This is a genomic window from Streptomyces sp. PTY087I2, assembly GCF_001687325.1.
In the GTDB taxonomy this organism is placed as follows: Bacteria; Actinomycetota; Actinomycetes; order Streptomycetales; family Streptomycetaceae; genus Streptomyces.
Genome location: NZ_LZRD01000032.1, coordinates 1 through 54,764 on the forward strand (window position 1 = coordinate 1; position 54,764 = coordinate 54,764).

Consider the following 54,764-nt stretch of genomic DNA (forward strand, 5'->3'; position numbering starts at 1 on the left):
CAGTTGTTCTGCCAAGGGCATGGCTGGTTGGCTACGTTCGGAAAGGATAACCGCTGAAAGCATCTAAGCGGGAAGCCTGCTTCGAGATGAGTGTTCCCACCCCCGTGAGGGGTTAAGGCTCCCAGTAGACGACTGGGTTGATAGGCCAGATGTGGAAGCCCGGTAACGGGTGGAGCTGACTGGTACTAATAGGCCGAGGGCTTGTCCTCAGTTGCTCGCGTCCACTGTGTTAGTTCTGAAATAACGAACAGCCGTGACATTGCCGGTTGGTTTGATTGTTTCATAGTGTTTCGGTGGTCATTGCGTTAGGGAAACGCCCGGTTACATTCCGAACCCGGAAGCTAAGCCTTTCAGCGCCGATGGTACTGCAGGGGGGACCCTGTGGGAGAGTAGGACGCCGCCGAACAATCTTTGTGGAGAGCCCCGCACCGTTTTGGTGCGGGGCTTTTCTGCGTTCCGGGACCGGAGGACCAGCGGCCCTCCCTCCACCCCCCCTGCACCCGACGGCGGAAGCTGAGGGTAAGGTCAGGGGGCATCATTGGCACGTTCTTCACAGGAGGCTCCCGGGTGGAGGTCCAGGAGACCCGGGTCCAGACGGACCGGGTCCTCACCATCCCCAACATCCTCAGCATGGCTCGCCTTGTCGGGGTACCGCTCTTCCTGTGGCTGATTCTTCGCCCCGTCTTCGGAGGGCCCAACAGCGACAACTGGGCGCTGTTGGTGCTGATGCTCAGCGGCATCAGCGACTACCTCGACGGGAAACTCGCCCGCAAGTGGAACCAGATCAGCAGCCTCGGCCGGCTCCTGGATCCGGCGGCCGACCGTCTCTACATCCTTTCCACCCTGGTCGGCCTCACCTGGCGGGAGATCCTGCCCCTCTGGGTCACCGCACTGCTTCTCGCCCGGGAACTGATGCTTCTCGTGATGGTGGCCATCCTGCGCCGCCACGGCTATCCGCCGCCGCAGGTCAACTTCCTCGGGAAAGCTGCAACCTTCAACCTGATGTACGCGTTCCCCTTGTTGCTGCTCAGCGACGGGAGTGGTTGGCTGGCCACACTGGCCGCCGTTTTCGGATGGGCGTTCGCAGGATGGGGTACAACGCTCTACTGGTGGGCAGGGATCCTCTATGTGGTTCAGGTCCGCCGGCTCGTGAAGGCGGACGCAGTAGCCGATTGAGCTCGTTGATGCGGTGCCGCGCAATGTGGCCGGTCCGCGGCAGATGGTGCGAATGATGCCCCGACGGGCGAAGTCGGCTAACCGTCGTCTCTTCTAGGAGGACGTTTCCGACATGAAGGCCGTCGTGATGGCTGGCGGCGAAGGCACACGTCTTCGCCCCATGACCTCGAGCATGCCCAAGCCGCTTCTGCCCGTGGCCAACAGGCCGATCATGGAGCACGTCCTGCGGCTGCTCAAGCGGCATGGGCTCAGTGAAACCGTAGTGACCGTCCAGTTCCTCGCCTCCCTCGTCAAGAACTATTTCGGGGACGGCGAAGAGCTCGGGATGGAGCTCACCTATGCCAACGAGGAGAAGCCACTCGGCACCGCGGGCAGCGTGAAGAACGCCGAGGAGGCGTTGAAGGACGACACGTTCCTCGTCATTTCCGGTGACGCGCTCACCGACTTCGACCTCACCGATCTCATCGCCTTCCACAAGGAAAAGGGCGGGCTCGTCACGGTCTGCCTCACCCGGGTTCCCAATCCGCTGGAATTCGGCATCACCATCGTGGACGAGAACGGCCAGGTCGAACGGTTCCTGGAGAAGCCGACCTGGGGGCAGGTCTTCTCGGACACCGTGAACACGGGCATCTACGTCATGGAGCCCGAGGTCTTCGACTACGTCCAGGCCGACACCTCCGTCGACTGGTCCGGTGATGTCTTCCCTCAGCTGATGAAGGAGGGCAAGCCCATCTACGGCTATATCGCCGAGGGCTACTGGGAGGACGTCGGCACCCACGAGAGCTATGTGAAGGCCCAGGCGGACGTCCTGGAACGCAAGGTCGACGTGGAGCTCGACGGCTTCGAGATCTCCCCCGGGGTGTGGGTCGCCGAAGGAGCGGAGGTCCACCCCGACGCCGTGCTGCGCGGGCCGCTGTACATCGGCGACTACGCCAAGGTCGAGGCCGACGTCGAGATCCGCGAGCACACGGTGGTCGGGTCGAACGTCGTCGTCAAGACCGGGGCCTTCCTCCACAAGGCCGTGGTGCACGACAACGTCTACATCGGACAGCACAGCAACCTGCGGGGCTGCGTCGTCGGCAAGAACACCGACATCATGCGTGCGGCCCGCATCGAGGACGGCGCCGTCATCGGTGACGAATGCCTGGTCGGCGAGGAGTCGATCATCCAGGGCAACGTCCGGGTGTACCCGTTCAAGACCATCGAGGCCGGCGCGTTCGTCAACACCTCGGTCATCTGGGAGTCCCGAGGACAGGCGCACCTCTTCGGGGCGCGCGGGGTCTCCGGAATCCTGAACGTCGAGATCACCCCCGAACTGGCCGTACGGCTGGCCGGCGCCTACGCCACGACCCTCAAGAAGGGGTCGACGGTCACGACCGCCCGTGACCACTCCCGAGGTGCCCGTGCTCTCAAGCGGGCCGTCATCTCGGCCCTCCAGGCCAGCGCCATCGACGTACGCGACCTGGAGAACGTACCGCTGCCCGTCGCACGGCAGCAGACCGCGCGGGGCAGTGCCGGCGGCATCATGATCCGTACGTCGCCCGGGGTGCCGGACTCCGTGGACATCATGTTCATCGACGAGCGGGGCGCGGACCTCTCGCAGGCGCAGCAGCGCAAGCTCGACCGGGTCTACGCACGCCAGGAGTACCGCCGTGCCTTCCCCGGCGAGATCGGGGACCTGCACTTTCCGTCCAGCGTGTTCGACTCGTACACCGGGTCCCTCCTGCGGAACGTCGACGTCGAGGGCATCGCCGAATCCGGGCTCAAGGTCGTCGTCGACGCGTCCAACGGCAGCGCCGGGCTCGTTCTGCCCAGCCTGCTCGGGCGGCTCGGCGTGGACGCGCTGACGATCAACCCCGGGCTCGACGAGGCGCGGCCCACGGAGTCCGCCGACACCCGGCGGGCCGGCCTTGTACGGCTCGGGGAGATCGTGTCCTCCGCGCGGGCGGCCTTCGGGGTGCGGTTCGACCCGGTGGGCGAGCGGCTCTCCCTCGTCGACGAACTCGGCCGGATCATCGAGGACGACCGGGCCCTGCTGGTCCTCCTCGATCTCGTCGCCGCCGAGCGGCGCAGCGGTCGGGTCGCTCTGCCCGTGACGACCACGCGCGTCGCCGAGCAGGTGGCGGCCTACCACGGCACCCAGGTGGAGTGGACGACCACCTCGCCCGACGACCTGACCCGGGTGGGCCGCGAAGAGGACACCATCTTCGGAGGAGACGGGCGCGGAGGGTTCATCGTTCCCGAATTCAGCAGCGTCTTCGACGGGACCGCCGCCTTCGTCCGGCTCATCGGGCTCGTCGCGCGCACCCAGCTCACCCTGAGCCAGATCGACGCGCGCATTCCCCGGGCGCACGTCCTGCGCCGCGACCTGGCGACGCCGTGGGCCGTCAAGGGGCTCGTCATGCGCCGGGTCGTCGAAGCGGCCGGAGACCGCAGCGTGGACACCACCGACGGGGTCCGGGTGGTCGAGGCGGACGGCCGGTGGATCATGGTCCTGCCCGACCGGGCGGAAGCCGTCACCCATCTGTGGGCGGAAGGCCCCGACGACGCCTCCGCCCAGGCGCTCCTCGACGAGTGGGCTGCGGTCGTGGACAGCGCGGGAGACTGATCCGGGAACGGTGCGCCGCGACGCCCCGGGCAGGGGGCCGCGGCGCACCGGTGGGGCCATTCGGCGGCAGCCGGGATGACGTGCGACGATGTGCGGCATGTCGCAGCAGTCCCCCGATCGGAGCACCGCCCCGCCGTCCGCGCGCCCCGACGCCTCCATGTCGCTGCTGAACAACGTGATGGACCACAGCCTCGACGAGGGGTACGCGGAAGCCGCGGCGCGGCGCGAGGCCGACGGGAGCGCGGGGCTGCCCCGTACGCTCAAGTCGAAGCTCGGGCTCGCCGCCGGACTCGTGGTGGCCGCCCTCGTGGTCACCCTCGGCGCCGCCGAGGCGCGGATCTCGGCTCCGGTCGTCGCCAAGGAGCGCGAAGAGCTGATCGACCGGATCAACGCGGAGACGCAGGCCGCGGACACCCTGGAGTCGAATGTCGACAAGCTCCGCGCCGATGTGAGCGAACGTCAGCGCAAGGCGCTGGAGCAGCACGGCGGGGACCAGGGGCAGCTGGTGGCCCTGCTGGCCGGGGCGACCCCGGTCGAGGGGCCCGGCGTGAAGCTGGTCGTCGACGACGCGAAGAACACCGACCAGGGAGGCGGCGGCCCCCGTGAGTCCTCGGGCTTCGCCGACACCGGACGGGTGCGCGACCGGGACATGCAGCGCGTCGTCAACGGTCTGTGGGAGTCCGGTGCCGAGGCCATCGCCATCAATGGGCAAAGGTTGACGGCCCTGTCGGCCATCCGGGCCGCGGGCGACGCCATACTGGTCGACAACAGACCGCTCGTACCGCCGTACACGGTGCTGGCGGTGGGGGACGGCAAGAAGCTCGCGACCGCGTTCCAGGACAGCGCCGACGGCCAGTACCTCCAGGCGCTCAAGGAGAGCTTCGACATCCGCACCAGCATCTCCGACCAGGCGAAGGTCCGGCTTCCGGCAGCGCCGAGCCTGATCGTCCGTACAGCAGAGCCGAAGGCCGCCGGCAGTGGTGCGGCAGACACAGAGAAGGGCACATCGTGATCGCCGTACTGGGCCTCGTCGTGGGAGTCGTGGTCGGACTGTTGGTCCGGCCCGAGGTACCGGCGGTGGTCGAGCCCTACCTGCCGATCGCGGTGGTCGCCGCGCTCGACGCCGTGTTCGGCGGTCTGCGGGCCATGCTCGACGGCATCTTCGTCGACAAGGTCTTCGTGGTCTCCTTCCTCTCCAACGTTGTGGTGGCCGCGCTGATCGTCTTCCTCGGCGACAAGCTGGGCGTCGGCGCCCAGCTCTCCACGGGTGTGGTGGTCGTGCTCGGCATCCGGATCTTCTCCAACGCCGCCGCGATCCGCCGGCACGTCTTCCGGGCTTGAGGCCGATGAACAACGACGAGAACCCCCGCAGCGAACAGCCCGAGGACGGCGCGTCCGCCGTCCCGGACGCCTCCGTACCGCCGTCCCCGGCCCAGCCCCCGGCCCAGGAGACGACCGGCAGGCAGCGGCTCAAGGCGGGCCTGTGGCCGCCGCGGCTGAGCCGGGCCCAACTGATCGTCGCCGTGCTGCTGTTCGGGCTCGGTCTGGGGCTCGCCATCCAGGTGCGGTCCGCCGGCGACGACAGTGCGCTGCGCGGCGCCCGGCAGGAGGACCTGGTCCGCATCCTCGACGAGGTCGACGACCGGACCCAGCGCCTGGAGGACGAGAAGCAGCGCCTGGACGATCAGCGCACCGAGCTGGAGAACAGCTCCGACCAGGCGGAGGAGGCCCGGAAGCAGACGCTGGAGAAGGAGCGCCAGCTCGGCATCCTCGCGGGCACTGTCGCGGCACAGGGTCCCGGCATCACCCTGACGATCACCGACCCCGCGCGTGCGGTCGCCCCGGACATGCTGCTCGACGCCATTCAGGAGCTGCGCGCGGCGGGCGCCGAGGCGATCGAGGTCAACGGGGTGCGGGTGGTGGCCAACACCTACTTCTCCGGGGGCGCCGGGGACGTCCGGGTCGACGGGAAGAAGATCGAAGCACCGTACGAGTTCACGGTGATCGGCAAACCGCAGGATCTGGAGCCCGCCCTCAACATCCCCGGCGGTGTGGTCCAGACGCTGGAGAAGGAGCAGGCCACCGTGCTCGTGGAGCGGTCCGACGACATCGTCGTGGACGCCTTGCGACCGGCGCAGCGGCCTGACTACGCTCGGTCGTCCTCCCCGTGAGCGGGGCGGGCGTGGGGGCCGCCCGACCGGGTCGGACGGTTGCGGGGGGTCGCCGCACCGGATTGGTGGTGCGTGGTGGAAACTGTCGGGTGGATACGGACGTTGTGAAGATGTCCGGGTCGGCAGGTGTGGTCAATCAGGGTTCGTCCTGCCCCACGGGCGGGTCTATGTCGGTCAAGGGGAATCGCCCGTGAAGTTGTTTGCGAAGTTGTTCGGGAAGAGTGCACGCGAGGACAGCAACAGTGCTGCCCGCCACCGCGCTCCGCGCCACGCCCAGGGCGAGGAGCAGGAGGCGGAGCGTCCGCTCTTCCGCGACGAGGTGTCCGGAGCCCCGGGGGGTGACGGCGTGTCGGCTGTTGACCCTGCCGGTGCCGGACGCATAGGTTTCGGCGCACCATCAGCCTCGAGTACGGGTGGAGGGTTCACCCCGGAGGGCTCGTCGATGCCGGTCTGTACGAGGTGCGGTCACCGCAACGCGGAGGCCAGCAAGTTCTGCTCCAACTGCGGTGCGCCGCTGCGGGGTGGCGTTCCCGAGCGTCCCTCGGAGACGACGTCCACGATCTCCATCTCCGGTCTTGAGGCGTACGAGGCGGAGGCGACCGGCCAGACCGCTCTGCCCTCGCTCTCCCCGGAGGCCCAGGCCGCGGTCGACGCCCTGCCCGCGGGCTCGGCGCTGCTGGTCGTGCGGCGCGGTCCGAACTCCGGCAGCCGCTTCCTGCTCGACAGCGATCTGACCACGGCCGGCCGTCACCCGCAGAGCGACATCTTCCTCGACGACGTGACCGTGTCGCGGCGTCATGTGGAGTTCCGCAGGAGCCCGGAAGGTAGCTTCACCGTGGGCGATGTCGGCAGCCTCAACGGCACCTACGTCAACCGTGAGCGCATCGATTCGGTCCCGCTGTCCAACGGCGACGAAGTCCAGATCGGAAAGTACCGCCTGGTCTTCTACGCGAGCCCGCGGGGCGTGTGACCAGCCCCGGTATCCGTCCGGGGGGACCCCCAGGAAGGCCCATGCTGCGAACACCGACAGGCGGTGCCGGACACGGCACCGCCACCGCGGAAGCGCGGCCGATGAGCATCGGAACGGTGCTCATCCAGCTGCGCGAGGAGTTTCCCGAAGTCACCATCTCCAAGATCCGGTTCCTGGAGGCCGAGGGGCTCATCGAGCCACAGCGCACTCCTTCCGGATACCGGAAGTTCGCCCCGCGTGATGTGGAGCGCCTGGCGCAGGTGCTCCGGATGCAGCGGGACCACTACCTGCCGCTGAAGGTCATCCGGGAGCACCTGGACGCGCTGGCCCGGGGGGAGCAGCCCGTTCTGCCCTCGCCGGGTGCGCAGCGGGACCTCGCCGACGGGGTGTGGGAGGCCGGCCCCGCCGGGGCGACCGCCGCCCGGATCGGGCGGGCCGAGCTGATCGCGGCCGCCGAGGTCGACGAGGAGCGGCTGACCGAGTGGGAGTCCTACGGGCTGATCGTCCCGTCCCCGGACGGCGGCTACGACGCCGACATGGTGACCGTCGCCAAGCTGGTGGCCGATCTGGGCCGTTTCGGTCTGGAACCACGTCACCTTCGGGCCATGCGGGCCTCCGCCGACCGGGAGGCGGGCCTGGTGGAGCAGGTGGTCGCACCCCTGCGCCGACACCGTAATCCGCAGACCAGGGCCCATGCCGAGGCCACCGCGAACGAGCTCGCCGAGCTGTCCGTACGGCTGCACGCGGCGCTCGTCCAGAGCGCTCTGCGCACCCGTCTGCACTGACCTCGGCGGTGCCCGACTACCCAAACATGGCGAGCACGTCCTAGGGTTGCTGTGTGAACGAGCTCGACGTTGTCGGTGTCCGGGTGGAAATGCCCTCCAACCAACCGATCGTTCTCCTGCGTGAAGTGGGAGGCGACCGGTACCTCCCCATTTGGATCGGTCCGGGGGAGGCGACCGCGATTGCCTTCGCCCAGCAGGGCATGGCTCCCGCCAGGCCGCTGACCCATGACCTGTTCAAGGATGTGCTCGAGGCCGTGGGCCAGGAGCTCACCGAGGTCCGTATCACGGACCTGCGCGAAGGGGTCTTCTACGCGGAGCTCGTCTTCGCCAGCGGAGTCGAGGTGAGCGCCCGGCCCTCCGACGCCATAGCGCTCGCCCTGCGGACCGGCACGCCGATCTACGGCAGTGACGGCGTGCTGGACGACGCGGGCATCGCGATCCCCGACGAGCAGGAGGACGAGGTGGAGAAGTTCCGCGAATTCCTCGACCAGATCTCTCCGGAGGACTTCGGTACGAACAGCCAGTGACCGTCCCGCGAGGGGGTGCCGTCAGCGCATCCGACAAGCCTTTCCCGGAAACGAGACACGGGAAACCACCCTCAGGGTGATTATCACTCGGCGTGCCGAGTGTGGCGATCGTTGACGCACCCCGAGTGACTGCCTACCTTCGAGTGGGCAGGTCAAGGACGGAGGTCGGCGTGAGAAGCAGCGGCGACGGAGCGGCGGCGGGTGGGCCGTATCCGCAGCACGGCAGTGGAGCCGACCACACCATCAGGCAGCCGGTTCAACCGGCTGCGGTGGCAGCGGGCGGCGTGGCAGCGGCGAGCGATGCGGGTGACATCGGCTATCGCGGACCGACGGCGTGCGCGGCGGCGGGGATCACCTACCGCCAGCTGGACTACTGGGCGCGTACGGGGCTGGTCGAGCCCAGTGTGCGCCCGGCCTACGGGTCGGGGACCCAGCGTCTCTACAGTTTCCGGGACGTGGTCCTCCTCAAGATCGTCAAGCGGTTCCTGGACACCGGGGTCGCGTTGCAGAACATCCGCACCACGGTCCAGCACCTGCGGGACCGGGGTTTCCAGGACCTCGAACGCATGACGCTGATGAGCGACGGGGCCACGGTCTACGAATGCTCCTCGCCCGACGAGGTCGTCAGCCTGCTCCAGGGCGGGCAGGGGGTCTTCGGGATCGCCGTCGGTGTCGTCTGGCGGGACGTGGACGCGGCGCTCTCGCAGCTGCACGGCGAGCGGGTCGACACGGGCGAGACGCTCATCGGCCACAACCCCGCGGACGAGCTGGCCCGGCGGCGTAACCGCGCGGGCTGAGCACCCCGGGCGAGCGGCGCGACACGACCGTACGACGCGACAGGACGACGGACATGGGGCGGTCCGGTGCCCCACGGGGTGCCGGACCGTCCCGTTGTCAGTGCCGTAGGGCAGCATCGACGGTGTGAGACCCGCGCCCACCATCCTTCACCTGGACATGGACGCCTTCTACGCGTCGGCGGAGCAGGCGGCCAAGCCGAGTCTGCGCGGCAAGGCGGTCGTGGTAGGCGGCCTCGGTCCGCGCGGAGTGGTCGCCACCGCCTCGTACGAGGCCCGGCGCCTGGGCGTGCACTCGGCGATGCCCACCGCCCAGGCCCGGCGGCTCGCACCCAACGCCGCCTATCTGGTGCCCCGCTTCTCGCTGTACCGGACGGTGAGCGACCAGGTGATGGAGCTGCTGGGGCGGCTGTCCCCGCTGGTGGAGCCGCTCAGCTTGGACGAGGCCTTCGTGGACCTGGAGGCCGGCGGGACGGCCGACGACTCGGCCTCGGCCCGCGCCACGGGAGAGGGGCTGCGGGTGGCCATCCGCGCCGTGACCGGACTGAGCGGGTCCGTCGGACTCGCGGGTTCCAAGATGCTCGCCAAGATCGCCTCCGAGCAGGCGAAGCCGGACGGTCTCGTCCTCATCGAGCCGGGCACCGAGCGCGAGCTGCTCGCCCCCATGTCCGTACGCATCCTGCCGGGGGTCGGCCCGGCCACCGGCGACCATCTCCGGCGGGCCGGGATGACCACCGTCCACGATCTGGCCGAGGCGGGCGAGGCGGAGCTCGTGCGGCTGGTCGGCAAGGCTCATGGCCATGGGCTCCACCGGATGGCGCTGGGGCTCGACGACCGGCCGGTGGTCGCCGAGCGGGACGCCAAGTCCGTATCGGTGGAGGACACCTTCGACGTGGACCTGCACGACCGGGTGCGGGTGCGCGCCGAGGTCGAGCGGCTGGCCGTGCGGTGCGTGGAGCGGCTGCGCGCCGCCGACCGGTCGGGCCGCACGGTGGTGCTGAAGGTGCGCCGCTACGACTTCTCCACGCTGACCCGCTCCGAGACGCTCAGAGGCCCCACGGACGACCCCACCGTGGTGCGTGAGGCGGCGGGGCGGCTGCTGGAGTCCGTCGACACCACGGGCGGCGTACGGCTCCTGGGCGTCGGCGTCACGGGGCTCGCCGACTACACGCAGGAGGACCTGTTCGCCCAGGCCGCCGACGCCCGGGAGCTCGCGCGGCGTGACCTGGAAGACCACGCGCCGGCCGTGGCGGGCGGTGAGGCGGAGGCCGCCCCGGAGCCCGAGGCGGACAGCGCCGAGCAGCTCGCCGCGCGGCGCTGGCCCGCCGGACACGATGTGCACCACGAGGAGCACGGGCACGGCTGGGTGCAGGGCAGCGGCATCGGCCGGGTCACCGTCCGGTTCGAGGAACCGTGGAGCGCACCCGGTCGCGTCCTGACCTTCCGGATCGACGATCCGCTGCTGCGGCCCGCCGACCCGCTGCCGCTCGTCCGCGAGAGCCCCGACTACTCCTCCTGGCCCGCCAGCCTGCCGAAGTCCCGGTCGTCGGACGCCGCCTCATCCGGGGGCGGGGAGTCCAGACCGTAGTGCCGGTAGAGCTGGAGCTCCTGCTCGGGCGACAGGTGCCGGCCCACGCCGAAGTCCGGTGCGCCCTTGATCAACGCCCGGTCGAAGGGGACGCGCAGCGTGTCCTCGACGAATTCGCTGGGCTCCAGCGGGACGAAGGCGTCCCTGCTGAACAGGCCGGTGCGTACGGCCGCCCACTCGGGCACCCCCGTCGCGTCGTCGAGATAGACCTCATCCACCGTTCCGATCTTGGTGCCCTTGCGATCGAAGGCCTTGCGGCCGATCAGGCGGCGCGGATCGATATCCGTCTGCACGGTGCCTCCCACTGGTCGCGGACCGCTCACGGCGGTCCTGTCGCTCCACCGCCACCAGCCAAATGCAGATCCGTGGTGTCGGCCACTCGAGAGCTCCGGCGCGGCGGCCGCTGGTAGGCTGGCAGTGGCTGCTGACCCCGTGCGGGAGAGTCCTCCGGTGGAGAATCCGGAGGCGCCGAAGGAGCAACTCCTCCCCGGAATCTCTCAGGCCCCCGTACCGCACGGACGAGGTCACTCTGGAAAGCAGGGCGGATCCGTGCGGGCGCAGGCCCAAGTGGACCCGACCCTCACCGACGGTGAAAGTCGGCACGCCCCCGGGCGGGCCGGTGAAGCTCTCAGGTTGAGATGACAGAGGGGGAGGCCGTTCGGGCACCCGCGCCGTGGTGCCCCTCGCAGGTCGTGACAGACCAGGAGGCCTCCACCATGACCCCCCGTCGCACTCCGCTCTCCCAGCTGGAGCAGGGCATTCCGTTCGAGCAGCGCCACATAGGGCCCGATGCCGAGGCCCAGGCGAAGATGCTCGCCCAGGTCGGCTACGGCTCCCTCGACGAGCTGACCGCCGCCGCGGTGCCCGACGTGATCAAGAGTGCGGAGGCCCTGAACCTTCCCTCGGCGCGCACCGAGGCGGAGGTGCTGGCCGAGCTGCGCTCGCTGGCCGACCGCAACGAGGTGCTGGCCCCGATGATCGGCCTCGGCTACTACGGCACCTTCACGCCGCCCGTCATCCTGCGCAACGTCATGGAGAACCCCGCGTGGTACACGGCCTACACGCCGTACCAGCCGGAGATCTCCCAGGGCCGCCTCGAAGCCCTCCTGAACTTCCAGACGATGGTCGCCGAGCTGACCGGGCTGCCCACCTCCGGCGCCTCCCTGCTCGACGAGGGCACCGCGGCCGCCGAGGCGATGGCCCTCGCCCGGCGCGTCGGCAAGGTCAAGAAGGGCGTCTTCCTGGTCGACGCCGACACCCTGCCCCAGACCGTCGCCGTCATCGAAACCCGCGCCGAGCCCACCGGCGTCGAGGTCGTCGTCGCCGACCTGAGCGAGGGCATCCCCGCCGAGATCGCCGAGCGCGGTGTCTTCGGCGTCCTGCTCCAGTACCCGGGCGCCTCCGGTGCCGTGCGTGCCATCGAGCCCGTCATCGAGCAGGCCCACGAGCTGGGCGCGATCGTCACCGTCGCCGCCGACCTGCTGGCCCTCACGCTGCTCACCTCGCCCGGCGCGCTCGGCGCCGACATCGCGGTCGGCACCACCCAGCGCTTCGGCGTCCCGATGGGCTTCGGCGGCCCGCACGCCGGCTTCATGGCGGTCCGCGAGAAGTTCGCCCGCTCCCTGCCCGGCCGCCTCGTCGGCGTCTCCGTCGACGCCGACGGCGACAAGGCCTACCGCCTGGCCCTCCAGACCCGCGAGCAGCACATCCGCCGCGAGAAGGCCACCAGCAACATCTGCACCGCGCAGGTCCTGCTCGCCGTGATGGCCGGGATGTACGCGGTCTACCACGGCCCCGAGGGGCTGCGGACGATCGCCCGGCGCACCCACCGCTACGCCGCGATCCTCGCCGACGGCCTGCGCACCGCCGGAGCCGACGTCGTGCACGGCGCGTTCTTCGACACCCTGACCGTCCGGGTCCCCGGCAAGGCCGCCGGCATCGTCGCCGACGCCCGCGAGCGCGGGGTCAACCTCCGCCTCGTCGACGCCGACCACGTCTCCATCGCCTGCGACGAGACCACCACCCGCTCCCAGATCTCCGCCGTCTGGGCGGCCTTCGGCGCCGAGGGCGACATCGAGGCGCTGGACGCCACGGTCGCCGACGCGCTGCCGGAGGCGCTGCTGCGCTCCGACGACATCCTGACCCACCCGGTCTTCCACCAGCACCGCTCCGAGACCGCGATGCTGCGCTACCTGCGCAAGCTCGCCGACCGCGACTACGCGCTGGACCGCGGCATGATCCCGCTCGGCTCCTGCACCATGAAGCTGAACGCGACCGCCGAGATGGAGTCCATCACCTGGCCCGAGTTCGGCGCGCTGCACCCCTTCGCCCCGGCCGAGCAGGCGCAGGGCTTCCTCACCCTCATCCGTGAGCTGGAGGAGCGCCTGGCGGAGGTCACCGGCTACGACGCCGTCTCCATCCAGCCCAACGCCGGCTCCCAGGGCGAGTTCGCGGGTCTGCTGGCCGTCCGGGCGTACCACCGGGCCAACGGCGACGACCAGCGCACCGTCTGTCTCATCCCGTCCTCCGCGCACGGCACCAACGCCGCCAGCGCCGTCATGGCGGGCATGAAGGTCGTCGTGGTGAAGACCGCCGACGACGGCGAGGTCGACATCGCGGACCTGCGTGCCAAGATCGAGCTGCACCGCGACGAGCTGGCCGTCCTCATGATCACCTACCCGTCCACGCACGGGGTGTTCGAGGAGCACGTCGCCGACATCTGCGGCGAGGTGCACGACGCGGGCGGCCAGGTGTACGTCGACGGCGCCAACCTCAACGCGCTGGTGGGGCTCGCCAAGCCCGGCAAGTTCGGCGGCGACGTCTCGCACCTGAACCTGCACAAGACCTTCTGCATCCCGCACGGCGGCGGCGGCCCCGGCGTCGGCCCGGTCGGCGTCCGCGCCCACCTCGCCCCGTACCTCCCCAACCACCCGCTCCAGCCCGGCGCGGGCCCGGAGACCGGTGTGGGCCCGATCTCGGCCGCCCCGTGGGGCTCCGCGGGCATTCTGCCGATCTCGTGGGCGTACGTCCGTCTGATGGGCGGCGAGGGCCTCAAGCGGGCCACGCAGGTCGCCGTGCTGGCCGCGAACTACATCGCCAAGCGCCTGGAGCCGCACTTCCCGATCCTGTACAACGGCCCGGCCGGACTGGTCGCGCACGAGTGCATCGTGGACCTGCGCCCGATCTCCAAGGCGACCGGCGTCTCCATCGACGACGTCGCCAAGCGCCTGATCGACTACGGCTTCCACTCGCCGACCATGTCGTTCCCGGTGGCCGGCACGCTGATGATCGAGCCGACGGAGAGCGAGGACCTCGCGGAGCTCGACCGGTTCTGCGACACCATGATCGCGATCCGCGCCGAGATCGAGAAGGTCGCCTCGGGGGAGTGGAGCAAGGACGACAACCCGCTGGCCAACGCCCCGCACACCGCCGCCGCGCTCGGCGGTGACTGGGAGCACGGCTACAGCCGCGAGGAGGCCGTCTTCCCGGTCGGGGTGTCCGCCGCCGACAAGTACTGGCCGCCGGTGCGCCGCATCGACGGGGCCTTCGGCGACCGGAACCTCGTCTGCTCCTGCCCGCCGCTGGACGAGTACGACAACTGAAATCAGCCTGTCGTAGGGCGTGCGCCGTGAGCGGCGCGCGCCGGACATGCGTCGGGGCCGGTGCGGAGATCTCTCCGGGCCGGCCCCTTTTTTTCGTAAGACCTCTTCCGTACGGCTTTTTCGTACGGCTTCTTTCGTACGGCCGCTCTCAGGCGGCCTTCACCACGCGGCCGGCTGCCAGCGGCCGGTGCGGGGCGATGATCTGCCCGTCGGGCAGCAGTTCGCCGGTGTCCTCGAAGAGCAGGACGCCGTTGCACAGGAGGCTCCATCCCTGTTCGGGGTGGTGGGCCGTCAGACGGGCGGCCTCCCGGTCGGGCGAATCAGCGGTGGGGCAGGGTGGCTGGTGCTGGCACATGGATGGGTTCTTTCGCTGCGTCGAGTCGAGTGTCCTGCGGCTGGATGGTTCGTTCATGGCCGCCCCCGTATCAGTCGGTCCGGTCCCAGTGTTGCCCTACGGGGAAGGATCCGCAGGGATTTCGCTACAGCACCCGTACTCCTCCCATGACGCATCACCCGCGCGGACGGTTCACCGCAACTGCACTGTCCCTTTGGGTGGTTCGGGGTGGCCGGATGGGGCTAGTCCGAATGGGCAGCACAGCGCCCCCGCGGTGACCCCTTCCGTCGCCCGGCGTGCGGAGGGCGGATCGGGGTCGCCACGGGGGCGCTGTGGCCGGACCGGGCCGGCGTCGGTCAGGCCGAGCTGAGGAGCGGCCCCGGGGCCACCCGCAGCGAGATGACGGGCAGCAGATCGGCGACCCGGTGCGGGCGGTGGGCGGCGATGCCCGGCGGGGCCGGCGCCAGGGGCACCAGCACGTCCGTGGGCGCGAGCACCCCGCCGGAGGGATCGGCCTCGGTGTCGCCGTGCAGCCACAGGGTGAGCATGTACAGCTCCGGGATGGACAGCAGCCGCGCCTGGCACCCGGTGGCCGAGGCCTCCGCCTGCCGGACGGCCAGCTCGGTCGAGGCGAGGTAGGGGCCCTCGAAGAAGTGCGAGAACGTCCAGCCGTCGGGGGTGAGCACGGTGTCCGCCGCGGCGACCGCGCGGCCCTCGCTCCGGATCAGGAAACGCCAGGCCGCCAGGCGGGTAAGCGGCGCCGCCCCGGTGGGGGCGATCCGGTCCAGCACATGCACGGGAAGCGGGAGTTCGGGGCTCAGCGGTCCCTGGACGGACCGGAGAGCGGAGGTTCGGGCTTCGCGGACGGCGGTGGGAGAACCGAGGGCCGCGAGAACGCTGCGCAGGGCGGGCGCGGGAGCCGAGGGAACATGCAGCGGCATAGTGGGTCGCCTCTCACTTCGGAGACACGGTGGAGCTTGGGCGGGTGCAGACGGCGCTGTCGGCGTGCGGGCCAGAGGAGGCCGGTGACGGGCGAGTCGTATCAACTCTCTGCCTCGTTGAGCGGAGTTTATATGACGCGTGTTCACACAGTGTTTCCGCTAGCAGTCGGGGATATGCCACGCAAGGCGTCATCCGGCCTTCGAATCGCGGTATTCCTGCGCATTTGATCGGCTGCGGTCGGCGCCGACCTGGCAACCTTCCGGTTGCACGGACGGCCGAAACTCGTCGGTGTTTTCACCACGCATGATCCAGCCGAAAATGCCCCGTGCCGCATGCCGTGGGAATGTGCCCCCGGTCTCCTGCAACCAGACTATCGGGTATCGGAGGCCCGTGGGGGCGTTACGGATCACTCTCGCTGGGCATTATCGATCGTGATGCGAGCGGCCTGGGCCGCGGGCCGCCCACTGGAGGAGGGACCCCTCGATGGGGGAGAAGGTCGTGGCGGGAGCCGTTGACCTGTCCGATCGACAGGCGTACCGGACGAAGCTCAACCGGTGCCTGGAGGGGCTGGGGAGGCTGCTGGAGGAGCGGAGGTTCGACCGTCCGCGGAACCTGATGGGGCTGGAGATAGAGCTGAATCTCGCGGGTTCCGACGGGATGCCCCGGATGATGAATCAGCAAGTGCTCCAGCGCATCGCGAGCCGGGATTTCCAGACCGAACTGGGGATGTTCAATCTCGAAGTGAATATCCTCCCGCACCGCCTCGGCGGCCGGGTATTCGATCAGCTCTCGGAGGAGTTGCGGACCGGCCTCGCCTATGCGCACCGGAAGGCGGGGGAGGTGGACGCGGGGATCGTGATGATCGGAATCCTGCCCACCCTCGGTGAGCACGACGTGGTGTCCGCGAATCTCTCGGACGTGGACCGCTACACCCTGCTCAACGACCAAATGGCGGCCGCCCGGGGGGAGGATTTCGCCCTGGATATCGAAGGCGTCGAGCGATTGGTCTGCACCTCGCCCTCGATCGCCCCGGAATCGGCCTGCACCTCGGTCCAGCTGCATCTCCAGGTGACGCCGGCCCGGTTCGCCGACGTCTGGAACGCCGCGCAGGCGATCACCGGTGTCCAGATCGCGCTGGGCGCCAACGCCCCGTTCCTGTTCGGGAAGGAGCTGTGGCGCGAGTCCCGGCCGCCCCTGTTCCAGCAGGCCACCGACGTACGGCCGCCGGAGCTGGCGAACCAGGGCGTGCGCCCCAGGACCTGGTTCGGGGAGCGCTGGATCGGCTCCGCGCACGAGCTGTTCGAGGAGAACCTGCGGTACTTCCCGCCGCTGCTGCCGATCTGCGACGACGAGGACCCCCTGGAGGTGCTGGACGGGGGCGGGGTGCCCGAGCTGGGCGAGCTGGTGCTGCACAACGGCACCGTCTACCGCTGGAACCGCCCGGTGTACGGGATCGCCGACGGCATTCCCCATCTGCGGGTGGAGAACCGCGTCCTGCCCGCCGGGCCGACGGTCACCGACGTGATCGCCAACGCCGCGTTCTACTACGGGCTCGTGCGGGCGCTCGCCGAGGAGTCCCGGCCGGTGTGGAGCCGGCTGCCGTTCGAGGCCGCCGAGGAGAATTTCACCGAGGCCTGCCGGCACGGCATCGAGGCCGAGATGCTCTGGCCCCGGTCGGGCCGCTCCGGCGGACTGGCCAGGATCCCCGCCGTACAGCTGGTCCTGGAGGAGCTGCTGCCGCTGGCCGCCGCGGGACTGGACGCCTGGCACATCGAGCCCGCGGACCGGGACCACTACCTCGGCGTGATCGAGGAGCGGTGCAGGCGGCGCGTCAACGGGGCCTCCTGGCAGGTCGCCACGTACCGCCGGGCCCTGGACGCCGGGCTCGGTCGGGACGCGGCCCTCGCGGCCACCACGCGGCGCTACGCCGAGCTGATGCACGCGGGGGAGCCGGTGCACACCTGGCCGGTGGGGTTCCCGGCGCCCTGAGGGGCGGCAGGGGCGGTGACGGGTCCGTGGCCTGTGGGCCCGTCACTCCTAGCGGCGCGGTGGGGCTTGTGGGTCCGTTGCTCTTGGGCGGGCGGGGCGGCTTGTGGGCCCGTGGCGCCTGGGCGGCGCGGTGCGGTGGGTCGGGTCCGGTGCTCTGGTCAGGCCTCCGGGCCAGTCGCTCCGGTGTGGGCTGCGGGCTGCGGGCTCGTCTCTCCGGTGCGCCACGGCCGGTCCGGGGCCTCACTCCTGGGTGGCATGGCCGGTCCGGATGCCTCACTCCTGGGCGGCGCGGCCGTTCTGGCCCGCTGCCATGATGGCCTGGAGGATCACCGCCTGGATCTCCGCCGGGTCGCTCACCTCGTAGCCGTCGCCGCCGGTGATCCGGGCGATCTCGGCGACCTCCTCGCGGTCCGCGTCCGGGCCCACCGCGATGGCGATGACCGGGACGGGGCGCTCCGGGTCGACGAGCTTCTTCAGCTCCGTGATGAGCCCGCTGCGCGAGATGCCGTTCGTGTCCTGGTTGGAGCCGTCGGTGAGGATCACCAGGGCGTTGAACTTCCCCTTCACATACGTCGACCGGGCCTCCTTGTACGAGGCCAGCGTCGTGTCGTACAGCCCCGTCGCACCGCCGGGCACCGGCTGAAGCCCCGTGAACGCGGCCGTGAGCTTCTCCCGGTGCGTCCCGCCGCCCGGGGCCCGGTCGCCGAGCCGCTTCGTCTCCATGAGCCGCCGGTAGTCCTTCTCGCCGTCCAGCGTGGTGGCGAACTCCCACAGCCCGATCTCGTCGTTGGGCGTGAACTGGTCCAGCGCCTGGATCAGCGACTCCTTGGTGACGTCCATCCGGGACTGGTTCCGCCCCGGCACGAGCGTAGCCATCGAGCCGGAGGCGTCGACCACCGTGGTCAGCCGCGCGCTCTGCACGGTGATCGTCCACATGCCCAGCGTCTCCTGGAGCTCCTTGGCCGAGGGCGCTTCGGCCGCCGGTTCCGCGTACGGCTGGGGCTTCCTGCCGCCGGCCGCCGCGACGAGGGAGTCCTCCGCGCTGCCGTCACCGGCCCGGAACCCGTGCTCGGCGAACGTGGCCCGGGCCTCCCGGTCGCCCAGCAGGTTCATGAAGCGCAGGGCCGCGCGGGACTCCGCGGTGCTCAGCCGTGGCTCGTTCACCAGCGTGTACGGGTAGTCCAGCAGCGGAGTGCCGTCTTCCGGGTAGAAGAGGTCGAGCTTGCCTGCGCCGGTCGCCTCCGCGTTGTGCGCGAAGGCCGCCTGCTCGGAGATCAGGACCGCCTGGTTGCGCTTCGGGTTGCCCTCCTCGGCCCCGGACGTGCTCCGCGCCAGGGTCTCCAGCACCTGTGCGTCGCCGTCCGACATCCGCTCGGCGAGCACCTTCGCGGTCTGGGCGACCCGGGTGTCGCTGTCCCCGCCCTGCCGTGCCGACGAGGCGCCGATGCCGGCGAGCGCCAGCAGCCCGGTGGCGCTGCGCGCCGGGTCGGCGGCGCCGAGGCGTACCCGGTCCGAGCCGAGCGTCGCGGCCACCAACTCGGCCCAGGTGTATGTCTTCCGGGGCCAGCCCAGGGCCCGCGAGGCGGACGGCACCATGGCCAGGGCCACGGGGGAGGAGGCCACCGAGTCGGACGGCGAGACGGGGGTGCCGTCGCCGAGCCCCTTCGCCCGCTCCAGCCACAGGTCCGAGTCGGGCAGCCAGACCTGGAAGCCGGGATCGGTGTCCCCTGCCGCGAGGACCTCGGCGACCTTGTGGGAATCGCGGGCCAGCACCTCCACGGCGAGGCAGTGGCCGTCCGCCTTCACCTCGTCCGCGGCGGCCCGCTCGGCTATGGAACGTACGGCGGGGGCGATGTCCGGGGACGCGGCCACGGACAGATGCACCGCGGAGTCCTCGCAGGACTCGGAGAACGACAACAGGCCGCCCTTGACCGCGACAGCCGTTCCCGTCGCCACGGCGAGGACGAGCAGGGTGGCGATGGCGACCGTACGACGCCGGCGCCGGGTGCTCGGGTGGCCCCGGCGTCCTTCCGCCGCGTGGCTGTCGGGCAAGCTATGACGTCCCATGTCGGTGGTACCCCTCCTTGAGGATCAAACAAGGAAAAGGGGGACCCGACCATCAGCGATGGTGGTCGTCCCCCGGCCTGTCGCGCATGATCTTCGTACCTGTATTCGAGACCCTAGCGGGACGGTCGGTGGGATGAGACGCGATTGCAGAACAAAAGGCAGGTGTGCAGGTGGAGGCCGGGCGCGTGGCTGATTCTTATCCCCAAGAGGCCGTGTCACGAAGGATCTTGCGGTCCGAGGTGGTGCTGGTCCTGGCGCTCTCCCTGGGCGCCAGCGCACTGTCGTCCCTCATCAGTTTTGTCGGATCCCTGACGAAACCGGGAGGATTGAAGGACCAGGCGGCGACGCTCAACGGCTCGTACGCTCCGGGCCGTCCATGGCTTGATCTGGCGTGGCAAATGTTCGGGATCGCAACGGCTCTGGTGCCGGTCGCGCTGGTCGCGCATCTGCTGATCCGGGAGGGGGCGGGCCTGCGGGCCATCGGCTTCGACCGGACCAGGCCCTGGTTCGACCTCGGCCGGGGAACCCTGGTCGCGGCCGGTATCGGCAGCGCCGGTCTCGCCTTCTACCTTGTGGCCCGCGCCAGCGGGTTCAACCTGACGGTCGTTCCCGAGTCCCTGCCCGACGTCTGGTGGAAGTTCCCCGTACTGATCCTCTCGGCGATCCAGAACTCCGTGGTGGAGGAGGTCATCGTCGTCGGGTATCTGCTGCGCAGGCTCGGCCAGTTGGGCTGGACACCGATGGCCGCCCTGGTGGCCAGCTCCGTACTGCGCGGGTCCTACCACCTGTATCAGGGGATCGGCGGCTTCATCGGCAACGTGGTGATGGGCGTCGTCTTCGTGCTGCTCTACCGGCGCTGGGGCCGGGTGGGCCCGCTGGTCGTCGCGCACGCGCTCCTGGACATCGGGGCGTTCGTCGGATACGCGCTGCTCGCGGGCCGGGTGGACTGGCTGCCGACGCCTTAGGGGCCTGTTCCGCGGGGCAGAAGGTTCCGCGGTTCAGATGGTTCCCGGGCTCAGAAGGCGGTGAGCAGTTCGCCGTCGATCACGGTGACCGCGGCGCCGGTCAGCAGGGTGCGGTCACCGCGCAGCGCGGTACGGACCAGCCCCGAGCGGGCGGACGCCTGGAGGCCGGTGAGGTCGTCGCGGCCGAGGCGGGCCGACCAGAAGGGGGCCAGCGCGGTGTGGGCGCTGCCGGTGACCGGGTCCTCGTCGATGCCGACGCCCGGGAAGAAGCCGCGCGAGACGTAGTCGTACCCCCGGGAGGGGTCCTCGGCCGCGGCGGTGGCGATGACGCCGCGCCGGGAGTGGGCCGTCAGGGCGGCGAAGTCCGGGGCGAGCGCCCGTACGGCCGCCTCGTCGCGGAGCTCGACGAGCAGGTCACCGATGTGCTCGCCGGTGTCGTGCACCGAGACGGGGTCGGCCCCGAGGGCGTCGGCGAGCCCGTACGGCACCGGCTCCTCGGACAGCGGGGCGGTGGGGAAGTCGAGGGTGAGGGAGCCGTCCGGGTGGGCGGTCGCGCTCAGGATCCCGCAGCGCGCGGTGAAGCGCACCGGGCCGGTGGCCAGGCCCGTGGTGTGCAGGACGTGGGCGGTGGCGAGCGTCGCGTGCCCGCACATGTCGACCTCGGCGACCGGCGTGAACCAGCGCAGCGCCCAGTCGGCCGCGCCGCCCGGGGGCAGCGGGTGGGCGAAGGCCGTCTCGGAGAGGTTGACCTCGGCGGCGATCTCCTGAAGGCGCTCGGCGGCCGGGAACGCGCCGCCCTCCAGCAGGAGCACACCGGCGGGGTTGCCGGAGAAGGGGCGGTCGGTGAACGCGTCGACGATGCGAATCCTCATGCGCCGACCGTAGAACGCCGGAACGGGGACCGGCCAAGGCCAATTCGGGGTGTCTGGCTCCTGCCTGCCTGCCTGCCTGTCTGCCTGCCCGTCCATGTCGCTCCCTGTGCTTCTTGCGGCCGGAGCGGCCGCGTCCGCCGGGTTCGCCGCTCACCGATGAATCCTCGGACCCGGAGGAGTCACCAGGAGGAGAACGTACGCGTCGAGTAGGGAACGTACGCGTCCAGTAGGGCGTACGTGTCCCGTACGGAAGAGAGCGGCATGCGCACTTTCGCGATCACCCAGAACATCACCGTCGACGGCTCGGTCGAAATGATCACGGACTGGTTCGACCCGCAGGGCCAGGCGGGCGCGGACATGAGCGACGTCCTGGAGGAGAGCCACCGGCAGGACGACCGTGCCGACGCGCTGCTTCTAGGGCGGCGGACGTTCGAGGACTTCCGCGGCTACTGGCCGCTTCAGACCGATGACGCCACGGGTATCACTGCCTACCTCGACCGGGTGGCCAAGTACGTCGTCTCCTCCACCCTCACCGACCCCGGCTGGCAGAACTCGACGGTCCTGAGGGGCGACCCCGTCGAGGAGGTCCGCCGGCTGAAGGAGGAGAGCGGCAAGGACATCGTGCTCACCGGCAGCATCACTCTGGCGCACGCTCTGATCACGGCCGGTCTGGTCGACGAGTACCGCCTCTTCGTCTATCCGGCCGTCCAGGGCCGCGGCCGCCGGCTCTTCCCGGAGAAGTACGAGGTCCCGCGCCTGCGACTCCTGGAGTCGAGGGCCTTTCGCAGCGGGATCACTTTGCAGCGGTACGCCCCGGCCTGAGGGCGACCGGCGTACTGCCCGGCCGGGTGTCCAGCGACCAGGTGTGCGTACAGCCGGGGCACTGGAGGTGCAGGACCGGGCCGTCGTTGGCGATCAGGTAGCGCCAGTGCTCGCCGCAGGTACGGCGGTCCGCGCAGGTCGCGCAGTGGCGGGCGTCGTCGCAGGCCGGGCAGGTCACCCAGGCGCGGCGGGCGATGTCCGCCTGCGGATCAATGGGCAGCCGCACGGCCGGGATCCTCGTCCGGCAGAACACCGGCGGCCACGAGCCGGTCGTAGGTGCGCTGCTGCTCGGCGTCCAGGCCCGAGTAGAGCAGGGCGTAGGCCTCGTTCTCGCTGCGGAGGGCGGCCACCGGATCCCAGTCGGGCCCCAGCGCGGCGACGACCTCGGCCCGCCGCCGGGCTTCCTCGAAGGTCAGGTCGATGGTGAAGGGGGTGAGCTCGGCTGTCCCGTCCTGGCTCAGGGGTGTGTTCATGGCTGTGCTTCCGGTGCGGGGGTGCGGGGGTGCGGGGGTGCGGGCAATCCTCACCATCTGTACCAGGCCTCCGCCGCGGCAGGGAAGGGTGACCTAAGTCGCCTGGCGGTGGTTCGGACGCGCCTTCCCAGGGCGGTGTCCGACGGACTGGCGGGGGCGCGCCGGGGGTTGTCCGTACGGGGGCGCCGACGGCGGTCCGGGCCGGGCGCGGTCCTGTGGCACACGTCATAGGCGTCGCGTCCGCCGGTCCGGCCCTGCCCGTGCCGGACCGGCGACGAGGCCGCGTCAGGCGACGGCGGTGCCCTCCAGCTCGACCATCAGCCCGGGGACCGCCAGCCGTGCCACCCCGAGCATGGTGCTGGCCGGTGCCACCCCGGCCGCGCCCAGCCGTCCCGCCAGCGTGCCGTAGTGCTGGAGGAGCAGATCGACGTCGGTCGTGCAGACGTTGAGCCGGACGAGGTTCGCGAGAGACATACCGGCCTCGCTCAGGACGGCCTCCAGATTGTCGACGCTCAGCGCCAACTGGGCCGCCATGTCACCGTCGTGCCGGGGCTTGCCGTCGTCGCCCGTCGCGGTCTGCCCCGCGATGTACAGGGTCCGGGACTGCCCGGAGACGAGTTCGCCCTGGTTGAAGCCCAGGTCGACGGACCAGGTCACCGGGTTGACGGCCGTTCGTTCCACTGCCACTTCAGCTCCGTTCGTTCGACCGAGAAGGTACGAGGGGAGCCTTCCAACCAATGACGACACCCTTGGTCAGGTATTTGGCTAGGGTTCCCGCATGCGCGCCGACCGACTGGTCTCGCTGGTCCTGCTGTTGCGGCAGCGCGGCCGGCTGACCGCCGACACCCTGGCCCGCGAGCTGGAGGTGTCCACCCGCACGGTGCTGCGTGACATCGAGGCGCTGTCCTCGGCCGGTGTCCCGGTCTACGCCGAACGCGGCCGGCACGGCGGGTTCGCGCTGCTGCCCGGCTTCCGGACCGAGCTCACCGGGCTGAACCACGACGAGGCCCTCGCCCTGCTGGCCGCCGGATCGGGGCGTGGGGAGCAGGTGTTCGGGCTCGGGTCGGCGCTCGCCTCGGCCATGCGGAAGGTGGTCGACGCGCTGCCCGAGAGCCATCAGACCGCCGCGGGCGACGCGGCCCAGCGGTTCCTCGTCGACCCGGAGACCGATCTGCTCTCCCGCCGCACGGTCACCGACGAGGTGCCCGACGCCACCATGATGGCGGTCCGCCGCTCCGTGCTCGCCGGGCACAAGCTGCGTATCCACTACGCGGCCACGGGCCGGGCACCGCAGTGGCGCACGGTGGACCCGATCGGCCTGGTGACCGTACGGGACCGGGGCTATCTGCTGGCCACGCGATCCGGCGAGGACCGCACCTACCGGCTGTCGCGCGTGCTGGCGGCCGAGGAACTGCCCGAGGCGGCGGAGCGGCCGGACCGCGTCGACCTGGACCGGATCTGGCGGGAACGTTCCGCGCGGTTCCTCTCCGACGACCACATCACCGCGCTGGTGCGAGTGAGCCCGCTGCGACGGGAGGAGCTGCTGGGCACCGTGCGGGCCGTCCGCGCGGAGGGACTCGAAGCGGACGGCTGGTCGCGGCTGGAGGTCACTTTCCAGGACGCCCGGCATGCCGAATGGGCGCTGTGGCAGCTCGGTACGGACGCGGAAGCCCTGGCACCGCAGTCCTTGCGCAGCGCCCTGCGCGACCGGGCGGCCACGATCGTGGCCCGCTACGGGGACGCGCCCTGAGGGAGGCGGCACTCACCGGCGTCCCCCGCGGGCCCGGTCTGCCCGGTCACAGTCCGGGGATCCCGTTTCGCCGCAGGTGCAGTTCGGAGCGGACGAGTTCGAGGAGACGGCCGGTCCAGTTGCGGCCGCGGCCGGCGTTGTCGCCCCAGAAGGCCGACTCCATGTCGTCGTAGATCAGAGTGGCGTCGTCCGTCGCCAGCAGGATCTCGGCCAGCTCGGGATGCTGGTCGTACTTGGCGCGGAGCAGGCCGGTCATGACGGCGGCGCGGCTGTGCTCCCAGCCCTCGCGGCGGGGTGCCGCGGCCGCGAGCTTTCGTGCCGCGGCAGCGGTGTCCGCCGCGGTGATCGCGCTGCTGATCTCCGGCTGCGCGACCGACAGAGCCCAGTAGGCGTGGGCGACGGAGGGGTGGAGGACTTCCCCGACGGTGATGGGGGCGGGGTAGTCGTTGCGCAGTCCGCGGTGGCCGGGATCGGCCACCGGCTTGTTCGGATACGACTCGTAGAGCTGGATCGCGGGGGCGTGCGGAACTGCCGGCCCGTCCGCCGGGACGCGCTTGTCGTGCTCCCGCCTCCAGTGGGCGCGCTCCTCGAAGTACGCGAGGGCCCTGTCGTAACTCTCCTGCGAGACCGGGGGGTCGTTCGGCAGGTAGGTCCGGCCGCCGGGCCCGGCCACCAGCACGCGCAGCGGCCAGTCCTTGCTGTCCATGTCGCCCAGCGCGTAGCGGCGCCGCGAGGCCGGGACGGCGAGGAAGGCGGCCTCCGCCGCGGCTCGGTTCTCCTCGGTCCGGTCCGCGAGGAAGACGTCGACGGCGGCCAGGCAGCGGCCGGTCGAGTCGGGCCGGTCGTTCAACTGGTCGATGGTGTCGCGGACTTCGGCGATGACCAGTTCCGGGGTGAGCCGACTCCGCGGCTCGCCGAACTTCCAGGTCGCCAGATGGTGCGCGGATGCCTCGGCGCCGTCCGGGAGGGTGGTGGCCACCCAGCCGGTCCGCAGCTTCTCCTCGAACTCCTCGATCGTGACCAGGCCCCAGCAGTCGATGAGTCCGTCGGCGTAGATGAAGAGGTCGGTGAGGAAGTACCTGCCGTTGCGGATGAAGGCGTGCCGCCAGGTTCCGGGTATGCGGACGCCGTCCGCGATGCGATAGGTGATCCGTCTGCCGATCATCCCGCGATTGTGCCGCAGGGGCCGCCGGGCGGGCCTTGATTTTCTCCTGCGATCCTGGGCCGGGCCTGATCGTCTGGCTTCCCCCGGCTCGAGGCCCTTTGGCCTGACGCGTCGCCGAGGCCGGCCCTCGGCTGCTTCCATGGTCGAGCACTCTCCCCCGGGTAGCTTCAAGGTGGGAGGCGATGTGGCTCTCTTCAGACGCCGTGAGAACGACGGTCCGGATTGGGTCACGGATCTGCCAGGGGCGAGCCGAACAGAGCGGAAGTTCTATCAGGCACTCATCCGTCAGTACCTGAGGACGCTGAAGGCCGCGCACGTGTCACGGTGCGCAGCTCGTGCAGCCCGGAACCCGGGAGGGAGTGGCGACCCTGGCTCGGCTTTACGATGCCGACGCGAAGGGGGCGGTACGTGACACTCCCGGGGCAGACCTGCTGAGCCCCGGTGAGCGGCGCAACCGTGCTGCGCCTGGACAGGGCAGTCGGGTACTCACGAGCCGACATCGCCAGCAAAGTTCGGATTCAGCTGGGGACGGCCTCGGGCCCGGTCTTCTCGGATATGAGTACGTCTCAGCCGCGCTCCAAGCCTCGCCGTAGCTGGGGATCCCTGGGCCGGCCATTCGTATCGGGCCCCGCATTTCGGGCCGCCTTCGGAAGGCGGCCCGAAATGCGGGGTGACTCGGCCTCAGGAGAGGCCGGCGTCGCGCTTCAGTCCAGGGTGACTCGATAGACAGCGGACTCCCTCCGCTGAAAACCCGCCCGCTCGTACAAGCGGTTCGCGGCCTCGCGCGAAGGGCGTGATGTGAGGTCGACGGTTCGCGCCCCTGCGTCCGCTGCCAGTACAAGGGCTTTGTCGATCAAGACCTTGCCGACCCCGTGACCACGGGCGGCGGTGTCGACCACTACGTCCTCGATGTGGGCCCGCAGGCCGGACGGCAAGGGCGACATCACCAGCGTCAACATCCCGACGATCACGCCCTCGACACGGGCCGCCAGCAGCGTGTTGGTACTGGCACCCGTCAATCTCCCCACTGCTTCATGGTCCAGGGGCTTGGCCTTGGACGACAACTGCGGAAGCAGGCGAGCGAACGCCTCCACCAATTCGTCCGTCGCCTCGTGAACGACCTCAGTCTCGACACTCATGCTCTGGAACTTATCGGCTGAGGCATCGGCTCAGACGGTGAGGCGGCTGGGCACGGCGTCCGCGCGCCCGTAGGTGAGTACCTGGGCAAGGACTTCGCGGAACTGGGCGACGTCTTCGCGTGGTGCCTCGATGACGGCCTCGATCTCGCTGTCATCCAATCGCAGGTCCTTCAGGGCGGCAGGGTCCAGTGAGACATGGAGGACGTTGCCCGTCAGAACGGCTTCACGCACACAGCCGTACGCGGTCCCCTGGCCGGCTGTGACCAGGCAGTGCGTGTCCATCCCGAGGGCTGTCTCCTGGTCGTCGGGCTCGTCCTCACCCGCCATGAACATCAGGACGAAGCCGCTGCCGTCCTCTCGCTCGGCAAGGGCTGCCTCGGTGAAGTAGCCGTCGGGGTCGATCTCGGTTCTGGCGGCGCGGGCGGTGAATCGGTACGTCATGGCGGCGTTCTATCAGCGCAGGGCGGCCTTGCCATCCGATAGTTTCCGATATATCGTTGACGCATCGCGACAGATCAACGATGGAAGGAGCGTAGCGATGCGTTCACATGGGCATGGATACGAGCACGGGCCGGGGCACTACGGGCCCGGTCATCGCGGTCGGGGTGAGGGGGACGGCCGGCGGGCCGCCTTCGGGCCGTTCGGGCCGCCGTTCGGTGGTGGTCCCTTCGGAGGGCCGCGCGGCCGTGCCGCTGGAGGTCGGGGGCGGGCGCGGCGCGGTGATGTGCGGGCCTCGATCCTGGCTCTGCTGAAGGACCGCCCGATGCACGGGTACGAGATGATCCAGGAGATCGGCGAGCGCAGCGGCGGGGCCTGGCGGCCCAGCCCGGGTTCCGTCTATCCGACGCTTCAGCTGCTGGAAGATGAAGGGCTGATCGTCAGTGCCAGCGAGGGCGGCAAGAAGCTGTTCACGCTCACCGAATCCGGGCGGAGCGAGGCCGAGACCGGTCCCGAGGCTCCCTGGGAGGAGGCCGGGCGTGGTGTCGACTGGGAAAGCATGAACGAGATCCGGCAGGCCGGGTTCGGTCTGATGGAGGCGTTCGGGCAGGTCTGGAAGACCGGCTCCGCCGATCAGCGGGAGAAGGCGCTGACCGTGATCAACGACGCTCGCAAGAAGCTCTACCTGATCCTTGCCGACGAGCATTGAGCCGTGCGCGGCAGGTGGTACGGCAGGGTGGATGGTGCGTGTCGGGCCCCGCGGGATGGAATCCGCGGGGTCCTTCGCGTGTGGATTTCGTCTACCCGTCTGGCCTGGTCACCTCGTGACCAAGCTGCCCAGCTTGCGCAGTGACTCCTGGAGCGCCGCCGTCGCCGAGTCCGTGAGTTTGCCGCCCATCAGCGAGACCGCCGCGCCGGTGAACTCCCCGTCGATGCGCACCGTCGTGCCGTCGCCCTCCGGGGTCAGGGCGTACCGCATGACCAGGTTGACGCCCATCGGGCCCTTCCCCCGGGTTGCCAGCAGGCGGCCCCGCTCCAGGGCGTCGATCGTCCAGGTCACCTCGGCCGGGAAGCCCATGAGCTTCATGTTCTCCTCGTAGGTGGCCCCGAGTTTCAGCTCGGCCGGGCCGCCCCCGGGGAAGCCGGTGTGGGTGGCGTTCCACTCTCCGTACGACGAGAAGTCCGTCAGGAGGTCCCAGATCTTCTCGGCGGGTGCCTCGATGCGTGCCTCGGCGCTGACTTCGGCCATGCGACCACCCCTGGTTCGTCCGGTATCGGTGTCGCGGAACGTAGTGGGGGCCTCGCCAACATTCAATACTGATGAACCGTCAGATCTGCTGCGGCTGTCGGTGCCGCCAGATCACCGCCGCGTCGAAGCGGTCCGACGCGCGGGGGTGGGGGCCGTCGTCGTGGCAGTGGAAGGCTGTCCAGAAGAGGTCGGCGGGCACGGCGTCGTCGGGTGCGTACACGCGGTAGACGTATTGCAGTCCGTCCTGGGCCAGCAGGGCGACCATCCAGAACACCCGTTCCTCCCCTCCCGTCCCTGCTGTGTGCCTTGCGGCGTGAAGGACGTATGCGCGGGGGTCCGCGGTTGCCACGGGGGCGCACGATGCAAGGCGGCGCGCGCCCCGGAGGTCCGATGGTTGTGCCCTCCGGCACGATCTCATCCGCAAGGATGACGGATCGCTCTGCCGTCCCCAACTTCGGTGGGATGCCCAATGGGTCGCTCCGGCGATGCCTTCCGGCTCCCGGACTGATGGGGTAGAGGGGTGCAAAACCGGACGCCGCGGATCCCTGAGCAGCCCGCACCGAACCACCCCGAACTCGATGCCCGTTTCACCGACGAACTGGCAGCGGTGCTGACCGGTGCGCGCAGGCGTGCGCTGCGGGACGGGGACCGCCAGATCGACACCGCCCATCTTCTGCACTCGCTGATCGAGACGGATCCCGAGGTCCGCGAGGCCTTCGACGGCGGGCCGCAGCTGGCCAGGGTGCTCGGCTATCTCGTCCAGCGCAGCATCGGTTACGGGCTCCGCTGGCAGGGCTCCGTGGAGGATTCCGGGGCCGTTCCCGTGGTGCGCGACCCGGCCGCCGACGGCTGGTCGCCCTCGGCGCTGGCCGCGATGGACGACGCGCTGTACCGCGCGGCCTCGCGCGGCGACGACCGGGCCGCCGGCCTCGACCTGCTCGCCGCGCTGGCCGCCGACGCCGAGTCGCGCGCGGTGGAAGTGCTCGCCCGCGGGGGAGTGGACGCGCGGTGGCTCGCCGACCGTGTGGCCGTGCTCGCGGCCGAGGAGTCGCGGCGCGGCTGAGGCGCCGTGGTGCTCGCCCCCGAGGCCGTCGTCTCGACAGGTGTCATGAGGGTGACGGTCCTGTCGACTGCTGCCATGATGTGCCGATGCACGCGTCTTCGAGGTTTCAGGGCCGAAGCGCCGGGCTGGGGCTCGCCCTGCTCTCGGCCTTTGCGTTCGGCGGTTCGGGAGTGGCGGCCAAGCCGCTGATCGAGGCGGGGCTCGACCCGCTCCACGTGGTCTGGCTGCGCGTCGCGGGCGCCGCCGTCATCATGCTGCCGGTCGCCTGGCGCCACCGGAATCTCGTACGGGAACATCCCGCCCTGCTCGCCGGGTTCGGCCTCTTCGCGGTGGCCGGGGTCCAGGCGTTCTACTTCGCCTCGATCTCCCGCATCCCCGTCGGGGTGGCGCTCCTGGTCGAATATCTCGCGCCCGCGCTGGTCCTCGGCTGGGTCCGCTTCGTGCAGCGCAGGCCCGTCACTCGGGCCGCCGCCGTCGGCGTGGTGCTGGCCGTCGGCGGACTCGCGTGCGTCGTCGAGGTCTGGGCCGGGCTCAGCTTCGACCTCCTCGGGCTGCTGCTCGCCCTCGGCGCCGCCTGTTGCCAGGTGGGGTACTTCGTCCTCTCCGACCACGGCGGGCAGGACGGCCGGTCCGGCCGCGACGGCGAGCAGGCCGAACCCCCGCACCCCGTCGGCGTCATCGCGTACGGACTGATCGTCGGCGCCGCCGTCCTCACCGTCGTCGCCCGCCCCTGGGGCATGGACTGGGCGCTGCTCGGCGGCAGCGCGGGCATGAACGGCAACGAGGTCCCCGCCTGGCTGCTGCTCGGCTGGATCGTGCTGCTCGCCACCGTGCTCGCGTACGTCACCGGGGTCGTCTCGGTCCGGATGCTCTCGCCGCAGGTGGCCGGGGTCGTCGCCTGCCTCGAAGCGGTCATCGCGACCGGGCTGGCCTGGGTGCTCCTCGGCGAGCACCTCTCCGCGCCGCAGCTCATCGGCGGATGCGTCGTGCTGGCCGGTGCGTTCATCGCCCAGTCCGCCGCACCGAAGCCGCCCTCCGGTCCGGTCGCCGCCGGGGCCGGCACCGGGGCGGTGGCCGAGCCGGCCGAGGGCGAGTTGTCCCACGGGCGGGCCCCGCATTAGTGTGCCGACCATGCATCTGACTGTGCTGCCGCCGCCTGCTGCGTAGGGCCTTTCGTTTGGATCAGGTCGGATCAGGGAGCGGGCCCCGGTGCGTGCAGCTGCAAGGCGGAGGATTGAGGCAACGCGGAGCGTTGGTGATTGACGACAACGCCGCAGGTGCGCGTGCCGGGGCCCGCGAGCCCGACATGATCCAAACGAGAGGCCCTGGCGCACGCGGCCACTCCTGACGAAGACCGGGCTCGGGCAGTCCCCGAGCGGTTCGTCGCTGCCCGCGTGCGGAGCCGAGCGACCGTCACCACGCCTTCGTCTTCCGTCGGAGAAGTCATATGTCCTTCCCTGCCGTATCCGCGCTGCCCGTCGGGCGGAGCCTGCTGTATCTCGTCGTCGCCGGAGTCGCTTGGGGCACGGCCGGCGCGGCCGCGTCCCTGATCTTCCGGGTCAGCGACCTCGGCCCCCTCGCCCTGTCCTTCTGGCGCTGCGCGGGCGGTCTCGTCCTGCTCGCCGGGGCGCTCGCCCTCCGTCCCCGCCGTACGCCCCGGGAGCCCGAACCCCGGCGTCGCCGGCTGCTCCGCATCCTCGGCACCGGCATCGGACTCACCGTGTTCCAGAGCGCGTACTTCGCCGCGGTCGAGGTCACCGGCCTCGCCGTCGGCACCGTCGTGACGCTCGGCGCCGGGCCCGTCCTGATCGCCGTCGGGGCGCGCCTGCTGCTGGGTGAACGCCTCGGCAGGGGCGGCCTGGCCGCCGTGACCGGGGCGCTGACCGGGCTCGCGGTGCTGGTCCTGGGCGGCGAGGGCGGTGACGTCGTACCCGCCGGGGTGCTGCTCGCGCTGCTGTCCGCCTCCGGGTACGCGGCGATCACCCTGCTCACCCGGTGGCTCGGGCGGGACGGCGGTGGCGGCGACGCGCTGACCACCAGCGCCTGGGCGTTCGGCATCGGTGCGGTGGGGCTGCTGCCCATGGCCCTGGCCGAGGGGCTGGTGCCGCACACCGCCGAGACCGGGCAGGTGCTGTGGCTGCTCGTCTATGTGGCGGCGGTGCCCACCGCCCTCGCGTACGCGCTGTACTTCGCCGGGGCCGCCGTCGTCCGGGCGGCCACCGTCTCCGTGATCATGCTCCTGGAGCCGGTGAGCGCGGCCGTCATCGCGGTGACCGTCCTGCGGGAGCGGCTCACGGCGGCCACGGTCCTCGGCACGCTGCTCCTGCTGACCGCCGTGGCCGGACTGGCCCTCGCGGAGGCGCGCGGCGCGGCGGTCGCTCGCCGGGATGCGCCCGTGGCGGTGTGACGGTCCCTGCCGGCCCCTGATGAGGGGCGCTGTCGGACCCTGATGACGTCGGCGGAGGCCTCGCACCCCTGTGGTGGCCGGCCTCCGCCTCCGTCAGAGCGCCGACAGGTAGTCCGGTACGCCGATCGTCGGGTCCAAGTCGTCCGCCGGGACCGGCGGAGCGTAGCCCCGGGTGAGCGGCACGATGCCGGTCCAGTGCGGGAGGGCGCCGTCCTCGGGCTCGTCGTTGGGGCCGCCCGTGCGGACCTTCGCGGACACCTCGTCCAGGTCCAGCCGGATCACCGCGGTCGCGGCCAGCTCCTTGCCGTTGGCGGGCCGCGAGTCCTGGGAACGGCCGGGCACCACCTGGTCCACGATCGCGTCGAGCGCGAGCCGCAGCTCCTCGGGGTCGGTCACCGTCACGGCCCTGCCGTGCACCACCACCGAGCGGTAGTTCATCGAGTGGTGGAAGGCCGACCGGGCCAGCACCAGGGCGTCGACATGGGTGACCGTCAGGCAGACCGGCAGCCCCGGATCCGCGCCCTTCGCCGCCCGCAGCGGTCGCGAGCCCGTCGAGCCGTGGACGTACAGCCGCTCGCCTATCCGGCCGAAGAGCGTCGGCAGGACGACCGGGGCGCCGTCGCGTACGAAGCCCAGATGGCAGAGGTAGGCCTCGTCGAGGATCGAGTGGACCAGCTCCCGGTCGTAGGAGGCGCGGTCCTTGGCCCGGGTGGGGATCGTGCGGTCGGTGGGCAGGTAGGGGGCGGCGACGCCCTGTCCCGCGCTGTCGGGCGTTGCGGTGTGCTGCATTTGCTGAACTCCATTGCACTAGTGCATAATATTGTTTGTGCTAGGAGAGTATCGGATCAGTGGGCGGCGCGCATCGGAGATTGCCGCCAGCATCGAGCGCGGGGTCGGCTCCGGAGACCTTCCGCCGGGCCATGTGCTGCCTCCCATGCGGGAGTTGGCCGCGAGCCTGGAGGTCAACCCCAACACCGTGGCGGCCGCCTACCGGACGCTGCGCGAGCGCGGGGTGATCGAGACGGCGGGCCGACGGGGGAGCCGGGTGCGGGCCGCCCCGGCCAGTACCTCGCGCGGCTCCCTGCGGATCGAGGCGCCGCCGGGCGTCCGGGACCTCGGCGAGGGCAACCCCGATCCGGAGCTGCTGCCCGACCTCGGACCGGCGCTCGCCGCGGCTGCCGCTGCGGACGCGGAGTGCCACGGTCTGTACGGGCAGCCCCCGGTGGTCCCGGAGTTCGCCGCGTACGCCCGCGCCGCGCTGGACGCCGACGGGGTTCCCGCCGGGCCGGTCGCCGTGACCTCCGGTGCCCTGGACGCGATCGAGCGGGTCCTCGCGGCGCACCTCAGGCCGGGCGACACGGTGGCCGTGGAGGACCCCGGCTGGGGCAGTGTGCTCGACCTCGTACCGGCGCTCGGGCTCCGTGCCGTACCGGTCGGCGTGGACGACTCCGGTCCGCTGGCCGCGGATGTGGAGCGGGCGCTGCGGGCCGGGGCGCGGGCCCTCGTCGTCACCTGCCGGGCGCAGAACCCGACCGGTGCGTCGGTGGACGCCCGGCGCGCCCGGGAACTCCGCGCGGTTCTCGCCCGCCACCCGGACGTCCTGCTGATCGAGGACGACCACGGGCACGCCATCGTCGACCTGCCGCTGCATCCGCTGGCCGGGGCGACGGTCCACTGGGCGTTCATCCGCTCGGCTGCCAAGGCGTACGGGCCGGATCTGCGGGTCGCCACGCTCACCGGGGACGCCGTCACGGTCGACCGGGTGGAGGGGCGGCAGCGGCTCGGGCCCGGCTGGGTCAGCCGGCTGCTCCAGCGCGCCGTGCTCCATCTGTGGACCTCGGGCGCCGTCGACACCCGTACCGTCGCGCGGTCCTACGGTGATCGCCGCGACGCGCTCATCCGGGCGCTGGCGGAGCGGGGTGTCAGCGCCCGTGGCCGGAGCGGGATGAACGTGTGGGTGCCCGTGAGCGACGAGACCGGGGCGGTCGCCCGGCTGCTCCACGCGGGCTGGGCGGCGGCCCCGGGCGCTCGCTTCCGGCTGGACACGCCCCAGGCGGTCCGGCTCACCGTCTCCCCGCTGACCGCGGCGGACATCGGTCCCCTGGCGGACGCGGTGGCCGCCGCCGCAGGGCCTGCGCGGCCGGTCAGTTACGGCTGAGGCGGGCGGTGTCCGCGTCCGGCGGCTCGATGGGACGCGAGGTCAACGGTCGTGCCGATGCCGATGCCGATGCCGGTGCCGGTGCCGATGCCGGTGCCGATGCCGGTGCCGATGCCGATTCCGAGGTCGGGGTCGGTACCGGTGCCGATTCCCGGGCCGAGGTCGGCGTGGCAGGTCGGCTGCCTTCCGGGGCCCGAGCCGGGGCGGCGGGCCTGCCGCCCTCCGGGGCGGGGGTCGACTCCGAGGCCGAGGCCCGGGCCAGGGCCGCGGCCCGCCGGGGCCGGCTCTGTGTGAGGGCCGCCCCGACCAGGACCACCAGCGCCCCGACCGGCGTGTTCCAGCTCAGCTGTTCGCCGAGCAGTGCGACGCCCGCCGCCGTCGCGATCACCGGGATGAAGTACGTGACCATCTGCGCCGTCGTCGGGCCGACCTCCTGGACCAGGCCGTACTGGAGCAGCACCGCCAGGCCTGTGCCCAGCGCCCCCAGGGCGAGAACCGAGAGCGTGGGCAGAAGCGGGAAGGAGGTGGGGGCGGAGGTGAACAGCGGTGTCACCACAGCCAGTTGCACCGTGGCGAGGCAGAGCTGGCTGCCCGTCAGCGCCAGCGTCGACGATCCGGTCCCGGCCAGCGTGCGGCGGACGTAGATCCAGCCGACCGGATAGCAGAACGAGGCGAGCAGCGCCATGCCCGTGCCCGGCAGATCCAGGCCGGAGAAGCCCTGCCAGGCGCCCAGCACCGTGAGGACGCCCAGGAAGCCGAGGCCCAGGCCGGCCACCCGGCGGTGGGTCGGGCGGTCCTCCGACAGGGCGACCACCGAGAGCGCCATGCCCCACAGCGGTGACGTCGCGTTGCAGATCCCGGCCAGTGTCGAGGGGATCGTCAGCTCCGCGTAGGAGAAGAGCGAGAACGGCAGCGCGTTGAGGAGCAGCGCCGCGACCGTCAGGTGTCCCCAGGTGCGGGCCCCACGCGGCAGCCGTTCCCGGCGCATCGCCATGGCTGCCACCAGCACCGCCGTACCGGCCAGCAGGCGGCCGAACGTGACCTGGAACGGGGCGTACCCCTCGGTCCCGACCTTGATCAGCAGAAAGCTGAACCCCCAGATCAGCGAGAGCCCCGCGAACCGGATCCGCCAGTCGAGAGCCGGTCGCCGGGCGGCCGGGGCCGGGGTCGACGGCACCGGGGGAGTGGGAGGGAGAGGGGGTGCGGCTGATGCCGGGGCCGTGGCCCTCGGCTCGCAGGGAGCGCTCATGAGGTCCAGCCTGACGAAGACGACGTCGTAGAACAAGCGAATGTTTCTGCGGTCGATCGCGTAGCATCGCTTACATGTTGAACCTGGAGCGGCTGCGCACCCTGGATGCCCTCGCCCGGCACGGCTCGGTCAGCGGGGCGGCCGACGGGCTGCACGTCACGACATCGGCGGTCTCGCAGCAGATGGCCAAGCTGGAGCGCGAGGTGGGGCAGCGGCTGCTCGCCAAGAACGGCCGCGGTGTCCGCCTCACCGACGCCGGCCGACTGCTCGCGGACCACGCGGCGCGGATCCTGTCCCAGGTGGAGCTCGCCCAGTCCGACATCGAGGCCCAGCGGGGCGAGGTCGTCGGCGAGGTGCGGATCTGCGCCTTCCCGACCGCGGCCCGGGGGCTGTTCCCCGCGACGCTCACTTCCCTGCGCGCGGACCACCCCGATCTCACCGTCCGTACCCGCGAGTTGGAGCCCGAGCAGGGGCTGCGCGCGGTGTTCCGCGGAGACGTCGACCTGGCCGTCGTGCTCGACTGGAGCAACAAGCGGCTGCCGGTGCCCGGCGGGCTGACCAGGGCCGAACTCCTCGACGACGCACCGGACATCGCCATGCCCGCCGGGCATCCGCTGGCGGACCGCGACGAGGTGGACCTGGAGGACTTCGCGGACGATCCGTGGGTGTCCTGGCCCGAGGGCGAATTCTGTTACGACTGGCTGATGTTCACCCTGCGCTCCCGGGGCATCGAGCCGCGCATCGCCCACCTGGCCGGTGAGCACCATACGCAACTGGCCCTGATCGCTGCCGGGTTCGGCGTCTGCGTGGCCCCACGGCTGGGGCGCGGACCGATTCCCGAGGGGGTTCGCCTGGTGCCCGTGCGCCAGACCATGCGGCGGCACATCCACGCGGTCTGGCGCACGGACGCGGACCGCCGCCCGTCCGTCCGGGCCGCGGTGGCGGCGCTGCGCGCGGCCGGTGCGGGCGTGGCGGCAGACGGAGGGTGAGCCTCCGAGGGGGAGAGAGCGCGCAGAAGGGGCGTGCCCTCGGGGCTCAGGTGAGATCGGCGAGCTTGCGGAAGTCCCAGGAGGTGATCTTCTCCGGGGTGATCCGCAGCCAGGCGTGCCGTCCGTCGTGCGGCATCTCCGTCATGCCGAAGTACTTCACCGGGAACAGCCGCTCCGGCTCCGCGAGTTCGGGACAGGGCTCGCCCGTACGGGGCGCCTCGCCGACGAACTCCGCCCGGCCGGTCAGCTCCACGCCGCGCAGTTCCTCGTACTCTTCGCCGTCGTCCACGACCACGGCGATCCTGGGGTCCTTGCGCAGCTGCGACCAGCGCAGGCTGCGCGTGATGGAGTACAGCCAGAGCGAGGCGCCGTCCCAGACGAACCACAGCGCACCGACGTGCGGAGCGCCGTCGGAACCGAGCGTCGCCACCCGGCAGGTGCGCTGTTCGCCGAGGTAGGCGTCCCGCTCCTCGGGCGTCATCATGATCCGGCGGCCTCGTCGCTGGGTGTCGGTCATGGCCGCCCTCTCCTCGATGTCCATGATGCTGACTGGGTGTCAGGAATCATGGACGCTCTTCCTTCGTGACGCAATGGCCGCTACTCTCGCGCGCCCGAAGACAGGACGCCCGAGGACAGGACGCCCAAGGACATGAGAGGAGTGCCCGTGCCGTCGAGGGAATCGCACGAGCGGCTTGTCGCGCTGCTCGACCCCGCCACCACCGTTCTTCTGACCGTCGAGTGCCAGCAGGGCGTCGTGGGCCCGGACAGCGCCCTGCCCGAACTCGCCGCCGCCGCCCGCTCGTCGGGCGCGCTGGCCAACATCGCCCGCCTCGTCACCGCCGCGCACGAGAGCGGCGTCCAGGTGATGCACGCGGTCGCCGAGAGCCGGCCCGACGGGCGCGGCGGCAACCGCAACGCCCGGCTCTTCCGTGCCGCCGCCCGGCTGCCCGTCCAGCAGCACACCGGCAGCACCGCCGTCCGGGTCGCACCGCCCATCGAGGTCGCCGACGAGGACCTCGTCGTCCGCCGGCTGCACGGACTCTCGCCGCTGGCCGGCACCGATGTCGATCCGCTGCTCCGCAACCTCGGCTGCCGCACGCTCGTCGTCACCGGCGTCTCGGCCAACATCGCCATCCCCAACGCCGTGTTCGACGCGGTCAACCTCGGCTACACAGCCGTCGTCCCGGCCGACGCCATCGCGGGGGTGCCCGCCGAATACACCCCCGCCATGGTCCGTAACACCCTGGCCCTGGTCGCCACCGTCACCAGCACGGACGCGGTCCTCGGCGGCTGGAAGCGGCCCCGCAGAACGGGTGCGGCTACGCCAGCCTGATCGCATCGCCCTCGACGGTGATCTCGCGGGCGGGCAGCGGCTGGGTGGCGGGCCCGCCCGTCGGGCTGCCTGTGGCGGCGTCGAAGGTCGAGTTGTGGCAGGGGCAGGTGATCATCCCGGCCGAGACGTCCTTGACCGCGCAGCCCTGGTGGGTGCACGTGGACGAGAACGCTTTGAACTCGCCCGGTTTCGGCTGGGTCACCACGACTTTCTGCGCGGCGAAGACCACCCCGCCGCCCTCCGGGATGTCGGCGGTGGCGGCGAGCACCGCACCGCCCTGCTGCTCGCCGCCGCTGCCGGGCTGCTGGACCGAGTCGGAGCCTCCCGAACCGTTCGATCCGTCCGATCCGCCGCACGCGGTGAGGGCGGCAGCCGCTCCGGCCGCTCCCACCGCGGCGACGACCGTGCGGCGTCCGAGGAGGCTCCGGTGCTCCTGCGTTGCGCTCATCGCGGCATTCCCTTCGTCGGTGTCCCCGTCTCGGGCACGTCGGTCAGAGGTACGTGCCCTACGACCGCGATGTTCACGCCGACGACCGCTCCGTACGCAGGTGGCCCGGCCTGTCAGGCCTTACGGAGGCGGGCGACGATCCCGTCCAGATCCCGCCGGAACAGATCGGGCCGGACGAAGTGACCGCCGGGCACCTCGTGCCACTCATGGGCAATCCCCGCCGCGCCGAGACTGCCCCGGAACTCCCGCTGCCCTGCCAGGACTTGGGTCTCGTTGACCGTGTCGAACCAGTTGACCGGGTTGGGGCTGGTCCCGGCCACCAGGAACACCCGTTTGTTCCGGTAGCTCTCGACCCGCTGCACCGGATTGTCGGCGCTGACCCGCGCCTCGTCCCACAGCGGCGCGCCGTAGACCGTGCCGCCGCCCAACTCCACCGCTGCTGAGGACAGGTTGGCCCAGTGGGTGACGAGGCCGGCGTCGCGGCGCAGACTGGCCGGGCCGGAGTGGGAGCTGACCGAGGCGAAGTGCCCGTAATACTTCGCCGCGTACTTCAGCGCGCCGAATCCGCCCATCGAGAACCCGGAGACCGCCCTGCCGTTGTACTCCGCGTACGTACGGAAGTTGGCGTCCACCCACGGCAGCAGCTGGGCGATGTGGAAGGTCTCCCAGTTGCGGGGGCCGACGTTGGAGGCGACCGGGTTGGAGTACCAGCCCGCGGCGCCGCCGTCCGGCATCACCACGATGAGCGGCTTTCCGGCGGTCCAGGCGCGGATGCCCATCCGGTCGAAGGTGATGAAGTCCTGCCCGGTACCGCCCCCGTGGAACAGATACAGGACCGGATACCGGCGCCCGCCGGAGTGGTAGCCGTCCGGCAGCAGGACGTTGACGCCGGGGTTCCAGCCGATCGCGTCGGTCGCGAAGCGGAAGTAGCGCATACGGGGGTCGCGCTCGTCGCGGTCCACGATGCGCAGACCGAAGCCGTCGCCCACCGCATGGGCGGCGGACGCCGACGCCAGAACGCCTCCGGCGCCGAGCGCCGTAGTCGCGGTGACTCCGGCGGCGGCCTTCAGAATGCCTCTGCGCGTGGGCCGTTGGGTGCTCAACGTGACCTCCTGGTCAAGGGAGTGAGGGTTGCGGGATGCGTGGTGCGAGGTGTCAGGCCGAGTAGCCCTTCGGCGGGATGAGGCTGGCCAGCTGGTCGAAGGAGATCCAGTAGATCTGGTTGCCGCCGAAGGACGCGGGGTCGGCGATGAGGACCGTGCGGTCGACCGCGTCGTAGCCGAAGACGGTGAAGTAGTGGTAGATCGTCTGGTCCGGCGGGTAGCCGGGCGGCTGGTTGCCGGGCGGAGCGACGATGTTGGCGACCAGCGGATAGTTGCGGTCGATGTCGAAGACGATGTCGTGCCACAGGAGGTCCCGCTGCGCCTGGGTGGGCGGGTCGTTCGGCATCTCCTTGGTCTCGTACCAGCCCCCGCCGAGACGGGCGTTGAGCACGGCGGTGACCTGGCCGATGTGATCGGTGCCCGCCTCGGTCGTGCCGAGCTGCGCCGCCAGCTCGCCCTGGCTCGGCGGTGCGGTGCGGGCGGAGAGCGCGATGCGGGTGGCGGCGGGGCCGCACCAGTAGCCGGTCTGCTGGACCTGGTAGTCGATCTCCAGCCACCGGGCGTCGCCCGCCCGCCCGGCGTCGACGCGCAGCTTCGTCCCCGGCTCGTCGTATCCGGAGGCGAGGGCCGTGCCGGCCGTCGAGTCGTGGGCCCGTACGTCCACGACCGGGACGGCGGGGGAAGGGGAGGCCTGGGCGGTGCCGGGGAGGAGCAGTGCTCCGAGGGTGAGTGCTGCGATCGTGGCCGGGACAAGTCTCGCGCGCATGAGGGCTCCTGTGGGGGACGGGGCCGTACGGGAACGTCACCGTGCGGGGACGGGGTGGGGCCGTCCGGCCGGGCGGTGACTGGGGACAGCGTGGAGGCCCGGCGGCGACGGGCACAAGCGCTGTAAGTCCAGGCTTACGGGCGGGAGTTCGCCGCCCAACGCGCGTTCCGCCCCACCCGCGCTCGCCCTACGCGCGTTCCGCCCCCACCCGTGCTCCGCCCTACGCGCGTTCCGCCCGGCGGTCCTCCGCGGCCAGCAGCGCGCGCCCCTCGGCGGTCGCGACGTGGAAGGCGCGGCCGGCCGTGCGGACGGTGGTGGTCAGGCCCGCCTCGCGCAGGACGTTCATGTGCTGGCTGACGGCCGGGTGGGTCACCTGGAGCATCCGGGCGGCCTCCACGGTCGAGCATCCGGTGCGGGCGGCCCGCAGCAGGTCGGCGCGGGTCTGCCCGAGGAGACGGCCGAGTGGGCTCCGGCCCGTCGCCGGTGCCGTGGCCCCCGTGGTGTCCGCCCAGCCGGCCGAGTGGTGGATGGGGTGCACCAGGACGGGCGGCAGCTCACCGTCCGCCAGGGTGGTCGGGGTGGGCCAGCAGAAGAACGACGGCTGGAGCACCAGACCCCGCCCGTTCAGCCGCAGATGCTGGTCCACCGGGTAGGTGACCTCCAGCACGGGCGGCCGCCAGTGGACGTCGGGCCCGAGGCCGGTCAGCAGCGCCTCGGTGCCGCCGTCCATCAGATGCCGTGTCCGCAGCGCCCGGTCGGCCTCCAGGGCCGCGCGGACCTGCCGCCAGTGCGGTACGAGCGCTTCCGCCTGGTAGGCGTGGAGGGCTTTGCCCAGCCGAGCGAGCGCGTCCGGGTCGCCCTCGGCCAGGGCGGCGGCCCAGCCGGGCAGCCGCCTCGTCCCGGCCAGCCGGGTCAGCTCCGCCCGCAGCCTCGGCCGCGGCGTGCCGAGCAGGGTGTCGACGGCGGCCCGGAACGTGGTGCGGTCGCCGGAGGTGGGGGTGAGGAAGTCGGGGGAGTACCCGTGGGGCGGCAGGAGCGGCGAGAGCAGCCGCCGGCTCTCCGGGAGCCGGGGCCGCACCCAGCGCCTCCAGGCCCCGAACACCCGCTCCCCGTCCGTCCGTTGCAGGGTCTGCACGCTGTTGGTGATCTCCCACAGGAAGTCCGGGCCCGGGGCCACCCTGACCCGCGTCAGGTCCTCGGGGGTGAAGTGGATCCGCAGCATGGACGCTCCAGGGGAAGGCGAGTCAGACCGCCGCACCCGGGACCCCCGCCGGCCACCGCACCCGCGGCCCGGCCGACTGCCCGCCGTGCGAACACCGGCGGGCAGCAGCCCTCTTCCCGCACCGACGGCGAACAGGCCACTACCCGCCACCGCCACGGGATATGCCGGGCGCGGGGATCTCCTACGCCTGCGCGAAGTTCTGCATGTAACGGCCCGCTCACGGGAAGCGCGCCGCCGCTGTTGAGCAGCAGCAGGTCGACCGCTTGCCGCGGCGGCGGCGACCTCAGGACACGGCCGGACCGGCCGCCCTCTGCCCCAGCGCCGCCTCCAGACGTTCGACGGCGGCGGTCAGGATGTCCGTGGACGCCGCGAACGAGAGCCGTACGTGCTGTTCCGCGGTCGGTCCGAACGCGCTTCCGGGAGTGACGACCACCCCGGTGCGGTCGATCAGCCAGGCGGCGCACTCCTGAGCCGAGCCGAATCCGAGACCGGAGATGTCGGGCAGCACGTAGAACGCCCCTTCGGGGTCCGCGCAGGAGACGCCGGGGATCCTGTTGAGCCCGGCGACCAGGAGTCGGCGCCGGTCGTCGTACCGGGCCACCATCTCCTCGACGCAGCCGCGGGTTTCGTCGGCGAGCGCGGCGAGCGCGCCGTGCTGGACGAACGAGGCGGCGCAGCCGACGGTGTGCTCCTGGACCTTCACGACCTCCCGCATCACGGCGGCCGGGCCCGTCACATAGCCCAGCCGCCAGCCCGTCATGGCGTAACTCTTGGAGAAGCCGTTGACGGTGAGAGTCCGGCCCTCGCAGCCGGGCCGGGCGGCCAGGCTGAGATGAGGGCGGTCGCCGTAGCGGATGTACTCGTAGATCTCGTCCGCGAGCACGACGAGGTCGTACCGGTCGGCGACGCGTGCGACGGCGTCGGCCTCGGCGGCCGTCAGCATGCGGCCCGTCGGGTTGTTGGGCGAGTTCACCAGGATCGCCCGGGTGCGCGGGGTGACGGCGGACGCCAACTGCTCGGCGCTGAGGGTGAAGTTGTCCCGGGGATCGAGAAGGACGTCGATCGGACGCCCGCCGAGCAGGGTGATCATCGGCGCGTAGCTGACCCAGGCCGGTGAGGGCAGCAGCACCTCGTCGCCGGGCCCGATGACGCCGGCGAGGGCGATGTAGGCGGCGTGCTTGGCCGAAGGGGTGACGATGATGTCGGTCCCCGGGTCGGCGACGATCCCGTTGTCCCGCAGCAGTTTGGCGGCGATGGCCTCGCGCAGCCGGGGGATGCCGCGACTCGGCGTGTAGTGCGTGAGGCCGGACCGCAACGCCTCGGCCGCCGCGTCCGCCACGTGTCCGGGCGTCGGGAAGTCGGGTTCGCCGCCGCTGAGGTTGAGCACGTCGACGCCCCGGGCCTTCTGCCGCTGGACCTCGTCGAGCAGGGCGACGGTGGGCGAGCGCCCGATGGAGGCGGCGACCGGCGGGGGCCCGGCCCTCACGCGGCGACCCGCCCGGCCGTGGGCAGCGCCCGCTCGACGCTGCTCACCTCGGCGGTACGGGCGAGCATGAGCAGCGCCGCGTCCTGAAGCTCCTGGTCGCCCGTGGCCGTCGCGTCCTCCAGCACCTCGACGGCGAAATCGCGGTCGTGCGCCTCCCGGGCGGTCATCAGCACGACCAGATCGGTGGCCACCCCGGTGAGCAGCAGCGTCCCGATCTTCCGGGACCTGAGCAGGGATTCGAGGTTCGTGCCGTAGAAGGGGCTCACCCGCTGCTTCACCACGACGTTCTCACCGGGCTCGGGCGTCAGCCTCTCGTGGACCCGGGTCCCCCAGCTGCCGAGGGTGAAGCGGCGCTCCGGGTCGGGCGGCCCGAACAGGTCCGACGCCGGAGGCCAGTCCTCGTAGTGAGCGCTGTAGCCGAGGACCACGTAGATGACGGGGATGTTCCGGGAGCGTGCCCGCTCCACGGCCTGAGCCGTACGTTCGATCACGTTGCGGCGCGCCACCTCCTCCCGGCACACGTGCGCGTAGTGCCCGTCGGGGTGGACGAGTTCGTTGACCATGTCGAGGACGAGCAGTGCTGAGCGGGACATCTTCAACCTCGTATCGCCAGGGGTCGGGGGGTGTTCAGGTCGGCGGGCCGCAGCAGGTGCGCCGCGACGTCGTCCGCGTCGCGCATGAACTCGCTCCAGCCCGCGGGGCCGGTCGCGACGACCTGGGTGAAGTAGCGGGAGTGCTCGGTGGGAATGCCGAGCACATGGAGTCCGGGTTCCGGGCGGCCGTCGGAGCGGACCGGATGGAACGGCGACCGGGACACCGCGAGGCCGCCGGTGGGGAACTCCCCGCCGTTGACGAACTCGCTCCACAGCCCGCGGCGCAGCAGCGCGCGGGTCAGCGCGGAGGTGTCGGCACGGACGTCGACCGCCGGGATCCGGGCGTCGATGACGGTCTCGACCTCCTCACGGGCGCCCCCGACCTGCGGCGAGGTGACGGTGAACCTGCTCGCCCCGGCATCCGCCGCGAACCGGGCCCGCGGGCCGATGACGCGGAGCACCCCGGCGTCGATCAGGGCACGCGTCTCGCGCAGCCTGACCAGGGGCGGCCCCGCCGCGAGGAAGGCGCTGCGCGGGGCGTACCAGTCGATCAGGTCGTCCCGGTGCGAACTCGGCGTCAGGCCACCGAAGTCGGTGAGCTCCCGGATGATCCAGCGCAGGCTGCGCAGGACGTCCAGACCGGCCTTGACCGGGGAGTCCACGTTGCCCCGCTCCGCCTCGCGTACGTCGGCGTCCACGGCGGCGAGCAGTTCCTTGTCGAAGGCGTCCCGGCCGGCGAACGTCCGGCCGGCGAACGGCAGCGCCAGCGTGTCGAAGTCGAGGCCGGGCAGCCCGGCCAGGCCGAAGTCGGCCGCGTGGCGCGCCAGTTCGGCGATGGAGCGGCCCCCGCCGGCCCGCACGCGGGCGGCGAACTCCTCGGCGGTGGCCGCTCCCGAGCGTTCCCGCAGCACGGCGGTGAAGTGGACGAAGTCGACCTCCGCCATCAGCCGGGGCGTCAGATGCCGTCGCATGTCCAGGCGTTCGGACCCCGCCGTGGCGCGGACGAGTTCCTCCGTGAAGAAGACCGGCCGGTGCAGGAACCCCCCGGGCTTCTGGTTGCGGCCGCGCGCCGGCTGCGGAAAGCCGCTGCGCGAACCGGCGACGAGGAAGGGCTCGTTGCCGCTGGGGAGGTAGACCAGGCCGTCCCGGGACTCGGTGAACCGGCCGCCGCGCCCGACCGTGAGCGCCGCCACCACGTCGTAGAACGTGAGTCCCATGCCGATCACACCGGCCTTGCTGCCCGGTGCGACAGCGGACAGCGGCATGTCGGCGGCCGAACCGCCGGGGATGAAGCGCAGGGCCGGATCGCTCTCGGCGAACCGCTGGAGTTCCCGCAGATGTCCCGACAGCCGTGGCCGCGCGTGACCGGTGGCCAGCGCCGCCCTGTCGACGCGGATCTCCCTCCCGTCGTCGAGGGTGAGGCAGTAGCCCTCTCCCTCCTTCCGCAGGTCCGTCACGGTGGCGACGAGCCGGTGCAGGGTGACGGAGGGGGGCAGGTGCCGTTCGATCGCGTCGAGGAGGAAGAGCAGGTACCGCCCGTAGAGGCCGCGCGGCGCGTAGTCGTTCGCGTGATCGTGACCCGGTTCGGTCATGTCCCACCACTGGGCGAACGAGGGCCCGGCTCCGGGACGGGCGGGCCCGGCGTCCGGCGGTCCGGAAAACGCGGTGATCTCCCCGGCCACCGTGTTCATCAGATACCAGTCCGGCTGTCCGGTCCGCCAGATCCGGCCGCAGCCGACCTGTACGGCGTCGATGAGATGGATCTCCACCGGCCCCGGTACCTCGGCCGCCCGGGCGGCGAGCCGCTCCAGGATGCTCAGGGCCCGTGGGCCGCCCCCGACGATCGCGAGCCTGACCGGCGCGCTCATACGGCGGCCCCGCGGGACATCGTGAGTACGAGGGCGGCCAGGCGCGCCCCGTCGTCGCCGAGGCGGTCGGCGTACCGCTGCACGATCCGCCGCTCCCGGCCCGCGGCCAGCCGGCTGCCGCCGTCGCGCATCCGGCTGTGCTGGATCTGCCGGGAGAGCGCCATCCGCTCCTCCAGGAGCGCGATGATCCTCTCGTCGAGCGCGTCGATCCCGGCCCGCCAGGCCGTGATGGGTTCCGTGGCCTCGCCGCTCATGTCGCTCCCTCCCTCCCGGACACCGCCGGTCAGGGACCCCGCACCCGTGCTCACGCGCCCACCACCGCCAGCACGTCGGCCTCGATGAGCAGGCCCCCCGGCAGCTGCACCCATATCGTCGTGCGGGCCGGCGCGACCTCGCCGAACACCTCGTCGAACAGCTCGTTCATGGCCGCGAAGTCCTCCTCGCGCGCCAGGTAGATCCTGACCATCAGCACATCGGAGACGGCGGCACCGGCGGTGCCGAGCAGCTCCCGGAGGTGGGTGAACACGGCTCGGGCCTGCTCACGGAAGCCCGGCACGGGCCCGTCGAGCCGGCCGGGGACGAACGGGACCTGGCCCGAGACCGCCAGGAGCGGTCCGCGGCGTACGACCGGTGAGTAGCGTGCGGCCGGGGCCGGAGCGCCGGGCGCGGAGAACGTCTCGCTGAGCATCAATGACCTTTTCCGGAGAGGTACGGGAAGGGGTTCGGGGCATCGGCGCCGGGCCGGCCGCCGTCAGACCGGGCCGGACCGGCGCTGCCCGGCGGCGGCCGATTCGTACGCCTCGATCTCGGGGAGACGGCCGAGCGTCTCGGCGATCGGGTCTCCCGGCTCCAGCAGCCGGCGGAGCAGCGGCTCGGCGATCCGCACCGGGCTCTCCACCTCTCCGCAGGTCAGCCGCCGGGCCGCCAGATCGACGGTGACGGGCAGCCAGGGATCGGCTTCGACCGCGGCCCACAGCCGCTCGATCACCTCGTGGTCGACCTCGGCCGTCCACAGGCTCCGCATCGTGGCGTTGCCCCGGAAGATGTCACCGAAGCGGCTGGCGACGACCACCTCGAACCCCGCGCTCTGGAGCGCCCAGACGGCCGATTCGCGGGAGGATCCGGTGCCGAAGTCGCGGCCGGCGACCAGGACGGTCGCACCCTGGTGGGCGGGCTGGTTGAGGACGAACGCCGGGTCCGCCCGCCAGTCCGCGAACAGGATGTTCGTGAAACCGTTCGGCCGGAAGTACGGGACGAACCGGGCCGGGGCGAGCTGGTCGGTGTCCACGTCGTCGCGGCGCAGGGGGACCGCGGTCCCCCTGCGGAGGGCGGGCTCGCTCACAGGTCCTCCGGAGTGGTGAGGCGGCCGGAGACAGCCGTGGCCGCCGCGACGCGCGGTGAGACCAGGTGGGTCCTGGACTGCTTGCCCTGACGCCCCTCGAAGTTGCGGTTGCTGGTGGACGCGGCGCGTTCGCCCGGGGCGAGGCGGTCCTCGTTGAGGGCGCAGCACATGGAGCAGCCCGCGCCTTCACGGAAGTCGGCGCCGGCCTCGGCGAACACCTTGTCCAGCCCCTCGGCCTGCGCCTGCCGGCGGACGGCGGCCGAGCCCGGGACGATCAGCAGGTGCACACCGTCGGCCACCCGGCGCCCGGCGAGGACGGCCGCGGCATCCCGCAGGTCCTCGATCCGCCCGTTGGTGCAGGAGCCGAGGAAGACGGTGCTCACCGAGAGGTCCCGGACGGCCTGGCCGGGGCGCAGCCCCATGTAGTCCAGGGACCGCCGGGCCGAGGCCCACTCCTCCTCGGTGGCGAAGTCGGCCCGGGTGGGGATCGATCCGTCGATCAGCAGGTTCTGCGCCGGGTTGGTCCCCCAGGAGACCCGGGGGCCGACGGCGGCGGCGTCGATGTGCACGACGTCGTCGAACCGGGCGTCGTCGTCGCTGCGCATCGCGCGCCAGCGCGGTTCCGCCTCGGCGAACGCGTCGGCCCGGCCCTGGGCCTCCAGCCGGCCGCGCAGGTAGTCGATCGTCGTGTCGTCGGCGGCCACCAGGCCCGCCCGCGAACCGGCTTCGATGCTCATGTTGCAGAGCGTCATCCGGCCTTCCACGGAGAGCCCGCGGACGGCCTCGCCGCGGTACTCGATGATGCTGCCCTGCCCGCCCCCGGTGCCGATCTGCGCGATCAGCGCCAGCGCCAGGTCCTTCGCCGTTGCCCCGTCCGGCAACGCCCCGGAGACCTCGACGGCGAGGTCCCCCGGCCGGTGCACGGGCAGGGCCTGGGTGGCCAGGACATGTTCGACCTGGCCCGTGCCGATGCCGAAGGCGAGCACGCCCAGGGCGCCGAGTGTCGAGGTGTGCGAGTCGCAGCAGACGATCGTCATCCCCGGCTGGGCGAGGCCGAGTTCGGGGACGATGACATGCACGATCCCCTGGTCCGCGTCGCCCAGCCGGTGGAGCGGGATGCCGAACTCGGCGCAGTTGGCGCGGATCAGCTCGCGTTGCCGCCGCCCGGCCAGATCCTCCAGGGCGCCTTGTCGGGTCGGGGTGTTGTGGTCCTCGACGGCGAGCGTGCGGTCGGGGCGGCGGACTTTTCTGCCGGACGCCCTCAAGTCGTCGAAGGCCCGGGGGGTGTTGACCTCGTGCAGGACGTGCAGATCGACGTAGAGCAGATCGGCCCCGTCGTCGAGCGGGCGCACCACGTGCTGGGACCAGATCTTCTCGGCGAGCGTCCTGCCCATCTCAGGCCGCCACCGGCTCGACGGCCCGGGTGAGCCGGAAGACGGACCAGAGCATGTCGATGGGCCGGGTCTCGGAGATGAACGTGAGGCCGTACCGCTCGGCCGACGGTGCGGTGGTGAGCGCCGCCTCCACCCGGCCGGCCCGCGCGGCGAGCGCGGCCGCGCTGGTGGAATCGGTCAGGACGGTCTCCTTGACGCTCATCCCCTTCGGCAGCAGCTGCTCGATCAGCGGTACGGGGGCGGGGTGGCTGGCGATCCGGACCGGCCCGGAGGGAGTGCTGCCGGGCACCACCGCGATGCCGTACAGGGGGGTCCGGTAGTGGTAGGCGCCGACCAGGCTCAGCTCCGTGTTCATGTAGAACTCGGACACGTTGGCGTACGCGTTGGCCACCACCAGCAGATCGGCCGAGCCCTGGAGCACCGCTCTGGAGGCGGATTCGTAGCTGTGGAACAGCGCGGGGGTCTGCTCGACGGAGTCACCGGGAAGCCGCGCTATGAGGTGCTTGGCCGCCAGTTCGCTGCTCGTGCCGGCCGGTCCCAGGGTGGCCACCTTCCAGCCCCTCGCCGTCGTGGGCATGGAGATATCCAGGAATTTCTGGTCTGTCGGTTGCTGCACTGTCTTCCTTCCACCGGTGCTTGCGGGAAGCGGGGCGTGGGAGTTCATCGGGGCGGTACGGGGGTGAGCCAGGTGGCGTACGCGGGGCGCCGTCCCCGTACCACCTCGGTGTACACATCGCGGAGTCGCCGGGTCAGGTCCCCGGCCCGGCCCGTGCCCACCGGGCGGTGGTCGATCGAGGTGACGGGGCAGACCTCGACACCCGTACCGGTGGTGAACACCTCCTGGGCCTCGTCCAGTTCGGCGCGTCCCACCGGCCGTTCCGCGACCGGCAGGCCGAACTCCCGCGCCAGCAGCTCGATCACCGTGGCCCGGGTGATGCCGGGCAGGATGTCGGCGGTGACGGGCGGGGTCGCGATGCGGCCGTCCCGGCCGACGACGAAGACGTTGGACGTGCTCGCCTCGGTGAGGTTGCCGTCGAGGCCGAGCATCAGCGCGTCGTCGCAGCCGTCGGCGTACGCCTCCTCCACGGCCAGGGCGTTGTTGGCGTACGTGCCGGTGATCTTGGCCGCTGACGGGATGCTGACGGACGGCACGCGCCGGAAGCTGCTCACCTTGCAGGCCAGACCCTCGCTCGGGACGTAGGGCCCCATCCGCACCGTGGTCAGCGTGAACTGCGCGGAGACCCCGCTCAGCCGGACGCCGAAGGGGGTGCCCGGTTCGAGCGCCAGCTTGTAGGCGAGCGGGCGGATGTAGGTGTCGCCGTCGCCGTCGCCGCCGTTGCGCCGCAGCAGGTCCAGGACGACGTCGCTCATGTCGTCCACGGTCAGCGGCAGCCGGATCCGCAGCGCGCCGGCGGAGCGCTCCAGGCGTTCCAGGTGCTCACGGAGCCGGAAGACCGAAAGACCGGCCGTGTCTTCCCGGGCGTAGGCACGGATGCCCTCGAAGACACCGGTTCCGTAGTGCAGGGCCTGGGTGCTCACGGGCAGGCCCACCGTGTCGGCGCGGACGAACTCCCCGTCGTGGAAGGCGAACCGGGGCGAGGCCACGGCGGTCGTGGTCATCGCGCGCCACGCCCCGCGGCGATCGCCAGGGCGGCCGCCCGCTCGGGCTCCGCGCCGGAGCCGCGCCGGTCGTGGATGCGCGCGGCCTTCCAGCTGACCATCGCGCCCGTGCTGGTGATGGCGTCCATGGAGCCGAGCACGACCTCGCAGGCGACATGGAAGGTGTCCGCGACGGCCCGCCGGATCGCCACGCGATCGATGGCGGCCCCGGCCTCCTCGTCGACGGGTTCGAGGTTGACGGTGACGAGGTCCTGGCCGTCGGCCTCGTCGATGAGGAGGAAGTAGTCGATGACACCGCGGATATGGGTGAACAGCGTCTGTTCGAGGTCGAACGCGGTCACCCGCCGTCCGGCGAGGCGCAGCGCGTCCCGGCTCCGGCCGATCGGCTGCATCACTTCGGAGACCGAACCGGGCTCCGCGAAGAGCCGTACCAGGTCGCCGGTGCGGTACCGCACCAGAGGCTTGGCCCCCCGGTACAGATGGGTGACGACGAGCTCGCCCTCCCGTACTCCGCCCACCGCCTCGACCGCCCGCCCGGTGTCGGGGTCGATCACCTCGATGTGGTTGTTCAGCGGGACGGTGTGCAGCCGGCCGTCGGCGTGGCAGGCGGCCATGATCGACGCTTCCTGCGAGGCGTACATGCAGTTGTAGACGGCGGCCGACCACAGCGCGCCCAGGTTCTCCAGCATGGCGGGCGAGGTGAGTTCCCCGAGGGTGAGGATGAGCCGGACGCCCAGGCGGCCGTGGAGGTCGATTCCCGCGGCGCGGGCCGCCTTCGCCAGCGAGATGGCCATGCCGGGGGTGCAGACGATCGCGGTGACGCCGAGCTGTTCGAGGAGCGCCAGCGCGCGGGGGAAACCGACGACCGGTGAATGCGGCCACATCTTGACGACGGTGTGGCCCAGGTTGCGCAGTACGTCGCCGAAGGTGTCCCCGGTCGAGTGGAGTTCGGTGGGCCCCATGACCGCGACGACGTGACGCTCGCCGTGCTGGGCGAAGATCTTCTCGTACGCCAGGGTCAGGGCCGTGTTGTTGACGATGGAGTCCCGCTCGTCACGGGGGCACGGGGTGGCCCGGCCGGTCGTTCCGGTCGTCTCGTAGTAGACCCAGGCCCGGTCGATCGGCTGCGACATGACGTCGAACAGATCCGCCCGCAGATCGTCCTTGGTCGTGAACGGCACCGCGGCGAAGTCCTGGGGGCTGATCGGACCGGCCGCCGGCACCGTCACGCCGCTCAACCGGTCGGCGTAGAAAGCCGAGTTCGCCCGGACGTAACGGATGGTCTCCGCCGCCCGCTCCATCTGGAGCGCGTGCACTTCCCCGGGCTGCCAGCCGCCGTCGTGGAGCCGTCGCTGCTCGGCCAGGGTGTCCTGGGCGTAGGCCGCGAGTTCCGGCCTGAAGAGGGTGAACACCGGTGTCCTTTCGATCGGTTGACATGGAGGTCGGCGAGGAGCTGTGGAAGGCCGTCCCGGCGCGGGCCCGGAGCGCCCGGACTCATCCGGCCCGGCCGGGCTCGCCGAGCAGCGCGCCCTCGGACCGGTCGAGATCGACCACCACCCAGGTGCTCAGCTCCTTCCAGGCCCGCACTCCGCGCTGGTGGTCCGGGTGGTGCTGGTACCTCTCCAGCGCGGCCCGGTCCGTGAACAGGCCGATGACGGCGAAGTCGTGGGCCGCCTCGCGGGGAGTGGTGTTGCGGCCGACCGACCAGGACCGGATCTCCGGGATGTGCTCGGGGTGCCCGCGCGAGATGCGTTCGGCCTCCACGGCCCGGGGGTCGTCCCAGGTGACGCCCGGAAGGAAGCGGAAACAGACGATGTGGCTGATCATCCCCGGGCCCCGGTCAGCCGGGTACGGGAGCGAGGTCGGCCGCCAGGCGCTCGCGGAGGACGGAGATGTCCTCGCAGTCGCTCTCGGCGCGCTCGAAGATGTACCGGCGGTAGACCTCGTCCAGTTCGGCCTTGTCGATCTCCAGCCCCAGTTCGCCCAGAAGGTGGCGCAGCACCGCCCGGCCGGAGTGCCGGCTGATCAGCAGGCTGCGCTCCCGGCCGAACCGGGCCGGCTCGACGTACTCGTACGTCGCCGGGTTGCGGAGCATGCCCGCCTGGTGGATCCCCGCCGCCGTGCCGAAGGCGTACTTGCCGAAGATCGCCTTGTTCCGGGGCTCCTCCAGCCGGATGATCTCGCGGAGCCGGTTGTAGACGCTGTAGATGCCCGCCAGGTCGGCCGTGGAGTACAGGCCGATCCGCTCGCCCTTGTAGGCGAGGAAGGCGCAGACCTCCTCCATGGCGGTGTTGCCGGCGCGCTCGCCGATGCCGCCGACGGTGACCTGGACGTCGTCGGCACCGGCCTCCAGCCCCGCGATGGCGTTGGCGGTCGCGACACCGAAGTCGTTGTGGCAGTGCACACCGATGCGCACCGGGGCGGGCGCCCACGACCGGATCCGGGCGATGAGATCGCCGAACTCCGCGGGGGACGCGCAGCCGGAGGTGTCGGCGACGGGGATGTAGCGGGCCCCGGCCTCCACCGCCCGCTCGGTGAGCTGTTGCAGATAGCCGAGGTCGCCGCGGGTGGCGTCCTCGATGCCCACGGCCACGGTCTCCACCCCGAGGGAGGCGGCGAACCGCGCCGCGTCGACGGCGTCCTCGATCGCCTGCTGCCGGGTGATGCCGAGCTTGTGCTCCAGGTGGATGTCGCTGCCGGTGCCCATGATCTGGAGTACGTGGTTGCGACCGCCCGCCGCCTGCACCGCCGTCTCGACGTCGTCCCGGCGGGCCCGGGAGAGGGTCGCCACCCGGGCCCGGGAGAGCGCCGCGGACACCGCCTGGGTGGCGTCGAAGTCGTTGGACGAGGACGCCGGGAATCCCGCCTCGATGATGTCCACGCCCAGCGCTTCGATCCGCAGGGCCAGATCGAGTTTGTCCTGGGAGGACATGGCGTTGGCGGGGGCCTGTTCTCCGTCGCGCAGCGTCGTGTCGAATATCTCGATGCGCCGCGGTTCTTTCCTGGTCATTTCTCGGACTCCTTGGATCGAGGAGAGCCGTCGGGGCGCTCCCTGGAACTCCTGCCGTCCTGATGCGCGCGGACCGTTCAGTCGACCGGCCGTACCGGCTGCTCCCATACGACGAATCCGACGGCGCCCTTCGGACTGCGCGGGGTGTGAACGCTGTCCGGTGGCATGACCAGCAGGCTGCCCGCCGGATAAACCCCGTCGTCGGTCTCGATCTCGCCCTCGAGAATCCAGATGATCTCGTATCCGGGATGCCGGTGCGGCTGGGCTTTCCCGTTCGGCAGGTAACGGACGATGGCCGCCGCCGGACCGTCCGCGCCGGTCTCCCGCGTCGAGTACAGCGAATGCATTTCCACGCCGACGCGTCCGTCGCGCATCAGCGGCTGGAACTCGTAATCCACGGGGCCGAACGATTTCCCCGGTATGCCTCCGTACAGCTGCGGAAGCGCGTTCGTGCCGTTCTGTTCCGACATGCTCATCCCTTTTTCTTCCGGTCCTGGGGCGGAGGGGTTTCAGTCGCCGACCTTGCCGGGGATGCCGTCGATCCAGGCGTCCCGGTGCGCGTCGGCGGCGGCCCGGTCGGAGAAGGCGTAGGTCTTGAGCAGCCACCGGCCGAGCGCACGCGTGGAGTCCTGGATCTCGATCTGCTCCCGGTTGTGCAGGGCGCTCTGGTTGGCGAACGTGAGCACGTCGCCCTGCTGCATGCGGTGCCGCTGCTTGGGCACCCGGGTCAGCGCGTTCTTCAGCGCCAGCAGGGCGTCCTTGGCCTCGACGGGCGCGTCACCGGCGGCTGTGGTGTGGGTGTCGAGGTAGCGCAGCGAGGAGACCCCGCTGAGGATCGGATGGGACGGCGTGCTGTCGAGTTCGGTGTTGGCGTCCCGGGAGACCACGTCGAACGGGGTGACGAAGTAGGGCTCGCGGAGCACCTGCTGGGTCTCGGGCGACAGCTCGGCCAGGAGCCGCCGGCCGGCGACGAAGCCGGTGTAGACCAGGTCGTCGGGCGGGCAGCGCATGCCCAGCAGCGTGATGTAGTCGGCCCGGACGGGGTGGGCCGTGCGGTCGTTGTGGAACACGACCTCGCCGCCGTTGTAACCCGTCTGCTGTCCCAGGTACTTGTTGATGGCGACGACGTCGATGAAGAAGTCCCCGCCGAACCGGTTCGCGTAGGAGAGCAGCGGGGTCCGGGTGATCTGGGCCAGCAGCTCCAGGAATCCCTCGCCGATGAACGTGACCTTCCGGCTCTTCTTCTCGGCGGAGGGGTCCTCGTTGCCGATTTCCGGAAGGTCTTCGTCGACCGGGCAGTTCCGCAGGACATGCGCCTCCGAAACGCCCGAGGAACGTTCCTCCCTGATTTGGTCGGCCGCGCGGAGCAGCCTTTCGGGTACTCCACCGTCGATCACGAGCTTGGAGACGCGGTCACTGAATGCGAGATAGTCCTCGTAGGGACTCACCTCGACGGTTTCCAGCCTTTCGATGAGCTGTGAGCGTTCACTGTCCGTCAGAACGAGCAGGGCTTCCAAAACCGACTCCCGGAATCGCTTGATGGGGCACGGTTATTCAAGCAACCTGCCGCATTCCCCACATCGGCTGACGGTCGAGACCGGCCTCCACCTATGGAGGATGTGCGTACGGGGGCGGGTGGCCCGGGGACATGACGGAGAAGGCGCGGACCACCCCGCCGGGGTGGTCCGCGCCTTCTCCGTCATGTCCCCGCTCGGGGGCGGGTGTCAGTGGGCTGCCGGTGTCAGTGGGCGTCGTAGATGCCCCGGTAGTGGCCGAGGGCGGTCTCGTGGATCTTCTCGTCGCTCCAGGAGTCGAAGCGGCCGGGGGAAAGACGGTCGGGGTCGAGAAGGGCGTCGCCGGTGCCCAGCAGCATGTTCGCGAGCTGCCGGCCCACCCCGCCGGCGTGGGTGACCCAGGAGGCCTCCGCGAACCACAGACCGGGCACCCCGGCGGCCGGTCCCACGAGGGGCAGTTCGTCGGGGGTGAGAGCGAAGACACCGTTGAGCCTGCGCCCCCGGGGCGCCTGCCGGAAGGCCGGCACCAGGGCGAGCGCCTCCTCGATCGCCGTGCCGAACTCCGCATCGGGGAAGGGGAGTTCGGCGGAGGTGAGCTCCGGGCCCGGGGTGAGCGGCAGTGCGGTGTGGGCGTAGCTGCCCAGTCCGTACCGGCGGCCGTGGCGGCGGGTGTAGACCGCCTGGTCCGGGTAGCGGACGATCGGGGTGTCCAGCGGGGTGTCGTCGAGCCCGGGCAGTTCGGCGGTGAACACATAGGGGTGCTGGACGTCGAC

General features: G+C 71.3%; 57 protein-coding genes, 2 rRNA genes and 1 riboswitch (1 of these 60 running past the window's edge). Of the genes, 24 read left to right on the forward strand and 35 right to left on the reverse strand.

What is annotated here, in order from left to right; genetic code table 11:
- The 12 genes from A3Q37_RS29450 to A3Q37_RS29505 all read left to right on the forward strand — a co-directional run.
- Window positions 1-209, forward strand: a 23S ribosomal RNA gene (locus A3Q37_RS29450); the annotation flags it as partial.
- An 80-nt stretch (window positions 210-289) separates the two neighbouring features.
- Window positions 290-406 (forward strand): 5S ribosomal RNA (gene rrf, locus A3Q37_RS29455).
- A gap of 161 nt (window positions 407-567) precedes the next feature.
- Window positions 568-1,176, forward strand: coding sequence for a CDP-alcohol phosphatidyltransferase family protein (locus tag A3Q37_RS29460; RefSeq protein ID WP_006123083.1), 609 nt, complete (start codon window positions 568-570; stop codon window positions 1,174-1,176).
- 112 nt (window positions 1,177-1,288) lie between these two features.
- A complete protein-coding gene (locus tag A3Q37_RS29465; RefSeq protein WP_030623757.1) occupies window positions 1,289-3,784 on the forward strand; it encodes a mannose-1-phosphate guanyltransferase in 2,496 nt (831 codons plus the stop codon).
- 97 nt (window positions 3,785-3,881) lie between these two features.
- On the forward strand, window positions 3,882-4,796 hold the full coding sequence (locus tag A3Q37_RS29470) for a DUF881 domain-containing protein (RefSeq protein ID WP_079138039.1): 915 nt from the start codon (window positions 3,882-3,884) through the stop codon (window positions 4,794-4,796).
- Window positions 4,793-5,125: a small basic family protein gene (locus A3Q37_RS29475; RefSeq protein WP_003970459.1), complete on the forward strand. Its 333-nt coding sequence runs from the start codon at window positions 4,793-4,795 to the stop codon at window positions 5,123-5,125. Before A3Q37_RS29470 ends, A3Q37_RS29475 begins: the two co-directional genes overlap by 4 nt.
- 5 nt (window positions 5,126-5,130) lie before the next feature.
- Window positions 5,131-5,955: a DUF881 domain-containing protein gene (locus A3Q37_RS29480; protein ID WP_065489096.1), complete on the forward strand. Its 825-nt coding sequence runs from the start codon at window positions 5,131-5,133 to the stop codon at window positions 5,953-5,955.
- A gap of 190 nt (window positions 5,956-6,145) precedes the next feature.
- A complete protein-coding gene (locus tag A3Q37_RS29485) occupies window positions 6,146-6,925 on the forward strand; it encodes an FHA domain-containing protein (RefSeq protein WP_078652110.1) in 780 nt (259 codons plus the stop codon).
- Between the two features lie 41 nt (window positions 6,926-6,966).
- Window positions 6,967-7,710: a MerR family transcriptional regulator gene (locus A3Q37_RS29490; RefSeq protein ID WP_065489097.1), complete on the forward strand. Its 744-nt coding sequence runs from the start codon at window positions 6,967-6,969 to the stop codon at window positions 7,708-7,710.
- A gap of 53 nt (window positions 7,711-7,763) precedes the next feature.
- Window positions 7,764-8,237: a bifunctional nuclease family protein gene (locus tag A3Q37_RS29495; RefSeq protein ID WP_006123076.1), complete on the forward strand. Its 474-nt coding sequence runs from the start codon at window positions 7,764-7,766 to the stop codon at window positions 8,235-8,237.
- A 170-nt stretch (window positions 8,238-8,407) separates the two neighbouring features.
- Entirely contained in the window at window positions 8,408-9,034 is a 627-nt protein-coding gene (locus tag A3Q37_RS29500; RefSeq protein WP_065489098.1) for a MerR family transcriptional regulator, read from the forward strand.
- Between the two features lie 124 nt (window positions 9,035-9,158).
- A complete protein-coding gene (locus tag A3Q37_RS29505) occupies window positions 9,159-10,619 on the forward strand; it encodes a DNA polymerase IV (protein ID WP_065489099.1) in 1,461 nt (486 codons plus the stop codon).
- Here the strand turns inward: A3Q37_RS29505 and A3Q37_RS29510 are convergent.
- Window positions 10,538-10,912, reverse strand: coding sequence for a PRC-barrel domain-containing protein (locus tag A3Q37_RS29510; RefSeq protein WP_065489225.1), 375 nt, complete (start codon window positions 10,910-10,912; stop codon window positions 10,538-10,540). The two genes, A3Q37_RS29505 and A3Q37_RS29510, sit on opposite strands and share 82 nt — an antisense overlap.
- 132 nt (window positions 10,913-11,044) lie before the next feature.
- Window positions 11,045-11,142: riboswitch (glycine riboswitch) on the forward strand.
- Between the two features lie 193 nt (window positions 11,143-11,335).
- Here A3Q37_RS29510 and gcvP point away from each other — a divergent pair.
- Window positions 11,336-14,221, forward strand: a complete 2,886-nt coding sequence (gcvP, locus tag A3Q37_RS29515; protein WP_065489101.1) for an aminomethyl-transferring glycine dehydrogenase — start codon at window positions 11,336-11,338, stop codon at window positions 14,219-14,221.
- Between the two features lie 148 nt (window positions 14,222-14,369).
- Here the strand turns inward: gcvP and A3Q37_RS29520 are convergent, their stop codons facing one another.
- Together A3Q37_RS29520 and A3Q37_RS29525 are read right to left on the reverse strand one after the other, a co-directional pair.
- Complete coding sequence (locus A3Q37_RS29520) at window positions 14,370-14,576, reverse strand: DUF5999 family protein (protein ID WP_007452228.1); 207 nt, start codon at window positions 14,574-14,576, stop codon at window positions 14,370-14,372.
- Between the two features lie 335 nt (window positions 14,577-14,911).
- Window positions 14,912-15,496, reverse strand: coding sequence for a hypothetical protein (locus A3Q37_RS29525; protein ID WP_006123068.1), 585 nt, complete (start codon window positions 15,494-15,496; stop codon window positions 14,912-14,914).
- A gap of 484 nt (window positions 15,497-15,980) precedes the next feature.
- Between A3Q37_RS29525 and A3Q37_RS29530 the strand changes: the two genes are divergently transcribed.
- Entirely contained in the window at window positions 15,981-17,486 is a 1,506-nt protein-coding gene (locus A3Q37_RS29530; RefSeq protein ID WP_065489103.1) for a glutamate--cysteine ligase, read from the forward strand.
- A 273-nt stretch (window positions 17,487-17,759) separates the two neighbouring features.
- Here A3Q37_RS29530 and A3Q37_RS29535 read toward each other — a convergent pair whose 3' ends face one another.
- Window positions 17,760-19,553: a substrate-binding and VWA domain-containing protein gene (locus A3Q37_RS29535; protein WP_255311980.1), complete on the reverse strand. Its 1,794-nt coding sequence runs from the start codon at window positions 19,551-19,553 to the stop codon at window positions 17,760-17,762.
- Between the two features lie 185 nt (window positions 19,554-19,738).
- On the opposite strand from A3Q37_RS29535, the gene A3Q37_RS29540 reads away from it, so the two are divergent.
- Window positions 19,739-20,518, forward strand: coding sequence for a CPBP family intramembrane glutamic endopeptidase (locus A3Q37_RS29540; protein WP_065489228.1), 780 nt, complete (start codon window positions 19,739-19,741; stop codon window positions 20,516-20,518).
- 50 nt (window positions 20,519-20,568) lie between these two features.
- On the opposite strand, the gene A3Q37_RS29545 is transcribed toward A3Q37_RS29540, so the two are convergent.
- Complete coding sequence (locus A3Q37_RS29545) at window positions 20,569-21,390, reverse strand: PhzF family phenazine biosynthesis protein (RefSeq protein WP_065489109.1); 822 nt, start codon at window positions 21,388-21,390, stop codon at window positions 20,569-20,571.
- Window positions 21,391-21,651: 261 nt separating this feature from the next.
- Here A3Q37_RS29545 and A3Q37_RS29550 point away from each other — a divergent pair, with 261 nt between their 5' ends.
- Window positions 21,652-22,212 (forward strand): dihydrofolate reductase family protein, encoded by a 561-nt coding sequence (locus A3Q37_RS29550; RefSeq protein WP_065489112.1) that lies wholly within the window; start codon window positions 21,652-21,654, stop codon window positions 22,210-22,212.
- Here A3Q37_RS29550 and A3Q37_RS29555 read toward each other — a convergent pair.
- The 3 genes from A3Q37_RS29555 to A3Q37_RS29565 all read right to left on the reverse strand — a co-directional run bounded on the left by A3Q37_RS29555 (window position 22,184) and on the right by A3Q37_RS29565 (window position 23,366).
- Window positions 22,184-22,438: a hypothetical protein gene (locus tag A3Q37_RS29555; protein WP_065489114.1), complete on the reverse strand. Its 255-nt coding sequence runs from the start codon at window positions 22,436-22,438 to the stop codon at window positions 22,184-22,186. The genes A3Q37_RS29550 and A3Q37_RS29555 overlap by 29 nt on opposite strands.
- Entirely contained in the window at window positions 22,422-22,685 is a 264-nt protein-coding gene (locus A3Q37_RS29560) for a DUF6400 family protein (RefSeq protein ID WP_107471611.1), read from the reverse strand. Before A3Q37_RS29560 ends, A3Q37_RS29555 begins: the two co-directional genes overlap by 17 nt.
- Window positions 22,686-22,970: 285 nt before the next feature.
- The gene (locus tag A3Q37_RS29565) at window positions 22,971-23,366 is read right to left on the reverse strand and encodes a RidA family protein (protein ID WP_065489115.1); all 396 of its coding nucleotides are present in this window, start codon (window positions 23,364-23,366) and stop codon (window positions 22,971-22,973) included.
- A 97-nt stretch (window positions 23,367-23,463) separates the two neighbouring features.
- Between A3Q37_RS29565 and A3Q37_RS29570 the strand changes: the two genes are divergently transcribed.
- Entirely contained in the window at window positions 23,464-24,435 is a 972-nt protein-coding gene (locus A3Q37_RS29570; protein WP_065489117.1) for a YafY family protein, read from the forward strand.
- A 46-nt stretch (window positions 24,436-24,481) separates the two neighbouring features.
- Here A3Q37_RS29570 and A3Q37_RS29575 read toward each other — a convergent pair whose 3' ends face one another.
- From A3Q37_RS29575 to A3Q37_RS29585, 3 genes are all read right to left on the reverse strand, one after another.
- Window positions 24,482-25,600, reverse strand: a complete 1,119-nt coding sequence (locus A3Q37_RS29575; RefSeq protein WP_065489122.1) for an NADAR family protein — start codon at window positions 25,598-25,600, stop codon at window positions 24,482-24,484.
- Between the two features lie 704 nt (window positions 25,601-26,304).
- A complete protein-coding gene (locus A3Q37_RS29580; protein ID WP_065489125.1) occupies window positions 26,305-26,739 on the reverse strand; it encodes a GNAT family N-acetyltransferase in 435 nt (144 codons plus the stop codon).
- Window positions 26,740-26,769: 30 nt separating this feature from the next.
- Window positions 26,770-27,180, reverse strand: a complete 411-nt coding sequence (locus A3Q37_RS29585) for an Imm10 family immunity protein (protein WP_065489128.1) — start codon at window positions 27,178-27,180, stop codon at window positions 26,770-26,772.
- Between the two features lie 97 nt (window positions 27,181-27,277).
- Between A3Q37_RS29585 and A3Q37_RS29590 the strand changes: the two genes are divergently transcribed.
- Window positions 27,278-27,886 (forward strand): PadR family transcriptional regulator, encoded by a 609-nt coding sequence (locus A3Q37_RS29590; protein WP_079138040.1) that lies wholly within the window; start codon window positions 27,278-27,280, stop codon window positions 27,884-27,886.
- Window positions 27,887-27,994: 108 nt separating this feature from the next.
- Here A3Q37_RS29590 and A3Q37_RS29595 read toward each other — a convergent pair whose 3' ends face one another.
- Both A3Q37_RS29595 and A3Q37_RS29600 read right to left on the reverse strand, forming a co-directional pair.
- A complete protein-coding gene (locus A3Q37_RS29595) occupies window positions 27,995-28,426 on the reverse strand; it encodes an SRPBCC family protein (protein ID WP_065489132.1) in 432 nt (143 codons plus the stop codon).
- A 79-nt stretch (window positions 28,427-28,505) separates the two neighbouring features.
- Complete coding sequence (locus A3Q37_RS29600; RefSeq protein ID WP_065489134.1) at window positions 28,506-28,700, reverse strand: hypothetical protein; 195 nt, start codon at window positions 28,698-28,700, stop codon at window positions 28,506-28,508.
- A 246-nt stretch (window positions 28,701-28,946) separates the two neighbouring features.
- Between A3Q37_RS29600 and A3Q37_RS29605 the strand changes: the two genes are divergently transcribed.
- The 3 genes from A3Q37_RS29605 (at window position 28,947) to A3Q37_RS29615 (ending at window position 31,896) form a co-directional block, all read left to right on the forward strand.
- Window positions 28,947-29,489, forward strand: a complete 543-nt coding sequence (locus A3Q37_RS29605) for a Clp protease N-terminal domain-containing protein (RefSeq protein WP_176711533.1) — start codon at window positions 28,947-28,949, stop codon at window positions 29,487-29,489.
- Window positions 29,490-29,575: 86 nt separating this feature from the next.
- Window positions 29,576-30,610, forward strand: coding sequence for a DMT family transporter (locus A3Q37_RS29610; protein ID WP_065489137.1), 1,035 nt, complete (start codon window positions 29,576-29,578; stop codon window positions 30,608-30,610).
- Window positions 30,611-30,936: 326 nt separating this feature from the next.
- Window positions 30,937-31,896: a DMT family transporter gene (locus A3Q37_RS29615; protein ID WP_065489141.1), complete on the forward strand. Its 960-nt coding sequence runs from the start codon at window positions 30,937-30,939 to the stop codon at window positions 31,894-31,896.
- A 93-nt stretch (window positions 31,897-31,989) separates the two neighbouring features.
- On the opposite strand, the gene A3Q37_RS29620 is transcribed toward A3Q37_RS29615, so the two are convergent.
- Window positions 31,990-32,685 carry a pyridoxamine 5'-phosphate oxidase family protein gene (locus tag A3Q37_RS29620; protein WP_065489143.1) on the reverse strand — a complete coding sequence of 232 codons (696 nt, stop codon included), beginning with the start codon at window positions 32,683-32,685 and terminating at the stop codon, window positions 31,990-31,992.
- A 37-nt stretch (window positions 32,686-32,722) separates the two neighbouring features.
- On the opposite strand from A3Q37_RS29620, the gene A3Q37_RS29625 reads away from it, so the two are divergent.
- Entirely contained in the window at window positions 32,723-34,054 is a 1,332-nt protein-coding gene (locus A3Q37_RS29625) for an aminotransferase class I/II-fold pyridoxal phosphate-dependent enzyme (RefSeq protein WP_079138041.1), read from the forward strand.
- Here A3Q37_RS29625 and A3Q37_RS29630 read toward each other — a convergent pair.
- Window positions 34,041-35,303, reverse strand: coding sequence for a DMT family transporter (locus A3Q37_RS29630; RefSeq protein ID WP_255311981.1), 1,263 nt, complete (start codon window positions 35,301-35,303; stop codon window positions 34,041-34,043). The two genes, A3Q37_RS29625 and A3Q37_RS29630, sit on opposite strands and share 14 nt — an antisense overlap.
- Before the next feature lie 74 nt (window positions 35,304-35,377).
- Here A3Q37_RS29630 and A3Q37_RS29635 point away from each other — a divergent pair, with 74 nt between their 5' ends.
- The gene (locus tag A3Q37_RS29635) at window positions 35,378-36,292 is read left to right on the forward strand and encodes a LysR family transcriptional regulator (protein ID WP_065489148.1); all 915 of its coding nucleotides are present in this window, start codon (window positions 35,378-35,380) and stop codon (window positions 36,290-36,292) included.
- Window positions 36,293-36,338: 46 nt separating this feature from the next.
- Here the strand turns inward: A3Q37_RS29635 and A3Q37_RS29640 are convergent, their stop codons facing one another.
- On the reverse strand, window positions 36,339-36,809 hold the full coding sequence (locus A3Q37_RS29640; RefSeq protein ID WP_065489233.1) for a pyridoxamine 5'-phosphate oxidase family protein: 471 nt from the start codon (window positions 36,807-36,809) through the stop codon (window positions 36,339-36,341).
- Window positions 36,810-36,956: 147 nt separating this feature from the next.
- Here A3Q37_RS29640 and A3Q37_RS29645 point away from each other — a divergent pair, with 147 nt between their 5' ends.
- Complete coding sequence (locus A3Q37_RS29645; RefSeq protein WP_065489150.1) at window positions 36,957-37,625, forward strand: cysteine hydrolase; 669 nt, start codon at window positions 36,957-36,959, stop codon at window positions 37,623-37,625.
- Here the strand turns inward: A3Q37_RS29645 and A3Q37_RS29650 are convergent.
- The 19 genes from A3Q37_RS29650 to A3Q37_RS29740 all read right to left on the reverse strand — a co-directional run.
- Window positions 37,612-38,073 (reverse strand): Rieske (2Fe-2S) protein, encoded by a 462-nt coding sequence (locus A3Q37_RS29650; protein ID WP_065489151.1) that lies wholly within the window; start codon window positions 38,071-38,073, stop codon window positions 37,612-37,614. The genes A3Q37_RS29645 and A3Q37_RS29650 overlap by 14 nt on opposite strands.
- Before the next feature lie 113 nt (window positions 38,074-38,186).
- Window positions 38,187-39,176, reverse strand: a complete 990-nt coding sequence (locus A3Q37_RS29655) for an alpha/beta hydrolase family protein (protein ID WP_065489153.1) — start codon at window positions 39,174-39,176, stop codon at window positions 38,187-38,189.
- Between the two features lie 52 nt (window positions 39,177-39,228).
- Complete coding sequence (locus A3Q37_RS29660) at window positions 39,229-39,942, reverse strand: C39 family peptidase (RefSeq protein ID WP_065489155.1); 714 nt, start codon at window positions 39,940-39,942, stop codon at window positions 39,229-39,231.
- Window positions 39,943-40,162: 220 nt separating this feature from the next.
- A complete protein-coding gene (locus tag A3Q37_RS29665) occupies window positions 40,163-41,164 on the reverse strand; it encodes a winged helix-turn-helix domain-containing protein (protein ID WP_065489156.1) in 1,002 nt (333 codons plus the stop codon).
- 283 nt (window positions 41,165-41,447) lie between these two features.
- Window positions 41,448-42,650, reverse strand: coding sequence for a pyridoxal phosphate-dependent aminotransferase (locus tag A3Q37_RS29670; RefSeq protein WP_065489157.1), 1,203 nt, complete (start codon window positions 42,648-42,650; stop codon window positions 41,448-41,450).
- Complete coding sequence (locus A3Q37_RS29675; RefSeq protein ID WP_065489158.1) at window positions 42,647-43,243, reverse strand: cysteine hydrolase family protein; 597 nt, start codon at window positions 43,241-43,243, stop codon at window positions 42,647-42,649. The genes A3Q37_RS29670 and A3Q37_RS29675 overlap by 4 nt, the downstream gene beginning before the upstream one ends.
- A 2-nt stretch (window positions 43,244-43,245) precedes the next feature.
- On the reverse strand, window positions 43,246-45,111 hold the full coding sequence (locus A3Q37_RS29680) for an FAD/NAD(P)-binding protein (RefSeq protein WP_065489159.1): 1,866 nt from the start codon (window positions 45,109-45,111) through the stop codon (window positions 43,246-43,248).
- Entirely contained in the window at window positions 45,108-45,365 is a 258-nt protein-coding gene (locus A3Q37_RS29685; protein ID WP_065489163.1) for a chorismate mutase, read from the reverse strand. The genes A3Q37_RS29680 and A3Q37_RS29685 overlap by 4 nt, the downstream gene beginning before the upstream one ends.
- Window positions 45,366-45,415: 50 nt before the next feature.
- Window positions 45,416-45,799: a RidA family protein gene (locus A3Q37_RS29690; protein WP_065489171.1), complete on the reverse strand. Its 384-nt coding sequence runs from the start codon at window positions 45,797-45,799 to the stop codon at window positions 45,416-45,418.
- Window positions 45,800-45,862: 63 nt separating this feature from the next.
- On the reverse strand, window positions 45,863-46,453 hold the full coding sequence (locus tag A3Q37_RS29695; RefSeq protein ID WP_065489173.1) for a 3-isopropylmalate dehydratase small subunit 2: 591 nt from the start codon (window positions 46,451-46,453) through the stop codon (window positions 45,863-45,865).
- The gene (leuC, locus tag A3Q37_RS29700; protein WP_065489174.1) at window positions 46,450-47,847 is read right to left on the reverse strand and encodes a 3-isopropylmalate dehydratase large subunit; all 1,398 of its coding nucleotides are present in this window, start codon (window positions 47,845-47,847) and stop codon (window positions 46,450-46,452) included. Before leuC ends, A3Q37_RS29695 begins: the two co-directional genes overlap by 4 nt.
- A 1-nt stretch (window position 47,848) precedes the next feature.
- A complete protein-coding gene (locus A3Q37_RS29705) occupies window positions 47,849-48,463 on the reverse strand; it encodes a prephenate dehydratase domain-containing protein (protein WP_255311982.1) in 615 nt (204 codons plus the stop codon).
- A gap of 44 nt (window positions 48,464-48,507) precedes the next feature.
- The gene (locus A3Q37_RS29710) at window positions 48,508-49,467 is read right to left on the reverse strand and encodes a branched-chain amino acid transaminase (protein WP_065489177.1); all 960 of its coding nucleotides are present in this window, start codon (window positions 49,465-49,467) and stop codon (window positions 48,508-48,510) included.
- A complete protein-coding gene (locus A3Q37_RS29715; RefSeq protein ID WP_065489179.1) occupies window positions 49,464-50,879 on the reverse strand; it encodes a phenylacetate--CoA ligase family protein in 1,416 nt (471 codons plus the stop codon). The genes A3Q37_RS29710 and A3Q37_RS29715 overlap by 4 nt, the downstream gene beginning before the upstream one ends.
- An 82-nt stretch (window positions 50,880-50,961) precedes the next feature.
- Window positions 50,962-51,294, reverse strand: coding sequence for a Dabb family protein (locus tag A3Q37_RS29720; protein ID WP_065489185.1), 333 nt, complete (start codon window positions 51,292-51,294; stop codon window positions 50,962-50,964).
- A 13-nt stretch (window positions 51,295-51,307) separates the two neighbouring features.
- Entirely contained in the window at window positions 51,308-52,477 is a 1,170-nt protein-coding gene (locus tag A3Q37_RS29725) for a LeuA family protein (RefSeq protein WP_065489191.1), read from the reverse strand.
- Window positions 52,478-52,554: 77 nt separating this feature from the next.
- Window positions 52,555-52,947, reverse strand: coding sequence for a cupin domain-containing protein (locus A3Q37_RS29730; RefSeq protein ID WP_176711534.1), 393 nt, complete (start codon window positions 52,945-52,947; stop codon window positions 52,555-52,557).
- Window positions 52,948-52,986: 39 nt separating this feature from the next.
- Complete coding sequence (locus A3Q37_RS29735) at window positions 52,987-53,925, reverse strand: TauD/TfdA family dioxygenase (RefSeq protein ID WP_218064576.1); 939 nt, start codon at window positions 53,923-53,925, stop codon at window positions 52,987-52,989.
- A gap of 293 nt (window positions 53,926-54,218) precedes the next feature.
- A protein-coding gene (locus A3Q37_RS29740) for an FAD-binding oxidoreductase (RefSeq protein ID WP_065489195.1) crosses the window boundary here: on the reverse strand, window positions 54,219-54,764 show its 3' portion. It continues 669 nt past the right edge of the window; only the last 546 of its 1,215 coding nucleotides appear in the window; its start codon lies off the right edge, out of view — the gene reads right to left on this strand; it ends in the stop codon at window positions 54,219-54,221.

Bases quoted from the DNA above. Each gene is read 5' to 3' on its own strand.
- A3Q37_RS29465 (WP_030623757.1), top strand. From the start codon at position 1,289: ATGAAGGCCGTCGTGATGGCTGGCGGCGAAGGCACACGTCTTCGCCCC.
- A3Q37_RS29470 (WP_079138039.1), top strand. From the start codon at position 3,882: ATGTCGCAGCAGTCCCCCGATCGGAGCACCGCCCCGCCGTCCGCGCGC.
- A3Q37_RS29480 (WP_065489096.1), top strand. From the start codon at position 5,131: ATGAACAACGACGAGAACCCCCGCAGCGAACAGCCCGAGGACGGCGCG.
- A3Q37_RS29490 (WP_065489097.1), top strand. From the start codon at position 6,967: ATGCTGCGAACACCGACAGGCGGTGCCGGACACGGCACCGCCACCGCG.
- gcvP (WP_065489101.1), top strand. From the start codon at position 11,336: ATGACCCCCCGTCGCACTCCGCTCTCCCAGCTGGAGCAGGGCATTCCG.
- A3Q37_RS29520 (WP_007452228.1), bottom strand. From the start codon at position 14,576: ATGTGCCAGCACCAGCCACCCTGCCCCACCGCTGATTCGCCCGACCGG.
- A3Q37_RS29525 (WP_006123068.1), bottom strand. From the start codon at position 15,496: ATGCCGCTGCATGTTCCCTCGGCTCCCGCGCCCGCCCTGCGCAGCGTT.
- A3Q37_RS29530 (WP_065489103.1), top strand. From the start codon at position 15,981: ATGGGGGAGAAGGTCGTGGCGGGAGCCGTTGACCTGTCCGATCGACAG.
- A3Q37_RS29535 (WP_255311980.1), bottom strand. From the start codon at position 19,553: ATGGGACGTCATAGCTTGCCCGACAGCCACGCGGCGGAAGGACGCCGG.
- A3Q37_RS29545 (WP_065489109.1), bottom strand. From the start codon at position 21,390: ATGAGGATTCGCATCGTCGACGCGTTCACCGACCGCCCCTTCTCCGGC.
- A3Q37_RS29550 (WP_065489112.1), top strand. From the start codon at position 21,652: ATGCGCACTTTCGCGATCACCCAGAACATCACCGTCGACGGCTCGGTC.
- A3Q37_RS29560 (WP_107471611.1), bottom strand. From the start codon at position 22,685: ATGAACACACCCCTGAGCCAGGACGGGACAGCCGAGCTCACCCCCTTC.
- A3Q37_RS29570 (WP_065489117.1), top strand. From the start codon at position 23,464: ATGCGCGCCGACCGACTGGTCTCGCTGGTCCTGCTGTTGCGGCAGCGC.
- A3Q37_RS29575 (WP_065489122.1), bottom strand. From the start codon at position 25,600: ATGATCGGCAGACGGATCACCTATCGCATCGCGGACGGCGTCCGCATA.
- A3Q37_RS29580 (WP_065489125.1), bottom strand. From the start codon at position 26,739: ATGAGTGTCGAGACTGAGGTCGTTCACGAGGCGACGGACGAATTGGTG.
- A3Q37_RS29585 (WP_065489128.1), bottom strand. From the start codon at position 27,180: ATGACGTACCGATTCACCGCCCGCGCCGCCAGAACCGAGATCGACCCC.
- A3Q37_RS29590 (WP_079138040.1), top strand. From the start codon at position 27,278: ATGCGTTCACATGGGCATGGATACGAGCACGGGCCGGGGCACTACGGG.
- A3Q37_RS29595 (WP_065489132.1), bottom strand. From the start codon at position 28,426: ATGGCCGAAGTCAGCGCCGAGGCACGCATCGAGGCACCCGCCGAGAAG.
- A3Q37_RS29610 (WP_065489137.1), top strand. From the start codon at position 29,576: ATGCACGCGTCTTCGAGGTTTCAGGGCCGAAGCGCCGGGCTGGGGCTC.
- A3Q37_RS29615 (WP_065489141.1), top strand. From the start codon at position 30,937: ATGTCCTTCCCTGCCGTATCCGCGCTGCCCGTCGGGCGGAGCCTGCTG.
- A3Q37_RS29620 (WP_065489143.1), bottom strand. From the start codon at position 32,685: ATGCAGCACACCGCAACGCCCGACAGCGCGGGACAGGGCGTCGCCGCC.
- A3Q37_RS29630 (WP_255311981.1), bottom strand. From the start codon at position 35,303: ATGAGCGCTCCCTGCGAGCCGAGGGCCACGGCCCCGGCATCAGCCGCA.
- A3Q37_RS29635 (WP_065489148.1), top strand. From the start codon at position 35,378: ATGTTGAACCTGGAGCGGCTGCGCACCCTGGATGCCCTCGCCCGGCAC.
- A3Q37_RS29640 (WP_065489233.1), bottom strand. From the start codon at position 36,809: ATGACCGACACCCAGCGACGAGGCCGCCGGATCATGATGACGCCCGAG.
- A3Q37_RS29650 (WP_065489151.1), bottom strand. From the start codon at position 38,073: ATGAGCGCAACGCAGGAGCACCGGAGCCTCCTCGGACGCCGCACGGTC.
- A3Q37_RS29660 (WP_065489155.1), bottom strand. From the start codon at position 39,942: ATGCGCGCGAGACTTGTCCCGGCCACGATCGCAGCACTCACCCTCGGA.
- A3Q37_RS29665 (WP_065489156.1), bottom strand. From the start codon at position 41,164: ATGCTGCGGATCCACTTCACCCCCGAGGACCTGACGCGGGTCAGGGTG.
- A3Q37_RS29675 (WP_065489158.1), bottom strand. From the start codon at position 43,243: ATGTCCCGCTCAGCACTGCTCGTCCTCGACATGGTCAACGAACTCGTC.
- A3Q37_RS29680 (WP_065489159.1), bottom strand. From the start codon at position 45,111: ATGAGCGCGCCGGTCAGGCTCGCGATCGTCGGGGGCGGCCCACGGGCC.
- A3Q37_RS29685 (WP_065489163.1), bottom strand. From the start codon at position 45,365: ATGAGCGGCGAGGCCACGGAACCCATCACGGCCTGGCGGGCCGGGATC.
- A3Q37_RS29690 (WP_065489171.1), bottom strand. From the start codon at position 45,799: ATGCTCAGCGAGACGTTCTCCGCGCCCGGCGCTCCGGCCCCGGCCGCA.
- leuC (WP_065489174.1), bottom strand. From the start codon at position 47,847: ATGGGCAGGACGCTCGCCGAGAAGATCTGGTCCCAGCACGTGGTGCGC.
- A3Q37_RS29710 (WP_065489177.1), bottom strand. From the start codon at position 49,467: ATGACCACGACCGCCGTGGCCTCGCCCCGGTTCGCCTTCCACGACGGG.
- A3Q37_RS29720 (WP_065489185.1), bottom strand. From the start codon at position 51,294: ATGATCAGCCACATCGTCTGTTTCCGCTTCCTTCCGGGCGTCACCTGG.
- A3Q37_RS29725 (WP_065489191.1), bottom strand. From the start codon at position 52,477: ATGACCAGGAAAGAACCGCGGCGCATCGAGATATTCGACACGACGCTG.
- A3Q37_RS29730 (WP_176711534.1), bottom strand. From the start codon at position 52,947: ATGTCGGAACAGAACGGCACGAACGCGCTTCCGCAGCTGTACGGAGGC.